The following is a 57,311-nucleotide window of genomic DNA, read 5'->3' as shown; positions in this document are numbered from 1 at the left end:
CCTTTACCGCGATGTTCTCATTCTGGAGGGCAAGATAAGTCTCGGGCGTCAGAATATAGAGCGTATTTTGCAGCTGTTTCATAGAATGTCCTCCTCCAGAACGGTGTTCCACATTGTCTGGCAGTATGCGGCGGAGGAATGCTTGAGTTTTGGAGCGCACTCATCCTGCATGGAGCATTTTCTGCATTTTGCGCTGTATTTGGCTTGAGGCAGCAACTGCCGTGCCACAAGAAGTGCGACCGCTTTTGCGGTATCCGCCGTTGCCTTTCGGAGTTCTGAAGTCAGGGCGACTTCATCCCGCCGGTGCGCGTCAATGAAGAAGATCGCACCGGCGGATATTGTGCCGCCAAACTGCTCTTCAAGGCACATGGCCTGCGCACACAGTTGTATGTGATACTCCACCTCATCCCGGACAATGCCATGCTTATACTCCACCGGATATAGCCGATACCGTCCGTCCCCATACGGAAGATGGATGCCATCGGGAGACTGCGCGGCCTCCACGCAATCACAAAGACCGCTGACTCCCAAAGCCCTTGAGAAAACGGGGAGCTCAAACAGGCTGATATTCTCTCCCCGCCGCTCCACCCGCGCTGTGTGAACTCTTTGATGCTGCGCCCGGCCTGCGGCTGTAAACTCGTTTTCCGACCAGACCCGTTCCAGCGCCAAAAGCGCGCAGCGGCGCGGGCAGTAGCCGTACTGCGTTAGCCAGGAGAGTGGCAGTGGGTCTGGATCAACAGAAGAATTCGGCATCTTCCGGCACCTGATTCCAAATGATCTCACCGTAAGGAGAACAGAGAAATCCCACGTCCACACCGGCTGGCCTTGCGTCCAACTGGATGGAGGCGTTATAGTCCTTCCAGGAACGGGCATATTCCACATCTGATTTCTTTTCAACAGTGGCCAGATCAAACAGACGGTGGGAGGGGGCGCAGCCAAGCTTTGCCTGATGCTTTCTCTGCTCCAAGTCGCTGTCCGTACCGGTATGGCGGAAGATCACCAGCGGTGTAATGACCGACATCTCTCCCTTGCTGGCAGAACGATCATGCTCGTACATATTTAGGATGGACGCAAACAGAATATGCAGGTCCTGATCGTCAAAACCGGTTTCTGCCGCCAGATTTGCGCTGATAAAGCCGCGGGCCTCATAAAGGCCGTAAGAGATAAACTGCTTGCGGCCCATGGTGCGCAGAGAATCTTCGGACTGATCTGTCTCCCACGCCGTATAGTCTTCCAGTGTTTTTGCATTTGGCACATCAGCCGCCTTCGCCATTCTGGTGATGGAGATGTCCTGCGCCGTGATGGGGTCCAGCGACCGGGCAAACGTAAGCTGTACCGGGCCGCGCACCTGCCCGGCGTTGGGGCCGGTGGACATGACTGCGCCAAAGGTGCGTACGTCGTAAAAAAGCTCGCAGGCTTTCCGGCGGCCGGCATAAACCTCGTTCTTGCCCTTAGCGGAGATTTCCACGCCGGAGAGCTCCTTTGCCCGGGCAATGCCGGTGTTGATGTTGCTGGCGCTGCGAATCAGCATCTCCATACCGGGATCGCCCGCATGAGCTGCCTGAACATAATTGCGAATACGGCGCTTTATGGCTACGTCCGTAATGTAGCCGTGGCTGTCCTGCGGGTCCATGCGCGGACTGTTGCCAAGGTCAGGGTCTCCATTGGGATTGCCGTCGCGGCACTGGATATAGAAAAGAAACTCATACCGATTTTCGATTGCCATTGTTTTTTACCTCCCTTATTCTTTTGAAGCCGACGTAGAGTAGAGCGCCGCGCGCTGCTGATAGTAGCCAAGAGCGAATTCCGCCTGCTGCTCTATGGACAGCGTCGTGGGAATTTTTGAATCGCCGATACGGACGTAGATTTCGGAAAGGCAGCGTTCATAATAAATGGAAAGGCCCTTATCCAATTTACTTAAATGATGCTGCGCCAGTTTCGCCAGCCTTCCGATTACAAACGCGGGGCCGCTGCTGGCGGCGGTATAATACCGCTGCGCGAGTCCGACGCCGACCTCCGGCATGGCGGTCTGTTGAATGGCCACATAAGTTGCCATCAGTTGACCGCAGCAGTATGCCGCACTTTCCGTTCGGTCTGTCTTTGCCGCTTCCATCAGTTTCTCATCTCCTCTTTCCCGTTGTTTTCTGATCAGCCATACTTTTAAAAGCTGGAACGCCAGTGTTTCATGCTCAAAATGCCCTGCGCTGTTTCCCCCGTCCTGTTCCGCTGCCAGAATTGTGGAACGGATATAATGCAGTACCCGCACAGCCGTCTCATCCGGCAACGGTCCCGCCTTAATAATGGCATTCAGGACTTTTCCCAAAAGGTTTGGCAGTTCTTTATCCATTCGATCCCATATTTTTTTCGGATCACCGCCGGGTTTCAGCATACGGGTGCAAAGCGCTTTCAGTTTGGGCGGGTTTGCAAGGCCCTTGCCGTTCCAACGCACCAAAGACAGATCGTCAAACCAAAGCCGGAAACTTTGATACAGTTCTTCATAGCTGCCTTCGTACCAGCCGCGGACCATCATGCGTCCGCCGGCCCCCGACAAAGGTAAAATGTAATAGCGGGCGCTGAGCTGCTCAGGGCGCATACCGGCCCAAATGTTTTCAATCAGCTTTTGTGAGGACCGCAGAGCCGGTTTTTCATCATTTTCAGCGATTTCTTCCGACTCGAAGCTGCCATTGTCCCAGCCTGCGTCAAACAGGACCGGAAGCAGATCCTCCTCCTCGGTGATGGGGCCGGAGTACCAGTGGACCAGTTTTGCTCCGCCCAGAACTTCTGCTTTACGAAGCAAGTCGGACAGCGCCGCGTTTACCGCCGTCATGGCCTCCTCAGACACGGGCGCATTGGCGCTTTTTTTCAGACCGTAGGACTGAAACGCGTCCTTATCGAAGCAGAGGAACGCATCTCCCGATGTATGCCCGCCCACCGCCAGCAAGCCGGAAACCTTGGGGACCGTATCCATGGACGGAGCAGCCTGCCCGGTGATCAGACAGCGGGGACGGTCCCCGGTCTGGGTGGGAGAAAACTGCGCGCGAAATGTCTCCCACCAGGAAAGATACTTCTCGCTCTGCTCAATCGGAAGCCCATCCACCATAAAACTGACGGGGTCGGAGCCTTTCAGCTTTTGCTCCTCCATCGCCCGCTCCATGGCTGCGACGATTTCACCGTCCCGCAATGCCTGGGCGATGACGGCAAAACACGGCTCGTCGGCTGTTCCGTCATCCAGCATAGAGAGATAGAAATCACTTTTTGTCGGGATGTTTTTGTCTTTCTCCGGATCCTTGATGATCCGAAGAGGAATTTGCGCTTTTTCTACCAGAGGGTTGCAGTACCGCGTGCCGAGGGCGGCGGTGCCCACATCCGGCGCATATACATCCGGCGCGCCTTTTTCCCGCAGCTCGATGCCGAGAAATTCTCCTTTGGACGACAGACACAGATATGCTTTGACCCGTTTGCGCTTAAAGCCGGGTCTGGCCGCCAGATTCTTCTTCAGGGCATACTGGTATAATTCTGTCAGCACGTCGCCTTCACCTCTTTTCCGGTTTCAAAACCAACGGAGAATCAAACTCAGGAACCTGAATAACGCCGTTTTTCATTTGAGCGTGATATAAGGATACGGACGGGTTTGCCTGTTTCCCGACTTTCCACTCGTTCAGATCAAAAACGTCGTATACCATCAGACCAAGGTCCATATCCAGAGCAATGGAAAGCTCACCCGTGGAGCCCCACTCAAAGTAGGCCGGAAACTCTCTTGTCCCCATACAGGGCTGCATAAACATCTGCCCGCGCTTCACCCGCCGCTCAAACTGGTTGTACAGCTGCGAAATCGGCTTTTCAAAATCCGGGCGCGGTACGATTTCCGCGGTGACGCGGTAGCGCACATCTTTCAGCACCACAGCCTGCCGCTGGGTGCGGTTCTCTTCAATTTCAATGCAGGCGCTGGTGGGATTCTCCGCCGAGATGCGGGAAAGCTTGCTTTTTACCTCATTGCGCTTAAAAGTTGTGTATTGGATGGGGTTCAGGACCTCGATTTGATTCACCTGCCAGTAAAACTCCGCGGGTTTGGAATAGATTGAAGCCAAAACACCGCGAATGCCGCTAGGCGTTGGTACTGGGTAGGTCATTCTTTCAACTTTGCTTTCCGGTCTCGAAAACAAAGCAAAGCGGCCCCAGATTGTTATGGTCACCTGCTGATTGTCCAAATTTACTCCCTCCTTTTTTATAAAATGTAAAGATTGTCTTCCGAGTCGCCAAAATACAGTCCCAAGTCCTTTTTATAAAATCTGCTGTTCCCCAGCAGATAATATCCGGTCTCGCCCCGCTCGCTCATTTCGGGCGAGCGGAACAGCAGAGGCTCACAGTTCAGGCGCACGGACCGCTCATCAACGCAGGATACCGTCACCAACCGCGCAAGGTGAATGAGTCTTCCGGTCAGTCCGGCGGCATCATACTCGGCCTTGATTCTGTCGTACAGCTCTGCCTGCCCCTCATAAGGGACAATCACCTGTACGCCCTTGTTATCAATGAGCTTATAGGACGCTTCTACCTTGTCAAACTGCTCGTTTTGCAAAGCGTCTCGAAGTTTCTGAAGGTCGCCGTCGCCGTAGCTGTAAAGCAATTCATAATACTCCCGAATGTGATCCAAATCGTTGCAGTCAATCGGGTGGCGGGAGAGCAGCACCTGCACGCATTTCGCCCCGTGCGCATAATATCCCCCGGGCGGATACAGTCTTTTTTCATCCGGCAAAAACACTACCACGCGCCCGTCGGGCTTATCCCCGTTGCGGTTGCAGCGGCCTGCCGCCTGAATAATAGACTCCAGCGGCGCAAGCGCCCGATAGACCGTTGGAAAATCCAAATCCACGCCCGCCTCGATACACTGGGTTGCAACCAGACGGCAGGATTTTCCTTCGGCCAGACGTTTTTTGACCTCATTCACCAACGCCAGTCGGTGAGCGGGGCAAAGATCTGTCGTCAGGTAAAATGCGTCCTCATTTCCGCATAACTGCGCCAGCTTTTGATAGAGCTGTCTTGCGTGGGCGCGAAGGTTAACAATTACGCAGCTCTGCCGCTTTTGCGACAGCTCCTCCGCAAGATCACAAAGCGGCGTGGGTGTTTGAATACGCCACTCAAATTCCACGCGCCTTGCCGCGCGGAACAGCATTTCCGGATGCGGCACGATCTCCCGGGGATTCCATTGAAGACCCGGTCGGTACTGAAAGGACGGCTGGGTCGCAGTTGAAAATACAACGGTACACCCATACTGTTCGCACAGCAGCTTCACCGTCCGAAGGGTGGCGTCCAGCAGGTGGGGCGGAAGGGACTGCGCCTCGTCCAAAACGATTACACTGTTTGCAATGGCGTGCAGATGTCGGCACACAGTGGGTTGGGCGGAAAAAAGCGGTTCAAGAAACCCGACATTGGTGGTTACGATGCAGGGAGACTCCCAGCGTTGCGCCAGAAGCCGGGCATCCTCTCTCAGTTCCGCGTTGCTGTGGCACTCCAGCAAATCAGGCTCGATCTGTCGGTAGTCCTTCAGATTCTGGTCAATGATTGCAAGGTATGGCAGGATCAGAATGATTCGCCGCTTTCTATGCTCTTGACAGTGCTCTACGGCAAATACAAACAGGCTGAGCGTTTTCCCAAGACCTGTGGGTGCTGTCAGAGTAAAAAGCCCTGGCGGCAGCTTGGCCGCCTGTCGGCAATTTTTAAAAAGTTCGTCCCTCATTTCGTTCAAAGAAGACGCAGCGCTGGACGCCTTCTTTTTCTGCGTCTGCACGGACAACAGCCGTTCTGTTGAAATAACCGGATTCAATGCCGGACCGGTGTGCGCCGTCAGGTAATCCGGCTCAAAGTGTTCTGCGGAGCTGGAATAATCTGCGTCCACCAGAGCGGAAAACAAGAAACGGGTAAAGAGCATCTTTGCAAGGCTGGAATCCTCTTGCCTCTGAAAATCCGGCAACGTGGAGTGGGGCATCGGTATGGTATTTTCCCGCTGAAACCGTTCCATAGCGTTTTGAAATTCCAACAGGCCAAAGAGGGAAAACTCATATCCTTCCCGGTCCAGACGGCTTCCCGTGCCACATAGGACGCGTTTAAGCAAGGCCCTGTCTGCCCAGTCATAGTCCAAATGCCCATGGTGAGACGCAATCACGGTGGCTAGAATTTCAGCCAGCGCGGTTCGCTTGCCGCAGCATCGGAAGGCCGCAGCCGCGCCGGGATAGGCATGATTGACGTGCGTTCTCTGATGTAACAGTACTTCTTGAAATAGCTCGCTGTATTTCCCAATATCATGAAATGTACCGAGTGCCTGCCCGAAGTCCTCATAAGCAAGGACGGAGAGAAAATCTGCGCATAGTTCTGCGGTACGCTTTAAATGATGCTGTACCGTCTCTTTTTCGAGCAACTCGTTCTCACTTCGTGCATAATAGACATCATTCAAATAAATTCCCGGCTTTCTTTTATATTCTTACTATATATTACCATCTTATTTGCAATCTGGGTGTTGGCAATTTATACAAAATAAGGTTAGCAACATTCGCAAATTAACCAAGCAACTTATTATGTATAACATAGCGGTAGTAAAAGAAAAACGTGGCCGCAGGATTCCGGCTTTTTAATTGGTACGATAATATAAAAAAGCCACTCGCCTCAATTGAGGCGAGTGGCTTTGGCTTACCCGTTACTTACGATTTATCACACAGCCGAAAAGACCGTTAATAAAAATAAACCGTATGTGTTCGGATAAGTCTCTATTTGGTGACCCGGCGGGGATTCGAACCCCGGACCCACTGCTTAAAAGGCAGTTGCTCTGCCGACTGAGCTACCGGATCATGCGAAAAAAATGGCTGGGACGGCTGGACTCGAACCAGCGGATGAGGGAGTCAAAGTCCCTTGCCTTACCACTTGGCTACGCCCCAAGATGGAAGCGAAAACGAAGAGAATCGGGGCAAGCCCGATCCCCTTCGCTCATTCTGGGGTGGGTGACGGGACTCGAACCCGCGACAGCCGGAACCACAATCCGGTGCTCTACCAATTGAACTACACCCACCACATATTGATAAATCCGCGCGGTCTTACTGATGATGAAACCATAGGGAACTGGTACGCCAGAAGGGATTCGAACCCCTGGCCTACTGCTTAGAAGGCAGTTGCTCTATCCACCTGAGCTACTGGCGCGTGTTTTGGAGCAGGTGACGAGAATCGAACTCGCATCCCCAGCTTGGAAGGCTGGTGCCCTGACCATTGTGCTACACCTGCGCGAGCCCTCCATGGAAACGTCAGCTTAGGTATGATAGCATGAAATACACTCACTGTCAAGAAGGAAGACGACGTTTTTGAGTTTTTTTGCCTCTTTAGGAAAAAAGCTTTTAACCGTGGGGCAAGGGGCTTGCAACTTTTTAAAAAGTGTGTCATAATAAACACTCAAATAAAGTGGAAACTAAAGTGTGCGATTTTAGAAATCTTTGGAGCCATTCTTAGCGCTAAAGCCGAATAAAATCTGGAGACGTATCAAAGAGGTCATAACGGCCCTCACTCGAAACGGGCGAGGGCAAATCCGTGATCGAAATCCGGAAAAGCCCGTGTTTACAGTGTTTCCGAGCCGCAAAACTCAGGAATCCACAGCTCTATTCTAACACGTTTCTAACGCCTGTTCCACCCTGAAAAGCGGGGTAAAATTGAATATGGAGAGGTACCCAAGTGGTCGAAGGGTCCGCACTCGAAATGCGGTAGCCGGTTTGCGCCGGGCAAGAGTTCGAATCTCTTCCTCTCCGCCAACGTCAGTCATGGAAGAACACACTTCCATGACTGATTTTTTATTTTTGGCGTTCTTTGAATCGAAGTATAGGGTTAAGGCTAAGGCACATTGCATTGTTTTTCCTTGCGGTCTGCCCTATCCAGCAGATTGTCGATTATCGCTCCGGTATCGCGCTTGCTTGCAAAATCCAGATGAGCATAAATGTCAGCTGTGGTGGAAAAATTACTGTGACCCAGCCAGAGTTGAATGCGTTTCATGTCCACGCCCTCCGCTACGAGCAGGCTAGCGCAGGTGTGGCGTAAATCATGGAAACGGATATGGGGCAACCCGTGCTTTTCGAGGAGATAAGCAAAGTGCGCGCTCAGGAACGCCGGGCTCAACAGATTCCCCAGAGTGTCTACGCAGACATACTCCAGATACTTTGTGCAGTAGCCCTTCCGGCACACTCTGCGGTACTCCTCTTGGCGGGCCTTTGCCTCAAGCAGAATGCGTTCCGGTGTCGGAAGCAACGGAAGTGTCCGCCGGCTGGATTTGGTCTTCATCTCATCCATTAGCAGCAAACCTTCCTGTCCCGCAGCGCTTCCTTCAATGACCTTGTGCTCGATGGCGATTGTCTTTTTCTCGAAGTCGATGGAAGTCCAACGAATGCCCAGGACTTCGCTGCGCCGCAGCCCATAATAGGCTGCCAAGAGAATTGGTACATACAGAACATCGTCCGTCACCGTCAGGAGCATCCGATTCAGCTGATCTCTGGAGTAATAGCTGGGCTTGTACCTATTTTTTCGGGAAGGTTTCTCCACCGCCCGGTCTGCTGCGTTGATCTGGATGTACTCCTTTCGGATGGCATAGTCCAAAGCCATCTTAATCATAGCGTAGTATTTAACCACCGAGTTTTCACAGCAGCCGTCCTTCCGGATGGAGTTATAGAAATCGTCCAGCTGATGATAATTGAGTTCTACAAGCAACGTCTTCTGCGGACCAAAACAATCAGATACTCTCCCCTCGATCATTTTGGTGTAATTGTGATAAGTAGTTGGCTGGATATGGGGCTTCCGGGTGGATAGCCATTCATAGAGAAAATCAAGCAGAGTCATATCCACCGTTCTGGTGCAGGCGGGCTGGCCACGCTTTGACGGCGGCAGCTGTGCGCTGTACCGCCGTGTAAGCTCGTTCAGTACCTCCTGCGCTTTCTTTTTATTGCCTTTCACTGTGTACCCAGTGCTGACCCACTTGGGCCTTCGCTTGCCTGCGTGGTCATAAAGGTTGAGAACGGCATAATATTTGCCGTTTTTCGGCTGTATGCTGCCGGTTATCATGGTAACGCCTCCTTGGTAAGGTGATGCTCTCTGCTGCCGACATCTACAGCATATCAGAAGTTTTCCTTTTGCACCAATGTGTCGGCGTCATCGTTTTGCAGCAGAAAGTCAATCACATAGACTTTAGGAATCTTGTATGATTTTCCGACCTTCCGGCCTTTGATCTGCCCGGAAGTGATAAGGGTATAGGCGTGATGGCGGCTGATACCCAGCATCTTTTGAAGGGTATATACGTCAATTACATCCGGGTACTGCCGGAACAGGTGCTTATAGGCATCTCGTTTGCAATTAATAAGAACCCCCCTTTCGATCAAAACGATTTGTTAAGCCTTCTGGTTAAACAATTGCTCAGCTTCCGGGCCATTTCCTGTGCCGCTTTCGTTACGCCACGTATACTCGTTTCCTCGGGCTGCGCTGTGCGCGATCCAATTGGTGGGCACGCTCAATCCATGCGGATGTCATGGCGTACTGTCCCCCAACCCCGTATAACTCCCGGATCCGGCTATGAACTTGTCAAGGTGCAGTTCAACCACTTTATTGTGGTCTTACATAGTAAACATGAGCAAACAATGCTGATTTCTCCAAAAACTCAAAATGTTTTTACTTTTTATTTTGGCATAATAAGAACCCTTTGTTTTATACCCGCTCTCATAAAACGAAGTATCCGGATGTAGCACCTGATTTTGAACAAAAAACATTTTAGGGCGGCGAGAAAATCCCACCACCCTAAGTGCAAAGCCCTAACCCATATTTGCTATATGGTGGATGAAATACTATATTTGCCTTAAATCATTGCATAAAACTGGAATAAAATCCCCCTGGACTTTTCACATCTACCGTGTTATAATTAAGCCTGGACTTTTGTAGAAATATATGCTAATATTAAGCCCGAAATCTTTTGATTTATATATGTTACTATCAGCATATGGAGGTGCATAAATTGCCGACTTTTATTGATTTATTTGCCGGTGCGGGGGGCTTTAGCGAAGGCTTTTTGCAGGCAGAATATAAGGATTCTTATTATGATTTTTTGTTAGCCGGAGATATTAATCCGACTTGTGAAGTAACCCATCGCATTCGATATAATGAGCAGCTTGGTTTGCCCACTGAATTTTTGACGAAAGACATCACTGACCCTGACTACATTGAGATGTTATGCACTATAATAGAGCAGAAATATGGTCAAACCAAAGTGGATGTGCTCGTTGGAGGTCCTCCTTGTCAATCGTTTAGTTTGGCAGGAGAACGTAGAAAAAATGACAAAAAAGATGACTTGTTTGCATATTACTTGCGAGTTATTTCAGTTATAAAGCCTAAATACTTTGTTATGGAAAACGTTTCCGGTATATTAACTAAAGATCATGGCAAAATCAAAGAACGTATTTTAAGTGAAATAAGAAATATTGTAGACTATGATCATCTAAAAGATTTTTACAAATTTTTTTCTGATGGACATGGCCTTGCTAGTGTACTTACTGCTAACGGTTTTGAGTTTCAGCTTGCTCTTGATAAGTTGAATATTGCGATTGCACAGCACGATGCAGCAGATGCTCGTAGAGAAGACTATTTATCCATTCTGAAAAAAATACAAAGTCAGAAATACACAGATTCCGAAAGGGATTTTTTACTGAAATCTATTTTAACAGAAAAGAATACTATTGATAGTCCTGAACTATGTATCTACGTCAACAAAACGGCAGAGCGATTTGTTAATGCATTTCGCAATAATAAAGTAATCAGCGAAGATGATCGCAACGTTGTGCGTCAAGCATTAAACTTGATTAAAGCACAACAAGAATTAGACATCATTTCAAGAAAACTTAAGGTGTGCATCAACGAGAGTCATCTAAATCGAAGCGTTTATAAGGAGCGATTTGATAAAATTACAGATTATCTTGATGCTACAGAAATTATTGAAATTTGCAATGATGCACTTGATTCATTGTGCACTCGTGTTGCAGATAAAGCAACACATGAAGTACTAATTAAAACGAAACTAGCAATTGAGATCTTGTGTGAAGATACCATGGATACAATTCATCGCATTGTCAGTATCGTCAAGCCTAATTTATCACCATCCATATTTGCGAAATTGGAGAAAACAATTCACCAAACGCAACTTTATCGTGTTGACTCTCCAATTCTGTTGAATGCTTCTGACTATGGTGTTCCGCAGAATCGTCAGCGAGTGGTATTCATTGGTTGTCGCAACGATCAAGAAATGATTAACCAGATTCCTGCTACTGTTTCTGATGACGAAAAGGTGTGTGCGGCAGAGGCTATTGGTGATTTGAATTTTATTGGAATTGGCGCGAAAGCACTCAAATACAATGCAAAGTATTACAATAAGTTCCGTGCTAGTGATCCCGGAAATATACGGCGAAGTATTTTTGGGGGAAAACACCCTAAAGGAACTGGCCATTATGCGGAAACAAAAACATATGCCGAATGGAGCCGCCAAGGAAGGTTAAATCCTACACGCTTTCCAGCAGTTGCACCAATTTACACACCTGCCAACTCTGCTGAAGAAATGATTAATTTGCCACTTCAGACTTCTGAACTTGCTAATCATGAAACATCAAATCACAATACGGATGTTCAGAAAAGATATGCACTTATTCGTAAATATGGCAGTTACACTGTTGCAAGAGAAAAAGAACCTAACAACAGTCTGTTAACAGGTACAAATAAGCGAAACTACTCCTGTCTCGCTGCGGATAAGCCAAGCACTACGATTGTAACTATTGGAGATGATTTCGCACACTATGGTGCAGATCGATCATTAACTGTACGTGAGATGGCACGGTTGCAGTCCTTTGACGATAGCTTTGTATTCCAAGGTAAACGAACCACTGGCGGAGATCGTCGAAAACTGGAAACGCCACAGTATACACAAGTAGGGAACGCAGTCCCGCCTCTGATGGCACACGCCATAGCGCTGGAAATTCTAAAGAAGATTAAATAGAAGCAATGCAGCCGCTGAAAAAACGGCTGCATTGCTTTTTATAAGTCATATTCAATCGGATTTCCAACCAGCATTGATAAATCTTGAGGAAACATTTTAAAGAGTATTCCATGGTCGCGCCAAGCCCCATCTGGTTTAAAATGTGCCGCTAAATCAACAGTAATTTTGTCTGCAGCAAACAACGGCGCAAGAAGAGTAGCATTTGGACCCTTTGTATGAAGAACCTTGTCGTACCGAAAGTACTCTACACCATTTCTTGTTTCTGATATTGCCTTTACCCAAAAGGTTTCATGGTGTTTTTCAAGTAGCGCATCCCGTAAAGTCTGTAGATTCCAACCAGAAACAAACGATCTAGCAACAGTGCCCTGAGAAAGTATTTTTAGTTGGTCGTTGTTTTCATCTACATCAAGAAGTAGCCCATAGGCATTTGGTCTGGAAGCTTTAAAGGTCTCATAAAGTTGAAGACGTTCCACCGTCGCACCACGAGGTGTCTGCCATTTACCAAAAGCCTCTACTATTTCTCGATAAGTTTTTCCAAAGTCAGGTACCTTAGTAAATAATGTCTGTCTTGTTGTTGCTCGCCGGGCGCCATTCCGTGTTAATCGAGCCGACTTGAGTTCTATACCACGATAATCCGGTGCTCGATTATTATTCCTTGCTATGCCGAGTGCATGTTCCAAAGTATCACCCACACCCGGATCACCGGGGGTGATTGAACGCAGAAATCCGCAGTTGTGAATTTCCTGAATCTTAGCCAACAGTTCGTCTGCAATAGCATTTTCGTGGCGAGCAGCTTCTTGCAAAATATTATATGCAAGTCCACCACGGAAAAGGGAATTGGCAATTCGCACATTGGATAGATTGAAAACGTAAATTTCGCCCCGTATGACAATCAAGGCTAGTAAATTGCGTGGTGTACAATACCGCTTCAAATTCTGAAACCAAATACGAGGGTCGCCCTGTTTCGTAACCGGACGGTATAGAGATGCAAGGGTATTGGTTAAAGAGTCATTATTGACAAAATGAGCAGGTATCATAACCTTACTATCAGGCCCTTGATGTTGAACTTGATAATTGTGTACATTGGATTTTAAAAGCAAATCGCGCACAGGTGCTGTCGCATCCATGATGGATTTATGATAACCAGTTGGAGTAGGGACTAAGAATGCAACCCCAACTCCAGCCTGCGCAAATAATGGCAAAAATTGTTCTATTGGAGTTTCCGTCATCGCCAGCATTGTACCACCCCCTAGATTAGATAATTATAGCACAGGAAACGACATCACACAACAAACTACTGGAAAGGTATGGTGAGGTGAAATAAATACGAAAAAAGATGTTGATTGTTGGAGCAGGTTGTATTGGCGCATCGGTAGGAGAAATACTTGTACGCTCGGGGATATATAATCTCACTATTGTAGACTCCGACATATTTAAGGTCGGAAATTTATCCCGTCATGTCCTAAATTTAAACAATATTGGTGAACTTAAAGAACTATCACTATGCAGTTACCTTAATTCTTTAAATCCACATGCAAATGTTGAGGTAATAAACGATACAATAATAATTGATTGTACAGGAGAAAATAGCGTTCTAAATATTTTCCAAAACATTAATTTGAAAGGAAAACATGTTTTGGCTTCAATATCTGTTGGTTTGGGAGCAAAGCATTTATATATTGCACTCACAAATAATCATATTATGAATTTTAATAATTTTTACGAATTGATTTCGCCTTACTTGCACAATGAAAAGGCTTTATACGATGATTATCATTTACCAAGGGATGGGACTGGTTGCTGGCATCCTACTTTTTCTGGGCGAAGTGATGATATTTGGATTGCAGCGGCAACCTCTGTGAAAGCAATTGAAAATTATATTCTATCAAAATCCGAAAAAATGCTTTCACTTGTATATGAACAGAGAGAAAGTAACGGATTTTTTGAGGGGTATGTAATGGTGGATAAAAAAGAAGATGGATAATTTGTTTTTTTCAAGATAAAAATCAGATATACAATATAATTATTTCTAAAGCAGCATATGAAAAAATGCTTTTATATTGCGAAAGAGCTAACCCTTATGAAACCGGGGGCATATTAATAGGCAATTACTGTTTAAATCAAACAGCGGCAAATATTTTACAAATAACCGAACCTCCAAAGAACTCTAAACATGCCAGATGTAATTTTCACAGAAGCTCATGTGGACTGAAAAAACTTTTAGATGCCGCTTGGGATCAAGACCAATTTTATTTAGGAGAATGGCACTATCATCCTAATGCTTCTACAAATCCCAGTTACACAGATATTAGTCAAATGATTACTTTGGCACATAATTCTAAATTAAAGTGCCCTGAACCTATATTAATTATTGTTGGTGGACACAGTAATAATTGGGAGCTTTACGTTAGCGTTTTTTCAAATAAACGCTACACGATTTTAAAACAGCTGAAATAAATTTTTTTAAGTTTTAATGAATGGCACACAGCTTTAACCATATAAAAGGTGTATCTATTTTAACCTAATGACACATCACAGCCTTGAGAGGACACTCTCAAGGCTGTGATGTGTCATTTTCAATAGTATTTTTAGCAGTCTTATCCAAAAGATCCAATAAGGTAGAATAAGTTGCGCAAATTGGTCTGCAGCCTGAAATATAATGAGGTCAATCAGCAAAAAAAGTCGTTGTCCATGGTTGCCTCCAAATGCTTCATATTCATATACTTCTTGTTACCCCACTGAGTATCGGCCACATGCCGAAGTCCGGCACAGACCAACATGAGCGCTAAGTTGCTGTCTGGGAAAGTCCCCACCACCCGGGTGCGACAGCGGATCTCGCGTTTGAGCCATTCGATGGCGCTTTTGGGGCGGATACGCATCCAATGCTCAAAAGGAAAAGTCATGTAAAGTATTCATCTCCTTGTAATACCGTTCAGATATGCGGCTTTTTCCTAAGGGAATATACGCCAGAAATCTTTACGTAAGATTTCCCCTATACGTTTTCTATATAGAAAATTATCCTTTACTTGTAATTTCCAAAGTATCTCTTCTGTCTGGCTTTTATTTTCGCTTATTCTTAGATTCTGTTGTTTTAATATCTTCAAAAAGTAGTTTCAATCAAATTTTGCATGTAGCCAATTAAAAACAGTCGATCTTCTTCCTTTATTACCGAGTCATATTGAGAAAAATCCGAATTATGCAAAGCAGCAATGGCAAAGCTGTCTGCAAACAGTTCCGCTTTTATAGTATCAGATTCATAGACTGCTTTAGGAAATATTCGTTCTAAAACATTCAAAAAGGAATCCGGTGGTGTCATAAGTTGTTTGGTTGCTCTTGTATGGAGAGCGTGTCCTAACTCATGGAGAAAAATAAATTCCTGGGGGAAATTAATTTCATGCCGTAAATATGGAATAAAAATTTTATCCGTGAGTTCAATGCTTTCTGGGGAATCCTCAGTTAAAATGGCAACATAATATGCTCCCAATTCAGTATGAGAATGATCAATGAGCAGTATTTCTAATGGAGTTTCTTCCAATACCTTTTGCTGAAAATGAAACTTATCATTGACAAGGGCTATCAGGGATTGGATCATTTCTATTGAGATTCTCGACTTTTGTGGAGGCAACATGCTTGCATGGATTGTATGGATGATATCTTGAAGGCATTTTTTATTATCCTTATAAGTTTCATGAAATCTCCAATAAGTCATCAAATAAGGGATGGAGGCATCTTTGCCTTCAAGAATAGAAAACGGCTGAGGTTGCCTCGTACAGCCAAAGTATAGATTACCATAGATTTCTCTCAACACCTTGTTTTTGTTGCGAACACTATCTATAGCCGATAAAAGCTTTTCTATACTACCGGCCAATTCAAATAAATCGTTGCTGTTATATAATTTATCAATAGCCTTTTGCAGCATGGCAATTCACCTCCTTTAGTTTATATTGCGCTCTAAGATAATTGGACAGATAAAGTTAATTGGACAGAACATACTCCTCCTAAGAGTATGTTTTTACGTTCGATTCCTCTTTGAAAACGCCAATCAAAAACTTAGCTGCTAACGCCTTGCTAAAGGTGTTAGCAGCATTTTTATGCATAAAATGCTTTTTCCATTTGCAATGCCATCTCCCTTCTCTGTTCGTCTTGAATCCGAGCGTAAACATTGAGTACCATGTCCGGCTTTACATGCCCGTTATCACTCTGGACAGATTTGAGATCACCTCCACTGATTAATAATTTGTACGTTGTACTGGAATGACGCAAACTATGAAACACCACTTTGGGGAAATTATGCTCAATAAGTAACTTGTCAAAATGCTTGTTAACCCATTCCGTCTGGAGCGGAAGTCCTTTGCCTTCTGTAAATATCAGATTATAGAGTTTAGAAAGTATTTTGTCTTCCTGCTCTTTTTTCCAACACAACAACATCCGCAATAGGGCTTCCGGCAAAAAAACTTTTCTAATAGACGCCGGTGTTTTAGGTATTTTAAAAACAAGCCTTGTGTTGCATTTTGAACTTTGAGTCGGAAAAACATGAATCACTTTTTGAGATGCTACCGAATTAATAGACTTTACTGAAACCCTGATCAATTCTTTTCTTACATTGACAAAACCTCCTTCAAAATCAATATCGTCCCAACACAAAGCCAAAATTTCACCTTTGCGAAGTGAGCCCACAAAAGCAAGCTGTATTGCAATTGACAGCATCGTATTTTGGTTCGTTGCAATACTAACTATTTGCTTGATTTGATCCATGCTGAGAATATTTCGTGTGGCACTAATATGTTTTGGGATAGTAACGCTTTTTAATGGACTTTCGTTATACACACCCCAAATGACCGCCTGATTAAAAATACTGCGAAGCAATTTATAAATGTCATAAACTGTGCTGCCTGTTAAAATGTCAGTCTTGGAGGGTTTGTGCTTGCTATCTATGGGTTTAAGACCATAAAGCTTGTGAAAATACCTACTTAGTAAACGGCCATTTATCGTTGATAGCTTCAAGTTCCCTATTTGAGGTAAAATGTACCGGTTTATAAGAGAAATTCGGATGGTGTATGAGCTATATGACCATCTGATTTCTCCGTAGGTATAAATATATTCTTTAATTAAGTCGGATAATGAACTAAGCTTAGGCGGTATACCTAAAAATGGTACTGCGTTTTCAATCTCCCATTTCCGATTCTCGGCCTCCTCTTTTGAATGATAGGTCTCCCATTTTTGCTTTGAGCCTCCCTCTAATTTTTCCGAATAGACAACCGCATAACTTTTGTTTCTTTGAACGATGGATGCCATAATATTCTCCCTTTTAATGAAATTAGCTGCCTATCATCAAAATGACAGACAGCTTGAGTATTATAGCATTATATAGTTGTTCTACATCGTTATCCCTTATTTACTATTCTCGGAAGGAAGAAATAAGAAAACCGACGCACAGCTTCCATCAGGTTAAAAACTAAAGTTACCAAGACGGCTGTTTTTACTAAAAACAGCCTCAATACGACTACCTGCCCTTTTTGACAGGCGACCATATTGTAGGCGGGTTGTGGTCTGTGATAACCTGTGCTATGATGAGAAAATAAGAGCAAATTGTAGGTTGTGATGCAGCTAAAAGAGGGATCCCTATGAATGTGATAAAATTTCAAATTGATATTATTCCCGCCGTATTATACGGCGAGAGTTCTGACCGTGTCTGGCTATTCGTCCACGGCAAATGCGGCTGCAAGGAAGAGGGCGAAGTCTTTGCGGAAATTGTGTGCCCCAAGGGGTGGCAGGTGCTGGCTATCGACCTGCCCGAGCATGGGGAACGCCAGAGTGGCAAGCCCGACTTTGACCCTTGGCATGTTGTGCCGGAGCTGCGTTCCATGCTGACATATGCCCGGCAGCGTTGGGCTCATATCGCTCTGCGAGCTACCAGCATCGGTGCTTGGTTTTCCATGCAGGCTTTCGCCAGGGAGCCGTTGGAAAAAGCGCTGTTTGTCTCCCCGATATTGGATATGGAACAGCTCATTCGCAATATGATGCTCTGGGCAAAAGCAGATGAAAAGCGGCTGGAGCAGGAGGGTGAAATCCACACCGATTTGGGAGAAACCCTGTCCTGGCGCTACCTTCAATATGCAAAGGAGCATCCCATTACCTCCTGGAATACAAACACCGCCATCCTCTATGCGGACAAGGACAACCTGACTGGATGCACCACAGTGGATGAGTTTGTCCACCGCTTTAGCTGTGTGCTGACCGTCATGGAAAATGGCGAGCATTGGTTTCATACGCCGGAGCAGTTGACTCTTTTGCAAAGCTGGGAGGAGGAGCATGCATGACAGAGCAGGAACGGGCAGATGCGCTAAAGGTGGTGACTTCGATCATTGCACGCTGTGAGCAGACACAACCTAAGTTTGCCCCAGGAACCTCGCAACACACGTTGCTCAAAAACCGCATTCAGGCCCTGAAAATTGGGTCAGCTTTGCTTGGTGGTGGATATGTGGAAAAGGATTCCGACGAAACTCTCACCGCAGCATTGGAGCCTCTGGCCTCCATCATCCGCAAATGCGAAAAAGCACGGTCGAAGTACGAACCGGGCAGCGGGCAATATAACCGCTACGGCAGTACCATCCAGGCCATGGAGTTGTCCCGGATACAAATAGAAAATGAGCTGCACAGGAGAACGCTATGATACAGGAGATTACGCGGGATACGGACCTTCTCGCCAGAAAAGCGGAACCGGCAACAGATGTTGATTTGGCAGTTGCACAGGATTTGCTGGACACCTTAGTCGCCCACAAGGACGGCTGCGTGGGCATGGCTGCCAACATGATTGGCATTAACAAACGCATCATCGCCTTTGACAACGATGGCAGCTATATGGTGATGTTCAATCCGGAAATTGTTAAGCAGGCAGAGCCTTACGAGGCGGAGGAGGGCTGTCTTTCTCTGACCGGCACACGGAAAATCAAGCGGTGGAAGTCTATCAAGGTGCAGTATCAAAACGAAAGCTTTCAGACTCGCTTCAAGACATTCACCGGTTGGACGGCGCAGGTTATTCAACACGAAATCGACCACTGTGAGGGAATTATTATTTGAGAAGACACCACTGTCAAAGTTTAATGATACGCTCCTTCATATGGTGAGGTTTTGTATCGCTATTACTGGTAAATAGTACGGAGGACTTTATACGATTATGGACGATACATCCGAAAACACTTTATGAAAAATTGCGGTCGGAAAAGATATTCCACTGTGTTCCAGAGCAATCCGATTGGGTTACGGAGTTTGGATTTGGCCCTGCTTATAATTGGATGGTAGAGCAAGTGTGCAAGCATATTGGACCGCCGTCACCGGGTATTCGATATCCGATATGGGCATGGCATACGTTGGAGTGGAAACACGCAAAGCCGGATTTGAGGCGCAGTGAATTTCAATGAATTAAGGCCACCTGTCAATTTTGACAGGTGGCCTTATTGTGGTTGGTTTGTGATGTATGATCCAATAAAGAAAGGGAATCCGTGACATGGGAAATCTATAAAGCTATATTCAAATTGTATTATTCTTCGGACTTTGCCCTTGCAGATATTTCTGCGTCAAGCAGGCTAGCCTCTTCCGGAGTGCAAAATTTGTCGAGGTAATAATCGTAAGGCATCATGACAAGTGATCGTTCACCATAGTTCAGCTGAATTGGCCCATCCCATGCTGTGCAAAAATCTCCGACTATCTCGAATTGCTTCTCAGAATCTGTAAGCGGAATAATTGGTATTTCCATATTTGCTCATCTCCTTATAAGCCACATACTAATATAATAAACTATGTCCTCAATCTCAATGTGGAATAATAGCAAGACATAGCATATGTAGTGAATCTTGCATTACCGTATACTTTTTCGTCATTTAAACGTCACCTTATCCAGCGGATACCATGTTACAGCCTCTATAATCTTCTCTGTATAATCACATGGAAGATGCATAAAATCAATGATACTCTCACTAGGAAACAAATGGCCGCAATATGAAGGTATCACCTCTTCCGGCACAATGCCAATGTAATCTTTTCCGGCGAGCATAGCGGCGAGTTCCTGTCCGTCACACAAGAATGCTGGTATTCCGTGATCATTCAGCGCCAGATAAAATTTGACTGTTTCAACGGACCGGGAATAGCTGGAGCCAACCAGTGTAAACCACCATCCACGATTATCGCATCTGGCATACAGAGAGATATGTGTGGAGTTACCGCCCCGGCAGACTTCCCAAGGATGGCCGCTTCGCATCCTTTCATCATGGTACCATGCGGCAAAGTCTTCAGGGGAATCTTCGGGTATATCCAGTAGACCGTCGTCTCTGCCATCCGCATGAGAACGGTACAGTTCCATTGATGATAAAGTGTCGGTACCTGCATAGTGGTTGGCTGCATATCCCAGACGGCAGCTGTCCAGAAACAATCTGTGTGTCATCTCGGGGAGGCGCTTAGCCGGGGAATCAGGTGGCTGTGTTTGTATAAGATTGAAGAACCTGTTCACCTCATCAGGCGTAATATCTTTTAGATATGCGGCTTTTTCATCCGGGAATATACACCAAAAATCCTCGCGTAGGATTTTCCCTGTACGTTTTCTAAATGGAAAATGATCCTCTACAAAAGCATTGTACTCTCCCTTTTCGAGGGCGGTCAAGCAATTATCCACAGCCGAGAGCAGCCATTCTGCCAGTTCATAGTGATCTTTTATATCATTATTTTGCAGTTCCGGCTTTACTTCAAATGTAAGCTTATTGTCAAGGAAAACGTAACTTGTATTTTCATAGATTGTTGTGGTAAGTTTATACCACTTTATAGAATCAGGGTATTCGGATAGCCATAACTCCTCAAATTCATCACGGCTGCTTACTTCTCCTTCGGTCAGATACTCTTCAAAGTCACCAAAATCCTCAATAGTACCACGATCAGTTGGAATCCATAGCTCACGCCGCTCATCGTTACCATAGTTCGTAATATCCTGTATTTTTTGAAACATCGTAGTTATAAGATGTTTGGTTTTATCATCCAGTACCGCTGGGTGCTGCTGTATTTGATACAACATCAAATCGATTTGCGGCGCAGGTATATGAATTATTTTCATGTGTCCTCCGGCATTTTATAAGGTCAAGTGGCCTGCTGATAATTTGAACTATAGTGATTTATTATGCTCTCATCCTAAGTTATACTTTTCGAACCGGATGGCGGATAACCGTTTTCAGCTTAGAGACTTCTGTTTTGCGGGGATCGCTCAGATAAATCTCATGATGATACCGCTGATCTGTAATGTCGATGGCATATCCGTTTTCTTTAGCGTATTGCTCCATCGTGAGAATGGTGGCCGGTTCTTCATCATACGAGCCCAGATGCATGCACTGCACGCATAGCCCTTCGTCATAGGTGAAGAATTCTACGGCCCCAAAGTCTGTTTTCTTTTTCTTTGTTGCCTCTCCCAGAGCCCAATCAAAGTCGGGCGTCTTCACAAAATCCGGAAGGCGAATCAGGGAAATCCACTGAAAGCTGTCCTTGTGGGAATAGTCAACCCCGCGGATACCCTCCTGCCACCAAAGCCCCTCCAGCGGAGGAACGACATATTCAAAGAACCCTTTGATTTGATGGGTACCCTTATAGCTCATTTTGATGGTATAGGCCATACCATAGAGAAGCTCCACGGCCCTTTTGTATTTGCCGCCTTCCTCGTTAGGATCTCCTTTTCCTCGGACAGCAAGAAACGACATCTTAGGAACCTCGACGATGCCGGGATGTTTTGGTGGCATATAGAATTCCTTGTACTCTTTTTTATAATCAAACGCCATAGATTCTCCTCCTCAATAACATATTAACAGTGCCAGTTGATCTTTGCTGGATGTTTCTCATTTTCCACCGCAATGGCGTGCAGAGCGGCTTCCATTTCGGCGCATTCCTCAGCGGCAATCCGGTCGTAAACCTCAGGGGCTTCACAGATACCAACGCGATCATACGCAATAGCTGCGGCACCGTAAAAGGCGATTCCTAGCGAGTGTGTAGCCATATGAATCGTAGACGCTGCCTGTCCCACTGCCCTAGCTGCTGCCTGCGCCGCCGGGTTTTCCTCCGCTTCCCGCGCAGCGGCATGGGCAGCCAGAATCTTTTGCTTGGCGGCAGGCAGCTTGATCATTCCCGCAAGCCAGTCCCGGAGGGCGATTAAGGCCTCTTTTGGACGAACATCACCCGGGTAAGCCCGTTCGTAGATCGGCAGGATATGATTTTGGGCATAGTCCACACACCAGTTCACAATGGTTTCCTTGCTCTGGGTTTCAATCAGTCTCATCAACGATACGATATAGGGAGAGTGAGCCGCTCCCAGCATTTTTCGAAGCTTTGCCATACCTACCTCCGATCATTTTCTTCTCTATTCTTTCCCGCAATCACTGCATGTCTGATGGTGCTGGTCGATTACTCCACCGCACACCTTACAGCAAAACCTTTCTCGCTGTGATTGTAGAAATTCCTCCATATCCGCACGGGCATCCAGCCCGTTTTGGATTAAGTCAACACTATAGTTCTCTCGGTAGCGTTTATCCAAGTTCTTCAATCGAGAACAGGGAAATTCCCCACATTCAAAGCACCAGTTAAGCCCTTGCTCAAATGCACATCGCTTCTTGACGCAGCTTTGGCAGCTTTTTCGCAGTTGCTCTTCTATAGGTGACCGGCAGCCGGGGCAAGGCTTTTTGTCGCTTAAATATGCACTGCAGGCGAAGCAGTTTACGCCGCAGGGCGCGATTAAATTTCCAGCCAGCTTGTCAGGCATCTTCATACGCAAGTCACCCTTTCATATATTGCTCTGTTTTGAACCCAAAAGCTCTATTTGCGTTCCATCACTTGAAGCAGGCTTTGGATATCTTGCTCTATAAGACTGTGCATGGTGTCCTTAAACCGCAGATAATCAAGGGACAGCATCTTGTCCCTTATTTTGCTATGCAATGCCTTCTTGTATCGAACAATATCCTCCAGGGCCGTCAGCTTTTGACGTACGGCGGTAGGCTTTTCGTCATCCACTGCACGCAAAATGGATTCAATTTCTCTATCAATTTTATTCTCTGTGTCCCACTTGGCCTGTTTGCACAGCAGCCGAAACCCACGTACCCGAAGCACATATTTTTCGCTTCCAAGCATGGCCAGAAATTCATCAAAATAAGGATAGAGGCCTTCTGCCGTGTCGGAAAAGGACTCCAACTCCTGCAAATTCTTGTAGGCAACAGAAGAGTCCTTATCGTACAGCAACGCAATTTTTGAGTCCAATTCCATGGCATGCCCTCCTAACACTATGGTTATATAATTTCAATAACCCAAGATGTCATAGCGACTTGATGTAGAAAGCTTTCTAGCATCATTGTACTGAATCTTTATTCAATTGTAAATAAAAAGCATGGTGAGAATCCTTTCTAATGATTATTCATCATACAAATGTGCTGACCTGCGGCTTTGTTCTCATAAAAACCGCCGGTCAGCTTGTTGTTTCAGTATTACTTGACTTTGATGCTCATTTTGCGCGTGATATAAGCATGAAAATCAATTTCCTATTACTTACCAACACTTTTTTGACGGTTCCAATGCTCTAATAATTGAAAGATGACTTTCTCCATCTGCCGTGGAGTATAGCCATCGGGAAAAAATCTGCGAAGCTGGTCTTCCCGAAGCTTTAGCCGATTCACCTGATTGCCTTTTTGCTCACTCAGGATGCTGAGAATAGCATCCATGTCCAGCTTTCCTTCCTGACTGAGTTTTTTCAGGGTTTGAGCCTGCGAGAGGGATGGAGTGGCTTCTTCTGTAATAATGGTTTCAAGTAGCAGGCACTGCTCATCGTGCTTGAGAAAAGAAATCTCGACGGCGGGGCCAAATGCAATGCGGCCTTCATCCACCATACGAAGCAGGTTTTCTTCCAGATAGGTTAGGCGGATGTAGCGTTGGATTTGGTTTCTACTTTCTCCAGCTTCTTTTGCAACAATATCTCTGGACTTCATCTTGTGCCCAACTTGGGCACAAGATGATTCAGTAGCCTTTCCCTGATGCTTCATCGCATCTAACTTCATACGATAGGCAAACGCCTTTTCACTAGGCAACAGATTCTCCCGCTGTTGATTGGCGTCTACCATCAGAATGGTAGCGGCATCATCGTCCAAATCCCGCACAATTGCTGGTATGGTCTTGCGGCCAATGAATTTGCAGGCCGCCACCCGGCGGTGGCCGGACAGCAGTTCATAACCGTCGCCATAAGGACTGGGCCGGACGATGCAGGGCGTCAGCACACCGTTCTCCTTAATGCTCTGAGCCAACTGGCGTAAAGCATTATCTTCCACCACCCGGAACGGATGATTTTCAAAGGACTGCAGCTGCTCAAGCCGGACTGAAATGCTTTTTTCTCCTGTGTTAGTTTTCATCATCGGAATCCTCGCTTTCATAAGGTCGCACCGTTACATACCTTTGCTTCACGTGGCCGGGGTATTCCGGAATGGTCATCCGGATTACGCCCTCCTCCAGCAGGGGATGCAGTACGGTGTCCCGGAAAAATTTCCGGTCGGATAAATCGAGGAATTCCTGAATCTGCTTGCGGCTCCTTGGGGTTCGGCAGTAGAGTGCCACGGCAGCCCGTCTCTGCTCGTGGAAGTTCTGTTGTCTCTGAAATCCGTATTTCTGAATATACTCGATGAGCCATAGCTTGGGCACCCGTACCCAGCGGTCAAACTTGATGCTGTTGATCTCGCCGGAGCGCAGCATCCGGTACACCCGCTTCTTGTCTAGGTTCATGATGACTGCCACATCATCGACTGAAAGAATATCGTCATAGGTGGCGAACATCTGCAAATACAGCTCATCTATGGCAAGCTTCTTCATGAGGTGCAACCTCCGTTTCCTTGCTTTGTCGGCAGCAAAGAGTCGGAAATTGCTGGGGGGTAAATTGAGTTTATGAGACAGATTTGACGGGGATTTGCTATCAATTCTCTATCGTTTCGACTATGATACGGGGTAAAAGCGCCTCCTTTCTTATATTACCGGTATAGCGCGTCGCTTCAGCCTTTATTGCCTGCAAACCCGCATGATACAAGGATTTTTGGCCATATTCAAAGGCCTTGAACGACCGCGGGTGACCTGTCCTTTTCTTTCCCTTTAGTCGCTCGAAATCGAGTTGCCCGCAAGGGCACGTGGGTCCGAATCCCATCGTCTCCGCCAATAAAAAGTCATGTATGAATTTTTGAATACTCCGTGATAAAATGAAGCAAAAGATTATTTATAGTATGCCAATATTGGACGAGTTCAAGAACACTTCTTGACACTTTAAAAACAGAATTATTTATCAGGAGTGATGACATGCCTGCTAAGAATCGTTTTTCCTCTGTGCAAAGATAAAATAAAATTGTACAGAGGAGTATATAACAAATGAATAGATTAGATAAACCAATCATTACAAGTGAAACGATTAAGGCGATGGAAGATATGTCTTTCTTTACCTATTCACTTATTTTTGATGACTTACTGATTGTTGCTCAAAAAGAAACTAACTGTTTTGTGTTAAAAACAAGTGATGGGTTGATAATCATCGACGCTATATGGCCTGCAAAAGAAGCTTTTGATGCTATCATAGGTGCAATTCAAGAGATTGGGTGGAATCCTGATTCTATAAAAAAGCTGGTCTTAACCCATGGTCATGTTGACCACACAGGATGTGGTAAATGGTTTGTTGAGCAATACAATGCCCACACATATCTTTCTAAGGCAGATGATATCTTCCTGGCAGGAACATCCGACAAAGCCAGACAGACCAGAAACGTGGAAAGACTACATGATTGACTATTATTTGCAAAATGGGGATTCCATAACATTAGGCGATAAAACCATACATGTTTATGGTACACCCGGTCATACGCCCGGATGCCTAAGTTATATATTCCCCGTAACGGAGAACGGAGAAAGTCACATGGCAGCCTTGTGGGGAGGCACTACACCACCTTGGACAAAAGATGCAATAGAACAGTACTTAAAATCATTAGATTACTTTATGAACATGGCGGCCAGCAAAAATGTGGATGTTGCTTTAAGCAATCATACAGTAATTGATAACGGTCTTGAGCGTATAACATATTCTAGGAAAAGGTTATCTTATATGCCTAATATCTATATTATTGGATTAGATGGATTTCAAAAATATTGTCAGGTTTTTCGGATAATGAGTACTGAAATACTAGAACGATTGTGAGCATTATTTGGTATCTTAATTCCTGATGCAATTGAACAGGGTACGAAGTATTGAACAGTTTTATTGGATTGTCCAGTATTTCGTACCTTTTTCTATGTCTAAAACATGTGTTTATCAACATTTACACATTTGATATGAAATCAGGCGTGACTACTGTATTTGGGTAGTGTCAAGGATTGGACCTGTTGACAAAGAGCAAAAAATTCTCTTGAAGTCTCGTAGGAAATCGAGAGGATTGAGTGTCTTTGAATGAAGAGAATGGCTTTCGCCATTCTCTTTAGGTTTAAGGCCAAAGCAGATAAGAGGCACTCCTCTGTTGCAGCAAGAAGGCCTCGTTTGTGGACGGCTGACAGGCAATGTTCTCTTTTCAAAACGGAAAAACAGCCTTCGGCCCATATTTTTCTTTTCTTCATCATGAACCAATAATCCGGAGAACCCACGCGCATATGGCCACGATGAAACGCGGGGTAGCAACTACTGCCCAAAATTCTTCGCCGAACCCCCGTCTTATCAAAGCATTCATGCTTTCTTGAACAATGGATGCAGATGTCATCTTGTATTTGGTAGCACCGCAAATATTTCCCGGTAGATTTGTTGCAATTTAGTCTGTGGTAAGTGAGCGGTTGCCCCATCGGGCATAGGAAAGTATCTTTCTGTGCATCGTATCGAAACCCATGTTTTGCAGGAAAGTTTGGAAAGGCTATCGCCGAAATATAACCAGTAATATTCAGCAATTCCAGACCTCGATGAACCGCACCTGTATCATAGCCACGGTCAAGAGCAATTTTTTCCATGGGTAAGTTCAAGAGTTTTTTCTGCTTTTCAAGGTGTCTTAATATAATAAGACTTTCCTTTTGATTGGCCGGATAAACGTCTACACCTGTAATGATACCATTTTTGCAATCCACAGTTGTTTCAAGTAAATAACCAATGCCGCGTTTATTGCCATGGTTAATTCCGCCGCATTCCAGATCGGTGCTGCTGGTTATCCTTTGTCTTTTCTCTGTATGGATAGGAGGCTTTTTGAAGCCAGGTTGTTTGGCTAATTCTTGATCTAACGCGTCCAGATAGCTCTGCATGCTGAGTTCTACTGTATCTTCCACTTCTGTCCAACTTGAGTGTGAGACGTTTGCAGGGATATAGCTGCCATCCGCCACCATTTCTTTTCCATCAACCAAACCGACAGTAATACACTGGCGGACAATTTCGGTAAATACCTTTCCAAGCAAATTGCTTTCATTCCATTTGCGTATGCGGGCTTTGCTGAAAGTAGAATGATCCGGAACCTTATCACCTAAATCAAATTCGAAGAACCAACGGTATGCAATATTCATCTGAATTTCTTCCACAAGCCTGCGCTCCGATTTAATTCCGTAAAGATATCCGATCGGCAACATTTTAAACATGCTGACCGGGTCGACAGAAGGTCGGCCTATTGCTGAATAGTAGGGAGCCAGCAAATCATAGATAAACGAAAAGGACACACAGGCATCAATCTTCTTAAGCAAATGGTTATCTGGTATCAGTCCACACATATCCATTACAATCATCTGAAGTTGTTCGTCTGTGCGCCCCATCATTTCTCATTACACTCCTACGGTCTCATTATACCATGAAACTCGTTTCATGGGGGACTTTGTCAACAGGTCCCTTATTCTACCTTATCGCAGGCTTGTCATTACCTCTCACGTGTCCTGTCTGCTTGCAAGGTCTAACTGCGCGTAAATATCGGCGTTGGTGGATAGATAGCTGCGCCCAGTCAAAGACGAATGCGCGTTATGAGACTTTCTCCGCTGCGAATAAGCTGGCACAAGTAAGTCACAAATCAGGAAGCCGGATATAAGAAAGCCCGGCGGAGGTTCTGCCGATTTTGTCAGGTGGTCATATTATTGGTGCAATTGTGCTCCATGATAACCTGTGCTATGATATAAACAAATACAAGCTGTATTGCAAAAAAGAGGTGTTTCTATGCCCGCGATAAAACTTCGGGTTCATGATATTCCCGCTGTCCTGTATGGCGAAAATTCTGACCGGGTGTGGCTATTTGTCCATGGCAAGCATGGATATAAAGAAGAAGCGGAGGCATTCTCAGAAAGTGCCTGCTCGGGAGGTGCGCAGGTGCTGGCCATTGACCTTCCCGAACACGGGGAACGAAAAGCGGTTTGCGGCTTTGATCCATGGCATGTGGTGCCGGAGCTGCGAGAGGTCATGGCGGTTCTAAGGCAGCGCTGGGCGTATGTTTCCCTTCGTGCCAACAGCATTGGTGCGTGGTTTTCCATGCTGGCCTTTTCGGATACGCGGCTGGAGCAGGCGCTATTAGTCTCGCCCGTGCTGGATATGGAAAGACTGATTCAAAACATGATGCGCTGGGCGGCTGTGGATGAAACGCGGCTGGAGCGGGAGGGCGAAATTGCCACTGATTTTGGTGAAACACTTTCTTGGGACTATCTCCAGTATGTGAAAGGGCACTCCATTAAAAAGTGGGCGGCTTCGACGGCAATTCTCTATGCCGGGCAGGACAACCTGACTGACCGGAGGACAATAGATGCGTTTGTCAGTCGGTTTGGCTGTGATCTGACGGTGATGGAACACGGCGAACATTGGTTTCATACGCCGGAACAACTGGCATTTTTGCAGGCGTGGGAAAGAAAACAGACAGAGTGCAAAAAAGAGGGACGCACCGCAAAAATTGCGAAGGCTACTTCTGCGGATATCGACAGTTGGATGACGCTGGTACGGCGGATGCGGAAGCGTTTCCCCGGATTGGAGACAGAGACGGCACTGTCAGAGCACCGCGAAACGGTGCTGCGGTTTATGGAGGAAAATGGCGCCGTCTGTGCAAAAGACGGTGACAGGGTTGTGGGCGCATTGCTGTTTTTTCGGTCAGAAAATATGCTGTGTTATTTGGCGGTGGATGATCGCTGTCAGCGGCAACACATTGCCCGGGAACTGGTCGGCTATATACTGCCCCTCGCTGATCCGGAAAAGGATCTCACAGTGACCACGTACCGGGCCGGTGATCCCAATGGCGCCGCCGCCAGAGCTTTCTATCAGCATCTGGGCTTTGAGGCGGGGGCATTGACAGAAGAATTTGGAGGTCCCGTGCAGGTTTTTGTGCGCAGGCGGCAAAGAGGATAACGCGACATTAGAAAACCCAAGCGCTGAAACTCCATTATGGGACAATACCGAAACAAGCGGTTTCAGACCTGTCAAAAACCTTTACCGGTTTTTGGGTGCAGATGAATCAGCACCAAACTGATCACTGTGAGGAAGTTTTAATATAGTTATGGAGTGTGCGGTTATGCATGATATGAAGACAAGCATCCAGGCCCGGCTGTTTGCCCTGCAAGATTTGAAATACAAAGACTTTCAATGCAAGCTGATCCCCACGGTAGCACCGGACCGGGTAATTGGCGTGCGCACACCCGAGCTGCGAAAGCTGTCAAAAGAGCTTTCTAAAGAACCGGAAACCGCGGAGTTTTTGAAGCGGCTCCCCCATCAATACTACGATGAAAATAACCTCCATGGCTTTGTGATAGAGCAAATTAAGGACTACAACACCGCAGTGGCAGCGATAGACGCATTTTTGCCCTACGTTGACAATTGGGCCACCTGCGACCTGATAAGCCCCAAGGTGTTTCAAAAGCACCGCTCGGAGCTTTTGAACGAAATTCAGCGGTGGATGGCGTCCGACCGCACTTACACCATCCGCTTTGGCGTTGAGATGCTGATGACGCACTTTCTGGACGAGAATTTTGCACCGGAACACCTTGCCTTGGTGGCGGAAATTCACTCGGAGGAATACTACGTCAATATGATGATTGCCTGGTACTTTGCCACGGCGCTGGCCAAGCAGTGGGATGCGGTAATTCTTTATATCCGGCAGAATCGGCTTGACAAATGGGTTCATAACAAGGCAATCCAAAAAGCCGTTGAGAGCTACCGCATTACAGACTGGCAGAAAACCGAGCTTCGCACGCTTCGGGTGAAGTGAGCCTTTAAGAAAGCCCAAACATGATTAGTCGGAAGAGCCCTTGCGCGGCGAGGGAAACGCGTTGCAGAGTTAAGGAATGAATGTGGATGCCGATAGTCCGGCGGATGTAGGAGTATATCCAAGATCATCTGCAGCAGGAAGCCTTTTTGTTTCTATTTGTCGAATGAGTTTTTGCTTTTACCGTGACGTTTTTACCGGCTATTTGTGTCGTGCGTTCACCTGCGGCACACGGAATATCTCCGCGAACTTGACGAGCATTGCATCCGGCACAAGGAAGATGGTTTCTGCCATGTGTTGTCTGGCTGGAAGAAGATGGCTGGATGTACAGCTTTTTGCGTTTGTCTGGCGGGATGTGAAGGTGCTTTGCCCCGTGCATATTGCGGAGAAGCTAAAGAAAAAGCGAAGCAAAACATGACACACTGTTGTCATGTTATCTGATATATAATCAATTCTGGAGGAATGACGATGGATTGGGCACAACGTTTTGGACCGGATAAACAGCCAACCGCTGCTGAAATCGCAGACTATATCAATAGCCCCTTATGGACTGAAATGAATCGCTTTATGCGTGAAAATTACGAGGTTCAGCCAAGTTTTCATTATAGCAGTTGCTCCGCCCAGCCGGGCTGGAACGTGAAGTATCAAAAGGCCGGGCGTTCTCTGTGTACGCTTTATCCCATGGACGGATTTTTTATCGCGCTGGTGGTCATTGGCGCCAGAGAGCAAACCGAAGCCGAGCTTACCATGCCGCTGTGCGAGGAATATACCCAGTTGCTTTTTTCCAGAACCGCATTCAGCGCAGGGGGCAGATGGCTGATGCTCAGTGTCACCGACGAGGGCGTTTTGGAGGACGTGAAGCGGCTGATTCAAATTCGCAGAAAGCTCAAAAAGAAGGAGCAGGCATAAGTATGGAAGGAATCATTGCCGTAACAACGGAGAATATTGACTCTGAGCATATCTGCTGCGCCATCACGGATAAAAAGGGGGAGACGAGTGTTTCCTCCAAAAAGGCGTGGCTGAAAGAGCGCTTCCGGGACGGACTTGTGTTTCGAAAGCTGGATGCGCGTGGCAAGGTGTTTATCGAGTATATCCCTGCCGAAAAAGCGTGGTGTCCCATGGATGCGCCGGGATATCTGCACATCAACTGCTTTTGGGTGTCAGGGCAGTACAAAGGGAAGGGCCATGCCAGCCGCCTGCTTGAAACATGTGTGGAAGACGCCAAGGCTAAGGGCTGCTGCGGATTAACTGTTGTTGCGTCTGAAAAAAAGCGCCCCTTTCTCTCTGATGCGGCTTATCTCAAGCAAAAGGGCTTTTTGGCAGCCGACACTGCCCGGCCGTATTTTGTGCTTTACTATCTGCCGTTTACAGAGACTGCGCCTGTTCCAAGGTTTAAAGACTGCGCAAGACAGGGTGTAATTGAGGAGCAGGGTATGGTTTTGTATTATACCAACCAGTGCCCCCACACGGACAAATATGTGCCGGTCATTGTGAAGCTTGCGGAGGAAAGGGGCGCAAAAATCAGCGTCCACAAGATTGAAACCACGGCGCAGGCACAGTCCGCCCCCACACCGTTCACCACCTACGGCTTTTTCTATAACGGCGAATATGTGACCAATGAGATTTTCGGACCGGCAAAATTTGAAAAGTTTTTGAGCGAGCACGGATTTTAATGATAGACAGAGCAGGGGCCGCAGCGAAAGAAAATCGCTGTGGCCCCTGTTTGTCTTGAGAGAATAAGTTGCTTACTTTTTCACGGGCAGCCAGATATAGCAGACATAGTCTTCGCTGCTTTGGTCGCCGTCGGTATACTGCTCGATGTCAGGTGCGTCGGCGTATTGATAGCCGCTGCCGGGAAGCCACTCAGTCAAAATGCGCTGCTGCATGGCCTGAATTGCGTGGGGCATGGCGCCCTTGCATTCAAAAATCGCCCAGGTGCAGGCGGGAATTTCATATTCCGCCATCCCCTCCGGCACCGGCTGATCGCTGGAAACCGCAATGTAATAGTCAAAGCTTCCTGTAGTCTGCCAGTTCCCCACGCAAATACCCAGAATGCCCATGGGTTGTTTGTTCATGATCCCACATAAAGCGGGGATGGTTCCTTTGGGATAATGCTCGGCCCAAAACTTAGGGATGAGGGAAAATCCCTCCTGCTTTTCGGGGGACCAGGGGCAGCTCATTTTCGGGCCAACAGTGCGGAATGCGTCGTGATGCTCAATTCGATAATTCATTTCAGCTTCACCTCGTATGGTAATTTTGAAGCTGATGGGCTGGTAGGCTTTGAGCCTCGCGCCCTCCTGCCGGGCGGCGGAGGGGGAAACCCCGTGGACACTCTGAAACGCGCGGTTGAAGGCGGTGGGAGAGTCGTACCCGTATTTCAGCGCGATGTCAATGACCTTATCCCCGGTGTTCTGCAAATCGAACGCCGCTTTTGTCATGCGCCGCCTGCGGATGTATTCCGACAAGGGAACCCCGGCCATATACGAAAACATCCGCTGAAAGTGGAACACCGAGCAGAAGGCAAGCTTCGCTGTGTGTTCCGGGTCAATTTCTCCGTCCAGATTTTCCTCGATATACCGCAGTGCGTCGTTGAGTTGGGAAAGCCAATCCATACCATCATCTCCTGTACTGAAATCTTACGTTATTTTGGGCTGTGCGTCCTCTCCGTCTCTGCCGGATTCGGAGAGATATATTTCTGGGTTTGCGTGGAGCCAAAACACGGTGCTCGGCTTAAAAGCCGCCGTTTTGTGGGACTTGTCCAAATAAATTTTGGGATTATACGGGCCGTCGGTGTCCGACTTTTTTAGTATACCACATTATTTTTCCAAACGGGAGGCGATTGTGCGGTGCATGCGGCTTGGATTCATTCATGTTTCGTGCCTTAAAAATTTTTTTGAGCAAATGATTGAATTATAAGCAATAGCATGATAAAATTTGGTTAGCTATTTCTAACCTGAACGGGCGAACAAGGGGAGGATACCGTATGAAAAAGCAAACAAACATTGACTACGCAAATTGGATTCCGGTAAAGCTGCCGGTGATCCTGGGGACAATTACCGCGGTTTCGGCGCTGCTGTTTGCGCTGAGCTTTTTGCTGCCCGGCGGCGTTCCCATGCTAATTCTGCGGGTTCTGCTGGCGGTGGCAGCGGTGCTCATGGGGGCGTTTTTTGTTTACATGGCCCATGCCCGAAAGCTGCTCTCATATGAGGGCGGCGGTGTTCAGGGGAAAATATTAGACAATGTGCTGCGGTATCTGGACTGGGACGGAAATGGAACGCTGCTGGATATCGGCTGCGGCAGCGGCGCGCTGACCATTAAGGCCGCAAAGAAATATCCGGGGGCCTATTGCGTCGGGATGGATTACTGGGGCGCAATATGGGATTATGCCCAAAGCCAGTGTGAAACCAATGCGCGGTTGGAAGGCGTTGCCGGGCGCACGGCCTTCCAAAAGGGAGATGCGGCAAAGCTGGATTTTCCCGACGGACACTTTGACGCGGCAGTGAGCAATTTTGTATTTCACGAGGTGGCGTCTCAGCCGGATAAGCTGAAGCTGATTCAGGAGGCTCTGCGTGTTTTAAAACCCGGTGCACCTTTTTCCTTTGAAGATGTTTTTAATTCTCCAAGAAGCTATCCGGATCTGGATGGGCTGGTTAAAGCGCTCTCCAAGGATGTAAGCGAAATTCGCTTTATAGACACGCGGCAGAACGACTTTGTGCCCAAGTTCTTGCGCACGCCGCTGGTGGCGGGCGAAATGGGCCTGATCTGCGGCAGGAAATAGGGCCTGGGCATTGTGAGCTTTCGCAAAAGCTCAGGCTGTGGAGTGCCTTGCTATTTCATTTGCTTCAGTGCCTGTGGGCGTTTACCGAAAAAATGAGCCGTCCTAGGACGGCTCATTTTCTTTTGCCAGACTGGCAGGCATGGGTTTAACATCATATCGTATTCCTGCGTTTTCTGTTTCTGACGACGGCGGAAAAATCTTCAATTCCACCTCAGGCTGGCTGATGTAAAGCTCCTCGCAGGTTTGCTGCACCGCAATCAAAAGATTGATCGCCTCCTCTGAGGCCCGAAACATTTTGAGATATAGTTCTTTATAGTCTGCCATAAAAAGCTCCTTTTATAGATATGAATTAAATATGTTTTATATCTATTTTTACATCGTACCATAAAATGAGCCTAAAATAGATATATATTGAATTTATTTCGAGGTGAATATATGGCTACAAAAAGCCTTTCCATTCGGATTGATGATGAATTGTTAAACAAGCTGCACGTTGTGGCGGACTACGAGGGACGATCCGCTAACAGCCAGATTCTGATTCTTATCCGAAATTGCGTTGAAGAATATGAAAAAGCACATGGAGCAATTGATAAAAGCGGAAAATAAAAGATGGATATTATAAAAATATTACAGGGGCATGGCGTTTCAACAAGACGATTTATCGGCCTGACTCCGTTCCCGTTTTTCAAGAAACGCGCTGGCACCCTCTTTAAAATCGGCGTGGAAGGCTATGCGGCGGGTATCGCTGAGGCAAATAAAAAAAGCCTGCAAGCTTGAAAGCTTGCAGGCTGTCCGGCAGAATTCACGGTTGCTCGGGTTCATCCGGCTCTACATCCGTGCACCCGTTGGCAAACTCGGGAGAACAGGCGACAAATTCCAGGTCCTGAATAGGTTCATGGCCGTTCTGAGTGCTTTTCGGGTCTGCGCTTTTTTTAATCTCATCCATAAAATTGTCCTCCTCTTCGATGCGCTTCACTACTGTGGTATTAAGTTTACTCAGTATAGCATGATTTGGCTGGGAATACAATATGAAAATAGCAGGTGCTTTCCTTGCATCCTGACAAAAAATATGCTACGCTATAAAAACCAACAAACAGACTATATTGATGGAACGGACTTGCTTATGCTGCCCTTTATACCCTGCGCTGCCCGGGTGCGCAGGAGATAAAATTTGGATGTCTTTCCGCTCTTGATATTCGAGGGCGGGGGAAACCTTTCAGTGAAAATTTGGCCGGACAGTTCGGAATACGGTGCTTCCCCGTCTTTTCAGTCGGGGGAGCTGGGAAGGAAGCACTGAGATGCGCTTGGAATTTGAGAAGCTTTTGAATGCGATTCGAGTGGGAGAAGCAGCGTCTATGCCGTTTGAGATTGAGGGCGACACATACCTGCGCACATTTAGCCCGAAGGAGCGGCTGATTTTGCTGGGCGGCGGGCACATTGCCCAGCCGCTGTGCCGCTATTGCGCCGATATCGGTTTTGCGGTGACGGTTGTGGATGACCGACCGTCATTTGCCAATCAAACGCGGTTTCCGGAAGCAGCAGAGGTGCTTTGCGACGCATTTCCGGATGCAATCGGAAAGCTTGCAATTACGAAGCGGGACTATATCGCCACCATCACCAGAGGGCACCGCCACGATGCGGACTGCTTGCGGATCATCCTGCACGGCGAGTTTCCATGCTATCTGGGGATGATCGGCTCGAAACGGCGGGGCATAGAGCTGCTTCGTCTTTTGGAGGAGGAGGGTTTTCCCCGTGCTGCGCTGGATCGGATTCATACGCCCATCGGTGTGGATATCAATGCACTTACAGTGGAGGAAATCGCAATTTCGATTACAGCCGAGGTCATTCAATCCAGACGGAAGGACACGCCCCGCCGCTCAAAAGCGGAACTGCTTGTCACAGAGGACATCAACCTTCCGCTGCTGGAGCTTCTTGCAAATGCGCAAACGCCGAAGGCCTTGCTGCTTGTCTACGAAACTGAAGGGTCCACGCCGGTGAAATCGGGAGCTATGATGGCGGTGGACCAGAGCTTTCAGGCGGTGGGGACGATTGGCGGCGGATGCAGCGAAAACGCCGTGTTAATGGATGCGTACCGCTTGGTTGGGACAGGCCGCAGTCAGTGCGTTACGGTGGACATGAGCAATCACGCGGAGGAAGAGGGCATGGTCTGCGGCGGGCAGATGAAGGTGCTGATTCAAGATATATGAACTCGCTGTCGGCCCAGCTTAGGGACGATAAATTGAAAACGCAGGAAGTTAGGATATCAGGAAATATGTTAAATCAATTTTCAAGAACGCAGCTTTTGCTGGGCGCGGACGGAATGGAAAAGCTGTCCGCGGCACGGGTGGCGGTATTTGGCATCGGCGGCGTGGGCGGCTATACGGTGGAGGCTTTGGCGCGCAGTGGCGTGGGCACACTGGATCTCATCGACGACGACCGGGTCTGCCTTACCAATGTCAACCGGCAGATATTTGCCACGCGCAAAACCGTTGGGCAGTATAAGGTGGATGTGGCACAGCAGCGCATTCTGGAAATCAATCCGGACGCGATTGTGCACACCTACAAGACCTTTTTTGCCCCGCAGACGGCGACGCAGTTTGACTTTACGCAATATGATTACGTGGTGGATGCGATTGACACCGTCACGGGAAAGCTGGAGCTGGTTGAGCAGGCGCAGAGCGCCGGCGTCCCCATCATCAGCAGCATGGGGGCCGGAAATAAAATGGACCCCACGGCGTTTGAAGTGACGGATATTTACAAAACATCTGTCTGCCCGCTGGCCCGCGTGATGCGACGGGAGCTGAAAAAGAGGGGAATCAGAAAATTAAAGGTGGTCTATTCCCGGGAACTGGCCATGACGCCTATTGACGACATGACCATTAGCTGCCGAACCCACTGCATCTGTCCGCCCGGAACGGCGCGCAAATGCACCCAGCGCCGACAGGTGCCAGGCAGCAACGCGTTTGTTCCGCCGGTGGCGGGGCTGATTCTTGCCGCAGAAGTGGTGAAAGACCTCTCCGGGGTGGGGAAGTAAACAGAAATTCATTTGACGTGCCTTGCAAATAAATTAAAAGCCCCCTGACGGATTGTTGAAGCAGCATAATCGCTTCATAAAGCCGTCAGGGGGCCGCGTTTTTTAGAACAGGTTCTTACTGAAATACCGATCTCCCCGGTCCGGGAAGATCACGACAATGTTTCCCCGCGTTACGTCCGACGCAAGCTTCAGCGCCGCCGCCAACGCGGCGCCGGAGGAGCTGCCCGCCACAACGCCCTCTTATTTTGCCAATAGGCGGGCAGTGTCAAACGCCTCGGTATCTCCGACTTTGATCACCCGGTCCACCAGAGAACTGTCCATGGTTTTTGGAATAAAGTCGTTTCCAATGCCTTCGATGTCATAGTCGCGGTGTTCTCCGCCGCCAATGGTAGAGCCGATGGGGTCCGCCAGAATGCCCTGAATATTCGGATTTTGTTCCTTCAAATAGCGCATAACCCCGCTGAAGGTGCCTCCGCTGCCCGCGCCTGCCACGAAGTAGTCGATGTTTCCGTCCAGTTGGCGGTAAATTTCCGGTCCTGTTTTCTCGTAATGGGCCAGCGGGTTTGCCGGGTTTTCAAACTGCCTGAGCGAGATGGCGCCGGGAATGGTTTTCAGCATTACTTCCGCTGTTTGCGCCGCCTGCTGCATGCCGCCCTCTCTGGGCGTGGAAATGATTTCCGCGCCCAATGCCTTCATAACAGCCTGCTTTTCTATGGAAAACTTGCCCGGCACCACAAAAATAACCCGGTAGCCCTTATTCAGCGCCGCGACGGCAATGCCGATGCCTGTGTTACCTGCGGTTGCTTCAACAATCGTGCCGCCGGGGAGCAGGCGACCGCTTTTTTCCGCTTCCGCCACCATGTATTGTCCGACGCGGTCCTTCACACTTCCCGCCGGATTGAAAAGCTCCAGCTTGGCAAAGAGGCCCACTCCCTTCGGAACATCCAGATGATTCAGCCGGAGCATCGGCGTTTCGCCAATGAAATCCTGAATGCTGTCTGCATAGTTCATGCTTGCGCCTTTCCCGCGGCCTGAATTGCCTGCTCCAAATCCTCTTGGATATCCTGCACGCTTTCAATTCCAACCGACAGACGGATCAGACCATCCGTGATGCCCACCTTTTTCCGAATTTCCTCCGGAATGGCGGCATGGGTCATGGTGGCGGGGTGGCAGACGAGAGATTCCACACCACCCAGACTTTCCGCCAGCGTGACCAGATGCAGACTGCGGAAAAACACACGGACGTCATAGTCTGCGTGCAGCTCAAAGGAGATCATGCCGCCTGCTCCGGATGCCTGCTTTTGCTGGATGGTATAGCCGGGGTCGCGCTCCAGCCCCGGGTAGTAAACCTGCTTTACCGCGGGATGGACCTCCAGCCAGCGGGCGATGGCCTGCGCGTTGGCGGTGTGCCGGTCCATGCGCACGCCCAGTGTTTTGATGCCGCGCAGCATGAGGAAGGAGTCGAAGGGCCCCAAGACCCCGCCGGTAGAGTTTTGTAAAAAGTAAAGCCGGTCGGCCAGTGCCGGATCTTTGACAACCACAAAACCGGAAATTACGTCGCTGTGCCCGCCGAGATACTTCGTGCCGCTGTGAATCACAATGTCCGCGCCAAGGAAAAGCGGCCTTTGCAAATAGGGCGTCATAAAGGTGTTATCCACAATCACCAGCTTCCCGTGCTCATGAGAAAGCGTGGAGACTGCGGCGATGTCGGTCACGGTCAAAAGCGGGTTTGCGGGGCTTTCAATGAAGACAGCTTTTACGTCGTTGGTCAGCTTTTCGGGTAGAGTCGACAGGTCCGTGGTGTCGATGATTTCATAGCTAATGCCGAAGTTTTTAAAAACCTTGTCCAGAACCCGGAAGGTTCCACCGTAGACATTGCTGGACAAAAGAAGTTTATCCCCCTGCTGAAAAAGGCTTAAAACCGCGGTGACCGCCGCCATGCCGGAGGCGAAGGCCAGACCGTGGGAGCCTTCCTCCAAATCGGCCAAAAGCTTTTCCAGCGCGGCGCGGGTGGGGTTGCCTGTGCGGGAGTATTCCCAGACCGGGGTTTCTCCCAGCCCTGTTTGACGATAGGTAGAGGTTTGATAGATGGGGACATTGACGGCTCCGGTTGCGGCGTCTCCGTCAATTCCGCCGTGGATTAAAAGGGAATCAAGCTGCATAGACATTGTTCACAATCCTTTCTTTCATAAGCAGGTAAAAAGCGGACGCATCATCGTGATGCATCCGCTTTGAAATCATTTGGGTTTACAAATGAATTTCGATTAAGGAGCGCAGAAGTGCACCGCTGTATTCCGTTGACGGAGACAACAGCGGCAAGCTTTTTTAATACGGTTCAGTATCATCATAACTACACCTCGCAAAATCTGATTTTGATAAGGTGTTATAAAAATACCACCAATTAACCTATTTTGTCAATAGGTTAATTGGTAGAATAAAGGGAGCGGAGCAAATTGATGGCTCTATGGGCAAAAGGAAGGCAGGAGCCTTTTCAAAAGCGTAAAGCCGTAAGTTGCAGACCATGTGCAAATTGCAATCCGTCGACAAAAAAGTTATTGACAAAACAGGTGGTCACTGTTATACTTCATTCAACCTATTTACTAAGTAGGTTAATTGAAAAAAGGAGGGCACACACGATGCATCAGGTGTTTCAAGACCTGCTTCGCAGTAATTTTCGATGTGGACGAATGCTATGCTCCCGGGCTGGTGATATGGCTGGGTGTTTTAGTGCGCCCTTTGTTCGCTGTTGATAGGCGAATTTTTCTGCCATGCGCTGTCCGGGAGCTAAAATGAGGCCCCGGGCATTTTTGTTGTCAAAATTAGAAAGCAATTTCATTTATAAGGAGAATTTTGTTATGAATCAGAAAAATAAGTTAAATGCCGTCCGTTTTCTTGCCCTGTCCTCGGCGCTTGCGCTGGCACTGACCGGATGCGCAAATCAAGGCGGTGGGCAAAGCGCCTCTGCCGCGCAAAGCGCACAGGGTTCCCAAAGCAAAGAAGCAGATGTGGTGACATACCGCGTTGCAACCGAAGGCGCGTATGCCCCCTTTAACTATGTGGGAGCCGACGGAAGTCCCGACGGCTACGATATTGCGGTGGCAAAGGCCGTGGATGAGCTGATTCCCGAAATCCAGTTTGAGTATCAGGCGGTGGAGTGGTCCTCCATTTTTGCGGGGCTGGAGGCCGAAAAATATGACCTGATCGTAAGCCAGGCGGCGAAGACCCCTGAGCGGGAGGAAAAGTATCTCTTTGGCGACACGGCCTATACCTGGGGCATCGGCGCGATCGCATATAAAACCGGACGCACCGATATCAAGAGCATGGACGATCTGGCCGGGAAAACCGTCACGGTGGGCGTGGGCAGCTCCAACGCCAACATCCTTGAAACTTGGAATGCGGCGCACGGAAATGTCGTGAATGTCACTTACGGCGATGGCGATATCTCCAAGGCGTTGCTGGATGTGCAGGAGGGCCGCGTGGATGCGACGCTGGTCAGCCCGGTGACGGCCGGTCTGATTGTGAAGGAGCAGGGTCTTGACGTGGAGTTTGCGCTTCGCAATGACGACACGGTGAAGCCGGTTTACTGGCTGTTCAACCAGAATGAGGATGGCGAATATCTGAAGCCGCTGGTGGATAAAGCGCTGCAAACTCTGCTGGATAACGGAACACTTGCGGAGCTGAGCAACACCTATCTTGGCGAGGATTATTCCACGCAGGAAGCGGTGCAGGCTCGTATTAACTGAGTTTTGAGAGCGCGTGGGCTTGTTTAGCTGCGCACGGATTACCTTGGAATTTCAGTGATTTCTGCATAATGAAGCGGGCGGCCGTAGTCTCAGCGCGGCATTTGGGCGTATGGAAGCAGATGTCTTTCACCGCAATCAGAAAGGATTATCTCTATGGGAAAAGTGTTTGACCTTGAATTCATGATTTCAACCGTACCTGAAATCATTTCATATCTGCCTGTTACGCTGAAGATTGCGGCCTGCTCGGGAATCATTGCGCTTATACTGGGATTTGGCGTGGCGTTTGTCCGGTATTTTAATATCCGTATTCTCTCGCCCCTGTGCAAGATTTACTTATCCTTTGCTCGCGGCACGCCGGCCATGGTGCAGCTTTTGGTGGCCTATTACGGGATTCCGGTTTTTTTGCGCAGCCTCAACGATCAGCTTGGAACCAGCCTTTCGGTCAATGGGATTCCCGCCTCTGTTTTCGCCGTGGTGGCACTGTCCCTGAACAGCTGCGCGTTCATGTCGGAAACCATTCGCAGCGCGATGATCTCCGTTGACGCAGGGCAAATTAAAGCCTGTTACAGCGTCAATATGACGAATCGGCAGGCGCTGTTCCGCGTGGTTCTCCCTCGGGCGTTTACGGTTGCGCTGCCGCCGCTTGGAAATTCTTTTATTTCCCTGCTGAAGGAAACCAGCCTGATTTTTAACATCTCCGTAATTGAAATGATGGCCGCCGCCAAAATCGTGGGGTCGCGTTCCTTCCGGTTTTTCGAGGTGTATATTGTGGTCGCTCTAATTTACTGGGGCTGCTGCATCGTGCTGGAGTATCTGTTTGATCGCTGGGAAAAGAGAGTGCGCAGATATGAGAGGAGGGCCGCAAGGTGATTCACATTAGAAATCTCAAAAAGAAGTTTGGCGAAAATGTAATTTTACGCGGTATTGATTTGGATATCCGGCAGGGCGAGATTGTCACGATGATCGGCCCTTCTGGCGCGGGAAAGACCACGCTTCTGCGGGCGATCAACTGGCTGGATGCGCCCGATGAGGGACAAATCGAACTTAACGGCGCTGCAATAGACGCAAAAACCGCCACCAAAAAGCAGATTTCCGGTTTGCGGGATAAATCGGCCATGGTGTTCCAGCACTATAATCTGTTCCGCAACAAAACCGCCTTGGAAAACGTGACGCAGAGCCTGCTGTGCGTGAAGAAAATGAACAAACAGGACGCAATCCTCCGGGGCAGACAGCTTCTGGACAGGGTGGGCCTTTTGAACAAAGCGGATGCCTACCCCGACTTTTTATCCGGCGGACAGCAGCAGCGGGTTGGAATCGCCCGGGCGCTTGCCGTGGACCCGGACGTGATTTTATTCGACGAGCCGACAAGCGCGCTGGACCCTGAGTGGGTGGGTGAGGTGCTGACGGTGATGAACGAAATTGCAAAGGACGGCATGACCATGATCGTCGTATCCCATGAGATGCGGTTTGTGCGCAGCGTTTCCACCAGAGTGATTTTGCTGGATGAGGGCGTTATTTTAGAAGACGGAACGCCGGAACAACTGTTTTGCTGCCCCCAGCACGAGCGGACCAGACTGTTTCTCCGTCAGGCACATCTGGGAATAGCCGCAGGAGAGTGATATGATGAATGTAAACGAAATAAAACCGGCGGATTTGGAGTTTAAGGAAAACCTGAAAGAGTGCTTTAAGTGGTTCCATCGTCACCCGGAGCTGGCGCTGGAAGAGCATGAAACAACGCGGAAAATTAAAGAACTGCTGTCCAAAATTGAAGGAGTCGAGTTGCTGGAACTGGGCCTTCCGACGGGGGCGCTGGCAAGAATTGTTGGAAACGCTCCGGGACCTGTTATTGCCATCCGCGCAGATATTGACGCGCTTCCAATTACAGAGGCCAGTGAGCTTGTGTACAGCTCTGAAAACGCGGGGCGTATGCATGCTTGCGGGCATGATTTTCACACCACCGCTCTATTGGGCGTGGCGGCGCTTTTGGCAGCGCAGCGGGAATCCCTTCCCGGAACGGTGATGCTGCTGTTCCAGCCGGCGGAGGAGGCGGAACATGGCGGAGAAAAGGTGGTGCAGACCGGGATATTTAAGACCTATGGAATTCAGCGGATTCTTGCCCTGCACGTTCGCAGCGGAATGCCGGTGGGCGCCATCGGAATCTCCGGCGGGCCTTTTTCCGCCGCTGTGGACCGGTTTGTTATAAAGATTATCGGCAAGGGATGCCACGGCAGCGCGCCACAGGACGGGCTTGACCCTATTCCTGCCGCCGCGCGGTTGATTGGCTCACTTCAGGAAATTGTCAGCCGTGGAATCAGTTCCCGCGAATCCGCTGTGGTCAGCGTCACCCGGGTTACTTCCGGCACAAGCTGGAACATTATTCCCGGCAGTGCGGAATTGGAGGGAACCGTGCGCAGCTTTAACCCGTCAGTTCGGCAGCAGGTTGTCGAAAGCATGGAAAATAAGCTGAATGCCCTGCAAGCCGAAGGATATCAAACGGAGTTTCAATGGCTGCCCGGATGTCCCGCCACCAATAATGATGGAAATTTGGCGAAGTTGATTGCGCAGACGGCCCTGAACAATGGAGTTACAGTCGTTCCACAGCACCCCGAGATGGGGGGAGAGGATTTTTCCTGCTATCAGGAGTTGATTCCCGGCGCGCTCTTCCATGTGGGAATCGGGGATACCTTCCCCCTGCACAATGCAGGCTTTTCCGCCGATCTGTCCGCGCTGGCGCCCGCTGCCCGGCTGATGGCCCGGATTGCCGTGGAAACAATTGCTGATGACAAGGAGGGATAGGGATGCCTAAATTATTTTACCCCGACTTTTTTAATGATGTTTTTGGCCCCATCATGCAGCCCGGCTCCAGCGGTAGCTTTGCCGGAACCAGCCGGGTGGGCCGCATCGCCAGATATGCTTTGAAGAGTGAGCCAAAGCGGGTGCGAATCCTGTTCAACCCTGGTGACAATCACATGAAGTCTCTGGGCAACATGATGGATGACCGGGGCTATCTGGGCGGACTTCAGGACTTTTCCACCGACGATATCCGGCTGTTTGACGCGCATGAGCTGGCCCGTCAGGCGAGAATCTCTTACGAATTCGGCGAGCTTCTGTCAGACAACAGTTGGCCCGGAAGCACGACCTTTGAGCTTACGGGTACCGAGGGGGACACTGCTGTGCTTACGGCCCGCTCAATCGGCGGGGGCATGGTCAGTACCTACTTGATTCATGGCTTTCCCATTGCGTGGCAGGCCGATACGTTTGCTCTGCTTGCATGGGATGAAGAGCATGCGTTTCTGCATGAGGCGGAACAAAAGGTGCGGGAGCGGCTTCACGATCTTCTGGAAACCGCCTACTATGAGGACGGTGAGGGGCGGCACGCGCTCTTCGTAGAATTCTCATCCTTGCCTGATGAAAATGCATTTGACGAGATTTTTGCAGACAGGGCAGAATGGAGGCTCTTGCCCGCGCTGCTTCCCGTCGTTACCACGAGAAATCGAAAGCCGCAGCTATTTAAGAATGTTCAGGAATGGCGGCAGGTCTCTGAGGAACGGGGCATCAGCTTTGTTCAAGCGGCAATTGAGTATGAAAAAGGGTTTTCCGGCTGGACAGACCAAAAGGTCTGGGACTATTTTGAGAAGATTAACGACATACTTTTCAACCAGATTCACTCGCTGGAGACAGTTGGATACGACCGGGCAAAGGACACCCCAAATCTTCCGATTTACGGCCGCACATGGAATCGGTATCTTCAATCCGGGAGAGTTTTGGAAGACCCCATTACCCGGCATATCATTACCCATGCCATGTCCACCAATGCAAAGCTTCCGGGCACGAAGATTGTCCCGGGACCTATGGGAACCGGCGGCGGCTATCTGTATAGTGCGATTGACGCTGTTCGTGAAGCGCATGGGTTCAGCCGTGAAAAGGTGATTGAGGGCTTGATTGTCGCCGCCGGACTGGGGGCAATCGCGTTCACCAACGCGCAGGCCAGCGGCAATTCCGGCTGCGTTGGAGAATCCGGGATTTGCTGCGCCATGGGCAGCGGAGCCATTACATGGATGGCGGGCGGAGACGGCCAGCAGGTGGAAAATGCGGCATCCATGGCCTTGCAGGCAAGCCTTGGAATTCCCTGCGACCCGATTCCCGGAGGCAAGGAATTTCCCTGTATTACGCGCACAATTCGCGCGGCGGTAACGGCTCCCCTGTATGCGGACCTTGCGCTTTCGGGAATTGATCCTCTGATTCCCTATCATGAGGTGCTTTTGGCCATTGAGGAAAATCGGAAAAACAGCTCCGAGGGCATGCTGCATTGCGGGATCAATGCGGCGCCCTGCGCGAAGCAGTGTCAGTCCTGCTTCCAAAGCGAACAAATGGCGGATAAATTGAAATATGAGGCAGACGCTTTCTGCTGAGTTCATGTGAATTTGGAGCGGAGCGCCTCTCAAAGAACAAAATAAAACGCCGGAAACCCAGCAGTCATGCGGGTTTCCGGCGTTCTTTTATTTACTCCCACTCGATGGTGGCGGGGGGCTTGGAGGTAATATCGTAGACAATGCGGTTGATGTGGGGGACTTCGTTGACGATGCGGGTGGAGACGCGATCCAATACATCGTAGGGGATGCGGGTCCAGTCGGCGGTCATGAAGTCCGTGGTGGTCACGCTGCGCAGAGCCAGCGTGTAGTCATAGGTCCGCCTGTCGCCCATCACGCCCACGGAGCGCATATTGGTGAGCACCGCGAAATACTGGTTCATGGAATCTTCCAGCTTGGCCTTTGCCACCTCGTCCCGGAAAATGAAATCCGCAAGGCGCAGAGTGTCCAGCTTTTCCTTCGTGATTTCGCCAATCACCCGGATGGCAAGCCCGGGACCGGGAAAGGGCTGGCGCATCACAAGATATTCCGGCAGACCCAGCTCGCGGCCAAGGCCGCGGACCTCGTCCTTGAACAGCATCCGCAGCGGCTCAATAATCTCCTTGAAGTCCACGTAGTCGGGCAGGCCACCGACATTGTGGTGGCTTTTGATGGTGGCGGAGGCGCCAAGGCCGGACTCGATCACATCTGGATAAATGGTGCCCTGCGCCAGATAGTCCACCTTGCCGATCTTCTTGGCCTCGGCCTCGAAAACGCGGATGAACTCCTCACCGATGATCTTCCGCTTGCGCTCCGGCTCGATTTCCCCTGCAAGCTTTCCTAAAAACAAGGCTTCGACATCGGCACGGATAAAGTTGATATCCCACTTTTTAAACGCGGCCTCCACCTCGTCGCCCTCGTTCAGGCGCATGAGGCCGTGGTCCACAAACACGCAGGTGAGCTGCTTGCCCACGGCTTCGGCAATCAGCGCCGCAGCCACAGAGGAGTCCACCCCGCCGGAAAGAGCCAGCAGCACCTTGCCGTCGCCAACTTTCTCCCGGATCTGGGCCACGGCGGTATCCCGATAGTCGCCCATGGTCCAGTCGCCCGCCGCGCCGCAGACCTCATAGAGGAAGTTGCGGATCATATCGGTGCCGTGCTGTGTGTGGTTCACCTCGGGGTGGAACTGGACACCGTAAAAGCCCCGGCTTTCGTCGCAGATGGCAACGGTGGGGCAAGCGGCGGAGTGAGCCACAAGGGAAAATCCATCGGGAACCTTTTCCATATAGTCCCCGTGGCTCATCCAGGTGACGCCCTCTTTGTCAAGACCCTTAAAGAGCTTACAGTCTGTCTCAAAAAACGTGTCGGTCTTGCCGTACTCCCGGGCGGTATCCTCGGTGCCCGCGGTGACACGTCCGCCCAGATGATGGGCCATGAGCTGGCAACCGTAACAAATGCCCAAAATAGGAATACCCAGTTCAAAAATGGCCGGGTCCACCTGTGGGGAAGCGGGGTCGTACACGCTGCTGGGTCCGCCGGTAAAGATAATGCCAATGGGCTTTTCGGATGCAAGCTGAGAAAGGGGGGTGGTATAGGACTTTACCTCGCAGTATACATTGCACTCCCGGACGCGGCGGGCGATGAGCTGGTTATACTGCCCCCCAAAGTCCAAAACAATGACCTTCTGCATATCAGTCGTCCTCCCGGAATACGATGTTGCCGGGCTCGGCGGATTCAATGATGGCAAGGGACTTCAGGTTCATCCCGGCGGCGCGAAGCCGGTCACCGCCGCCTTGAAAGCCCTTCTCCACGGCGCAGCCGATGCCCACCAGCGTGGCTCCCGCGCTGGTGACAATGTCGCACAGGCCCCGCATGGCCTCTCCGTTGGCCATGAAATCGTCCACAATCAGGACCTTGTCCTCGGAGCTGAGCCATTCCTTGTTCACCAGCAGGGTGACTTTTTTCTTATAGGTATAGGAAAAAATATCGCTCTGGTAAAGTCCGCCCTCGATGTTGTCACTCTTTGCCTTTTTTGCAAAAATCATGGGCTTGCTGAAGCGCTCGGCACAGATGGCCGCCAGCGCGATGCCGCTGGCCTCCGCGGTGAGAATCACGCTGACCTGATCCATGTCAAAGTGACGGCCAAATTCATCGGCGATGTGAACCATAATGGTGGGATCGACCCGGTGGTTCAAAAAGCCGTCCACCTTGATGATATTGCCGGGGAGAACTTTGCCCTCCCTGACGATGCGGTCTTTCAATTCCTGCATGTGTTGATATCCCCCTCTTTCAGTTTGTCCCCCATGGGGAGACGGGCGGTTTTCGACCGATTCTATTATCACTCTATTATTATAGATAGTCTGCAATTTTGCAACTGTTTTTAAAGAACAAAATATGGATGCTGTGGCGACAATGCTTGTGGATTTTGTCTTTACACGGCAAATTGTGGTTTGCGGGAAAGACAAATCCCCGGCTGCGTGCTAACCTTTTCCTATGAAAAAAGCGCGGGGGCATCAAACGATGCCCGCCGCGCTTTGCAGTGCAATTATTTGCCCTCGGCGGCGTTGGCGGCAGGGCTGAGCCAGTCGCCCTGAAAATCCTCGATGCTGCCTGCGTCGGTCAGGGCCGCGAGGGCCGGGTCGACGGGCATCTGGGAAAGAAGCTTCAGGTTGTGTCGTGCGGCGGCTTCGGCAGTTTTCCCCTCGCCAAAGAGATAGATTTTCTTTCCGCAGTCCGGGCAGGCCACGTAGCTCATGTTCTCCACCAGGCCCAGAATGGGGACTTCCATCATCTCCGCCATCTTCACGGCCTTTTCCACCACCATGCTCACCAGCTCCTGCGGAGAGGCCACCACAAGGATGCCGTCCAGCGGAATAGACTGGAACACGGAGAGGGACACGTCGCCGGTTCCCGGGGGCATATCCACAAACAGATAGTCCACGTCCCAGATTACGTCCGTCCAGAACTGCTGAACCACCCCGGAAATCACGGGGCCGCGCCAGATGACCGGGTCTGTCTCGTTATCCAGCAGAAGGTTCACCGACATGATCTCAATGCCGGTTTTGGTCACGGCGGGGAGGAGAGAGTGCCCGTCACTCCGGGCCTTTTCATGGATACCGAAGGCCTTGGGGATCGAGGGACCGGTGATATCGGCGTCCAGCACGCCGACCTTGAAGCCCCGCCGACGCATAGTCACCGCCAACTGGCTGGTCACCATGGATTTTCCGACGCCGCCCTTGCCGGAGACAACGCCAAAAACCTTCCCGATGCGGCTTTCGGGATTGGCCTCCTTCAGCAGGGACTGGGGTCCCTGACGCTCCGCGCAGCTCTCGCCGCAGGCGGAACACTCGTGGGTGCATTCACTCATGTCAAAACTCCTTTTGCCATATTAAAGGTGTCGGCGGGAAAATGGGGTCCGCCTTTATCAATGCAACCGTTATCTTATACCTCGGACGGGTCGTTCGTCAACCTTTGAACGGAAACCTCTGGATCGTCCGCAAAAAAGGCGGCTTCCCGGCTGTGGCAAGTGAAAAGAAGAAGCTGACGTTTTTTCCCCTCCTCCTTTAAAAGCCGCAGAGCGGATGCGCAGCGGGAGTCGTCGAAATTTGCCAGCGCGTCGTCCAACACCAAAGGCGGCGGGTCCATATCCGGCAGAACCAGCTCGCAGATGGCCAGCCGCGCTGCAAGATACAGTTGGTCGCCTGCCCCGGTGGAGAGCAGTCCCGCGTCCCGCCACACCGTGTCTCCCGTCGGCTCGGCGGAGAGGCGGAATGATCGGTCCAGCACCACGCCGGAATAGGCCCCATCGGTAAGCGCGGAGAAAAGCTCCGCCGTCCGGCGGCCCAGCAGGGGAGAGAAGCGGTTTTGCAGCGCGGCGTTGGCATCGTCCAGCGTCTCCATCGCCAGCGCAATGGACTGATATTCGCCCTCCAGCAAATCAATCTGCAAGCGAAGCTGTTCCGTCTGCGCCTCCAGCGCTTCCCGCCCGCCAAGGGAGGTCATCTGGCCGGTGAGGCGGTCGGCGGCGGACTGGGCGGCGGAGAGCGCGGCTTTCACGGAGAGAAGCTCGGCATTCAGGTTTTCCCGGCTTTGGGAGGGGGGCGCAGAGGGCTCTTCCGCAGAAGGGTCCCTGTAGGGCGTCTGGCGGCGCATGGTTTCGTACCGCAGTCGCGCGGCTTCCGCTGCGCTTTCGGCCGCGGACAGCTCTCTGCGCCGGACGGCACATTCCCGCAGCGCTGCGTCGGCGGCCGGAATGTCAAAGGCGGCGGGGGCAAAGCGGCGGACCTCCAGCAAGATGCCCTGCTCGTTGGAGGTGAGGGAGGCGTACAGTGCGTCATAGGTGGCGGTGGCCTTCACCACCGCGTTTTGGGCCTCGTCCCGGCGGCGGCAGGCGGCGGCGTAGTCGTCGGCCAGAGCGGCAAGGCCTTCGGCAGAGGATGCGCCGTAGGTGGCGAGATATGCAGACTGCTTCTTCCGGTCGCCCCGTTCTCGGCTGAAGACGGCATGAACGCCCGACAAAAAGCCGACGCCTCCCATTGCGGCAAGTGCCCACAAAGGGTACGGCTCCCCGTTCAAAGCGCTAAGAAGAAAGGTTCCGCCCGCGCCAACGGCCAGCAGGAGAATGGAAAACCACCACGTCTTGGGGCGGATCGGGGGTGCGTTTTGCGCCGCTCTGTGGGCTTCCTCCGCTGTTCGCCCCGCGAAGGGGCTTTCGCTGACGGCGGTTTCGGCTTTCACGCCCGCCTTCATAGCCGTGTCCTTTTCCGCCATGGCGGCATTCACGCTTTTGCGCACCGTTTCAAGATTGACGATGGCCCCCCGGAGGCGACCGATGCTTTCGTTTTCCGGAAGGCGAGTGTCCTCCGCCCGGCGGCGGAGATTGGCGGCGGTTTGTTCCGCGTCCTCGGCGGCGGACTCCACTTCAGATAAAAGGCGACGCTCCTTAGCGGCGTCCCAGAGGTCGTGAAGCTTTAAAAGCCGGGAAAGCTCTGTCTCCTGCTCCGTCAGATGGAAGAGATCCCGACGATGGTCAACCAGTTGGGCTTCCGCCCCCGCCAGAGCCTCCAACTGACGGACGGCATCCGAAAGCTCCAGCTCCAGTGCAGGAAGCCGTCCGGTTTTATTGTGGCGGCGGCGATTTAGCTGCTTATTCAGGGCGGCGGCGGCCTCGGAATAAGAGGTGTCCTCCTCGCCGGTTGTGATGAGGGCGGCAATGCGCTTTTCAAGTCCCGCGTCCTGCGTCACGGGCAGCCCGGCCTGACGGATAAAGGCGCTGCGCTCGTATACCTCCCGGCTGACGCCCAGAAGGGTCTCCCCACAGTTTTGCCCGGTTAGGCCGGGATATTCGTCCATGGTTCCCGCACGGACCGCCTTAAAGTCCCCGAGAGGAGCGGTCTGGCGCTTTGTCTCGCGGAGCAGCGTCAACTCGTTGTCGCCGACGCGGCAGTCCAGCCGGCCGGACATGGCCACGCCGCTCCAAGGGGCGTAACGGTTTTTGTCGGCAATAAAGCCTGCGCGGTCCCGCTCCCGGCTGTTGATACCATATAATATAGAGAGCAGAAACGCGCACCAGGTAGATTTGCCGGTTTCATTGGGAGCCTGTATAATGTTCAGCCCGTCGGAAAGATGAAGAGTCCGCTGGCTCAGTTTTCCGAAAGTGGCGCTCATACGATGAATGCGCAGGTAGATCACCTCTGTTTCGTAAAATTCAAACAACCACATCATACCATATACAATTAAAAAAACACAGAGACATTTTGAGAATTGCGTTTAAAAAGGCGCGGTATGAGGCAAGATAATGGCTGGTATAAAAAAGTAAAAAACATGTAAAAACCGTATTGACAAACGGAATGGGGTATGGTAATCTAACAAAGCTGTCCGGGAGGGCGGCGGCAAACCTGAAAAGAATGGTTGAGGGCTTGAAAAAAGTACTTGACAAACCATGGGAAACTATGGTATTCTAACTGGGTTGCCGAACAAGAGCAACGGTTTAAAATGTCGAAAACGGTTGAAAAAGTTCTTGACAAACCACGGTAAGATGTGGTAAACTAATCAGGCTGTCTTACGAAGACGACCGGTTAGAAAGTCAAAAACGGTTGAAAAAAGTTCTTGACAAAACTTGATTGATCTTGTACAATAGCAATGTTCCGCTGAAGCGGCGTGTACCTTGTAAATTAAACAACGTAACAAAAAAGAAAGCACCAGCGGTAGACGCTTCGTGAGAAATCACAAAGCGTCACCGAAGAAGTTGCAGGGCCGGGTTAAGTCAATTACCGGGACCTGTAACTATAAAACATGAAGCTATGACGAATAGCTCTATGAAAGATTAGACTGAATCTTCGGATTCGTTTTAATACCATTTATAGAGAGTTTGATCCTGGCTCAGGACGAACGCTGGCGGCGTGCTTAACACATGCAAGTCGAACGGAACACCCTTGACAGAGGTTTCGGCCAATGAAGAGGAATGTTTAGTGGCGGACTGGTGAGTAACGCGTGAGGAACCTGCCTTTCAGAGGGGGACAACAGTTGGAAACGACTGCTAATACCGCATAAAACATTTGGGTGGCATCACTTGAATGTCAAAGATTTATCGCTGAAAGATGGCCTCGCGTCTGATTAGATAGTTGGTGGGGTAACGGCCTACCAAGTCGACGATCAGTAGCCGGACTGAGAGGTTGACCGGCCACATTGGGACTGAGATACGGCCCAGACTCCTACGGGAGGCAGCAGTGGGGAATATTGGGCAATGGACGCAAGTCTGACCCAGCAACGCCGCGTGAAGGAAGAAGGCTTTCGGGTTGTAAACTTCTTTTAAGGGGGAAGAGTAGAAGACGGTACCCCTTGAATAAGCCACGGCTAACTACGTGCCAGCAGCCGCGGTAATACGTAGGTGGCAAGCGTTGTCCGGATTTACTGGGTGTAAAGGGCGTGTAGCCGGGAAGGCAAGTCAGATGTGAAATCTGGAGGCTCAACCTCCAAACTGCATTTGAAACTGCTTTTCTTGAGTGTCGGAGAGGTAATCGGAATTCCTTGTGTAGCGGTGAAATGCGTAGATATAAGGAAGAACACCAGTGGCGAAGGCGGATTACTGGACGATAACTGACGGTGAGGCGCGAAAGCGTGGGGAGCAAACAGGATTAGATACCCTGGTAGTCCACGCTGTAAACGATCAATACTAGGTGTGCGGGGACTGACCCCCTGCGTGCCGCAGTTAACACAATAAGTATTGCACCTGGGGAGTACGATCGCAAGGTTGAAACTCAAAGGAATTGACGGGGGCCCGCACAAGCGGTGGATTATGTGGTTTAATTCGAAGCAACGCGAAGAACCTTACCAGGACTTGACATCCTACTAACGAGGTAGAGATACGTCAGGTGCCCTTCGGGGAAAGTAGAGACAGGTGGTGCATGGTTGTCGTCAGCTCGTGTCGTGAGATGTTGGGTTAAGTCCCGCAACGAGCGCAACCCTTGTCCTTAGTTGCCAGCACGTAATGGTGGGAACTCTAAGGAGACCGCCGGTGACAAACCGGAGGAAGGTGGGGATGACGTCAAGTCATCATGGCCCTTACGGCCAGGGCTACACACGTACTACAATGGTAGGGACAGAGGGCTGCAAGCCGGCGACGGTAAGCCAATCCCAGAAACCCTATCTCAGTCCGGATTGGAGTCTGCAACTCGACTCCATGAAGTCGGAATCGCTAGTAATCGCGGATCAGAATGCCGCGGTGAATACGTTCCCGGGCCTTGTACACACCGCCCGTCACACCATGGGAGTTTGTTGCACCAGAAGCAGGTAGCTTAACCTTCGGGAGGGCGCTTGCCACGGTGTGGCCGATGACTGGGGTGAAGTCGTAACAAGGTAGCCGTATCGGAAGGTGCGGCTGGATCACCTCCTTTCTAAGGAGAACTCGACGTCTGAATAAGATGTCGTAACTTCCTAAGGTCAGCCGCTGGGCAAGAATGAGTAGTTACGTTGTTTAATTTAGAGGGTATCCGTCCGACAGGCGGGCAAAGCCCGGGAGATCGACGGGGGATTAGCTCAGCTGGGAGAGCGCCTGATTTGCATTCAGGAGGTCAACGGTTCGATCCCGTTATTCTCCACCAGAAATTTCAAATAAAAACGTCCAAAATCGCGGAGAAATTTCCAATTTCGACGCGAAGAGGAGGAACAACGCAACGGAGTGAGCTTTCGGCGAAGCCGGAAGCGAATGAAGTGAAGCTTGTTCCGACGACGGGCCCGTAGCTCAGCTGGCTAGAGCGTGCGACTGATAATCGCAAGGTCGGTGGTTCGAGCCCACTCGGGCCCACCAATACAGCATTTGCTGTTGGATCTCAAAGCCTAAGGATTTGGACTTTGAGATCTGACTTCAAAAGAGGTTGGAAAAAGTGTTATCGTAAATCCTGCCCTCGTGCAACCCCCGTTTCAATTCGCAGCGAACGTTGTTCGGCGCGAATAGGAGGAGCAAGAGAGTGGTCGGAATCTTTGAATGCGGCGCAAGCCGGGGACAAAAATAAAGACAAGCGGATGTTGCGAGAACGCAGCTGCACCTTGAAAACTGAACAATGTATGAAGAATGAAGTAAGGCAACAGAGAGGTTTTTCATAAACCAGCAATGGTTGTGGAAAATAGCAAGATAATTTAATTGTGGAACAACATCTATTTAGATGAAGGGTAACAATTACAATTTCGAGAGCAAAATTCTTTGTGATTGCCTGCATGATTACTCATTTAGAGAACCAAATCTCTATTGACAAACGTTAACGCAAATGTGTGCTTTTATTTTGTATTCTGGTGAAAGCTGGAAGCGAAAGAAGTGCAGTTTGCGCCGACGATAGGTCAAGCTAATAAGAGCGCAAGGGGAATGCCTTGGCACTGAGAGCCGAAGAAGGACGCGACAAGCTGCGATAAGCTGCGGGGAGGAGCAAATATCCATTGATCCGCAGATTTCCGAATGGGGAAACCCGGCTGGACAATATCCAGTCATCCTGCATTGAATAAAATAGGTGTAGGAAGGGAACCGCCTGAACTGAAACATCTAAGTAGGGCGAGGAAGAGAAATCAACAGAGATTCCGTAAGTAGTGGCGAGCGAACGCGGAAGAGGCCAAACCGGAGGATTTATTCTCCGGGGTTGTGGACCGGCATAAGATCTGCTAGTCTAGTCGAACGGTATGGGAAGGCCGACGACACAGGGTGAGAGTCCCGTAGACGAAAGGCGATGCAGATTGGCTGGAATCCAGAGTACCGCTGGACACGTGAAACCCGGTGGGAAACAGGGGGGACCACCCTCCAAGCCTAAATACTACTCAGTGACCGATAGAGGAGCAGTACCGTGAGGGAAAGGTGAAAAGGACCCCGGGAGGGGAGTGAAATAGAACCTGAAACCTTGTGCTTACAAGCAGTCAAAGCGCGTTAATGCGTGATGGCGTACTTTTTGTAGAACGGTCCGGCGAGTTATAGTAACGAGCAAGCTTAAGGTATTCAGTACCGGAGGCGTAGCGAAAGCGAGTCTGAATAGGGCGTAAAAAGTTCGTTGCCATAGACCCGAAACCGGGTGACCTACCCATGAGCAGGTTGAAGTGGGGGTAAAACCCCATGGAGGACCGAACCGACCCCCGTTGCAATGGTGGCGGATGACTTGTGGGTAGCGGTGAAATTCCAATCGAACCCGGAGATAGCTGGTTCTCCCCGAAATAGCTTTAGGGCTAGCGTTAACTTAGATTACCGGAGGTAAAGCACTGAATGGTAGCGGGGCCGATAAGGTTACCAACGCCTATCAAACTCAGAATGCCGGATAATTGATGGTTAGCAGTCAGACAGTGTGAGATAAGTTTCATTGTCAAAAGGGAAACAGCCCAGACCTACAGCTAAGGTCCCAAATGTATGCTAAGTGGAAAACGATGTGGAATCGCGAAAACAACCAGGATGTTGGCTCAGAAGCAGCCACACATTAAAAGAGTGCGTAATAGCTCACTGGTCGAGTGGTTCTGCGCGGAAAATGTAACGGGGCTAAGCATACAACCGAAGCTTAGGATTGTCAGTAATGACAGTGGTAGGGGAGCGTTCCATATGGGGTGAAGTCGCAGCGGAAGCAGCGGTGGACTGTATGGAAGTGAGAATGCCGGAATGAGTAGCGAGAATCATGTGGGAATCATGATGGCCGAAAATCTAAGGTTTCTTGGGGAAGGTTCGTCCGCCCAAGGTAAGCCGGGAGCTAAGGCGAGGCCGAAAGGCGTAGTCGATGCACATACGGTAGAAATTCCGTAGCCACCGAACTTTAAACCAGAGGGACACTTCAGGATAGCGGAACCCGGGCGTTGGTAGCCCCGGGCGTAAGGGAGCGAAATTATAGTAGCGAAGTCCGCGATGCCTGGAGGCGAGAAAAGCTCTGGTGTATACTAAGGTGCCCGTACCGCAAACCGACACAGGTGGATGAGGAGAGAATCCTAAGGCCAACGGGAGAAGGGTTGTTAAGGAACTCGGCAAGTTGACCCCGTAACTTCGGAAGAAGGGGAGCCTTCAGCAATGAAGGCCGCAGTGAATAGGCCCAAGCAACTGTTTACCAAAAACACAGGTCTATGCTAAATCGAAAGATGACGTATATGGGCTGACGCCTGCCCGGTGCCGGAAGGTTAAGAGGAGATGTCAGGGGCAACCTGAAGCATTGAATTGAAGCCCCGGTAAACGGCGGCCGTAACTATAACGGTCCTAAGGTAGCGAAATTCCTTGTCAGGTAAGTTCTGACCCGCACGAAAGGCGTAATGATTTGGGCACTGTCTCAACAGCCCGCCCGGCGAAATTGTAGTACCGGTGAAGATGCCGGTTACCCGCAACTAGACGGAAAGACCCCATGGAGCTTTACTGCAGCTTAATACTGGAAATCGGTAATTCATGTACAGGATAGGTGGGAGACTTGGAAGCGCAGGCGTCAGCTTGTGTGGAGTCGACGGTGGGATACCACTCTTGAATTGCTGGTTTTCTAACCTGCGGCCCTGAATCGGGTCGGGGGACACTGTTAGGCGGGCAGTTTGACTGGGGCGGTCGCCTCCTAAAGAGTAACGGAGGCGCTCAAAGGTTCGTTCAGCACGGACGGAAATCGTGCAGTGAGTGTAAACGCATAAACGAGCCTGACTGCGAGACCGACGGGTCGAGCAGGAACGAAAGTTGGAGTTAGTGATCCGGTGGTATGCAAGTGGAAGTGCCATCGCTCAACGGATAAAAGCTACCCTGGGGATAACAGGCTGATCTCCCCCAAGCGTCCACAGCGACGGGGAGGTTTGGCACCTCGATGTCGGCTCGTCACATCCTGGGGCTGTATTCGGTCCCAAGGGTTCGGCTGTTCGCCGATTAAAGTGGCACGCGAGCTGGGTTCAGAACGTCGTGAGACAGTTCGGTCCCTATCTGTTGCGGGCGTAAGAGATTTGAAGGGAGCTGTCCTTAGTACGAGAGGACCGGGATGGACATACCTCTGGTGCACCAGTTGTCCTGCCAAGGGCATAGCTGGGTAGCTATGTATGGACGAGATAAACGCTGAAGGCATCTAAGCGTGAAACTCTCCCTGAGATGAGATCTCTCATTCGAAAGAAGTAAGGGCCCAGGAAGACTACCTGGTTGATAGGCCGAAGGTGAAAGCGCAGTAATGTGTGGAGCTGATCGGTACTAATCGCCCGAGGGCTTGACCTACAATTGTGCAGGCAATAAGCCTTGAAAGGAAATCATACATTGTTCGGTTTTGAGGGTGCGGCAACGCATCTTTCATTCCCCGTCCAAATCGCAACGAAACACCGTTTCGGTGCGAAGAGGAGACACAACGGAGCGGTGTGAGCTTTGGCCGAAGGCTGAAGCGAATAAAGCAAAATTTGTGTCGACGACGCGGCCCGTTGGTCAAGTGGTTAAGACAGCGGCCTCTCACGCCGTTAACATCGGTTCGAATCCGGTACGGGTCACCACACGCACCTTTAGCTCAGTTGGTAGAGCAACTGACTCTTAATCAGTGGGTCCCCGGTTCGAATCCGTGAAGGTGCACCAGATTCTCCCTGCGGTGCGCCGCGCGGTGTATCGCAGGAGAGAGTTTTCTCTTGACAAAGACCCGCAGGCCATTTATAATGTAGCTTGTTCTCCGGTCAACCGGATAACATATAGG

At 49.7% G+C, this 57,311-nt stretch carries 48 protein-coding genes, 10 tRNA genes, 2 rRNA genes and 4 pseudogenes (1 of these 64 running past the window's edge); 29 read left to right on the top strand and 35 right to left on the bottom strand.

From position 1 onward, the window contains the following. The 11 genes and pseudogenes from cas1c to RTK01_RS00260 all read right to left on the bottom strand — a co-directional run. On the bottom strand, positions 1–160 hold the 5' end (the start) of the coding sequence (gene cas1c / locus RTK01_RS00310; RefSeq protein ID WP_312279051.1) for a type I-C CRISPR-associated endonuclease Cas1c. It extends 935 nt beyond the left edge of the window; the window shows 160 of its 1,095 coding nt (coding positions 1–160); its start codon is at positions 158–160; its stop codon lies beyond the left edge, outside the window. Beyond that, a complete protein-coding gene (gene cas4, locus RTK01_RS00305) occupies positions 79–753 on the bottom strand; it encodes a CRISPR-associated protein Cas4 (protein WP_312279050.1) in 675 nt (224 codons plus the stop codon). Before cas4 ends, cas1c begins: the two co-directional genes overlap by 82 nt. After that, complete coding sequence (gene cas7c / locus RTK01_RS00300; RefSeq protein WP_312279049.1) at positions 734–1,726, bottom strand: type I-C CRISPR-associated protein Cas7/Csd2; 993 nt, start codon at positions 1,724–1,726, stop codon at positions 734–736. The genes cas4 and cas7c overlap by 20 nt, the downstream gene beginning before the upstream one ends. A 15-nt stretch (positions 1,727–1,741) precedes the next feature. Further along, positions 1,742–3,526: a type I-C CRISPR-associated protein Cas8c/Csd1 gene (cas8c, locus tag RTK01_RS00295; RefSeq protein WP_312279048.1), complete on the bottom strand. Its 1,785-nt coding sequence runs from the start codon at positions 3,524–3,526 to the stop codon at positions 1,742–1,744. A 7-nt stretch (positions 3,527–3,533) separates the two neighbouring features. Beyond that, complete coding sequence (cas5c, locus tag RTK01_RS00290; protein WP_312279047.1) at positions 3,534–4,208, bottom strand: type I-C CRISPR-associated protein Cas5c; 675 nt, start codon at positions 4,206–4,208, stop codon at positions 3,534–3,536. Positions 4,209–4,795: 587 nt separating this feature from the next. Beyond that, positions 4,796–6,412: pseudogene (locus tag RTK01_RS00285) on the bottom strand (CRISPR-associated endonuclease Cas3''); the annotation flags it as partial. A gap of 351 nt (positions 6,413–6,763) precedes the next feature. After that, positions 6,764–6,839 (bottom strand) — tRNA-Lys (locus tag RTK01_RS00280). 12 nt (positions 6,840–6,851) lie between these two features. Continuing rightward, a tRNA-Gln gene (locus RTK01_RS00275) sits at positions 6,852–6,926 on the bottom strand. A 55-nt stretch (positions 6,927–6,981) separates the two neighbouring features. Then, a tRNA-His gene (locus tag RTK01_RS00270) sits at positions 6,982–7,057 on the bottom strand. Between the two features lie 51 nt (positions 7,058–7,108). After that, positions 7,109–7,185, bottom strand: a tRNA-Arg gene (locus tag RTK01_RS00265). 6 nt (positions 7,186–7,191) lie between these two features. Continuing rightward, a tRNA-Gly gene (locus RTK01_RS00260) sits at positions 7,192–7,266 on the bottom strand. Between the two features lie 427 nt (positions 7,267–7,693). Between RTK01_RS00260 and RTK01_RS00255 the strand changes: the two genes are divergently transcribed. Beyond that, positions 7,694–7,784: transfer RNA gene (locus RTK01_RS00255), tRNA-Ser, on the top strand. A 79-nt stretch (positions 7,785–7,863) separates the two neighbouring features. On the opposite strand, the gene RTK01_RS00250 is transcribed toward RTK01_RS00255, so the two are convergent. After that, complete coding sequence (locus RTK01_RS00250; RefSeq protein ID WP_312279045.1) at positions 7,864–9,081, bottom strand: tyrosine-type recombinase/integrase; 1,218 nt, start codon at positions 9,079–9,081, stop codon at positions 7,864–7,866. 53 nt (positions 9,082–9,134) lie between these two features. Next, positions 9,135–9,395, bottom strand: a complete 261-nt coding sequence (locus RTK01_RS00245; protein WP_312279044.1) for a helix-turn-helix domain-containing protein — start codon at positions 9,393–9,395, stop codon at positions 9,135–9,137. Positions 9,396–10,021: 626 nt separating this feature from the next. On the opposite strand from RTK01_RS00245, the gene RTK01_RS00240 reads away from it, so the two are divergent. Continuing rightward, positions 10,022–12,046, top strand: a complete 2,025-nt coding sequence (locus tag RTK01_RS00240) for a DNA cytosine methyltransferase (RefSeq protein WP_312279043.1) — start codon at positions 10,022–10,024, stop codon at positions 12,044–12,046. A 38-nt stretch (positions 12,047–12,084) separates the two neighbouring features. On the opposite strand, the gene RTK01_RS00235 is transcribed toward RTK01_RS00240, so the two are convergent. Beyond that, positions 12,085–13,284 (bottom strand): MvaI/BcnI family restriction endonuclease, encoded by a 1,200-nt coding sequence (locus tag RTK01_RS00235; RefSeq protein ID WP_312279042.1) that lies wholly within the window; start codon positions 13,282–13,284, stop codon positions 12,085–12,087. A 98-nt stretch (positions 13,285–13,382) separates the two neighbouring features. Here RTK01_RS00235 and RTK01_RS00230 point away from each other — a divergent pair, with 98 nt between their 5' ends. Both RTK01_RS00230 and RTK01_RS00225 read left to right on the top strand, forming a co-directional pair. Continuing rightward, positions 13,383–14,030 (top strand): ThiF family adenylyltransferase, encoded by a 648-nt coding sequence (locus tag RTK01_RS00230; protein ID WP_312279041.1) that lies wholly within the window; start codon positions 13,383–13,385, stop codon positions 14,028–14,030. 65 nt (positions 14,031–14,095) lie between these two features. Next, positions 14,096–14,503: a Mov34/MPN/PAD-1 family protein gene (locus RTK01_RS00225; protein WP_397352059.1), complete on the top strand. Its 408-nt coding sequence runs from the start codon at positions 14,096–14,098 to the stop codon at positions 14,501–14,503. Positions 14,504–14,715: 212 nt separating this feature from the next. On the opposite strand, the pseudogene RTK01_RS00220 reads toward RTK01_RS00225, so the two are convergent. The 3 genes and pseudogenes from RTK01_RS00220 to RTK01_RS00210 form a co-directional block, all read right to left on the bottom strand. After that, positions 14,716–14,958: pseudogene (locus tag RTK01_RS00220) on the bottom strand (transposase); the annotation flags it as partial. Positions 14,959–15,146: 188 nt separating this feature from the next. Then, the gene (locus RTK01_RS00215) at positions 15,147–15,965 is read right to left on the bottom strand and encodes a hypothetical protein (protein ID WP_312279040.1); all 819 of its coding nucleotides are present in this window, start codon (positions 15,963–15,965) and stop codon (positions 15,147–15,149) included. Between the two features lie 170 nt (positions 15,966–16,135). Next, a complete protein-coding gene (locus tag RTK01_RS00210) occupies positions 16,136–17,341 on the bottom strand; it encodes a tyrosine-type recombinase/integrase (protein WP_312279039.1) in 1,206 nt (401 codons plus the stop codon). Positions 17,342–17,670: 329 nt separating this feature from the next. On the opposite strand from RTK01_RS00210, the gene RTK01_RS00205 reads away from it, so the two are divergent. The 4 genes from RTK01_RS00205 (at position 17,671) to RTK01_RS16775 (ending at position 19,467) form a co-directional block, all read left to right on the top strand. Continuing rightward, positions 17,671–18,366 carry an alpha/beta hydrolase gene (locus tag RTK01_RS00205; protein ID WP_312279038.1) on the top strand — a complete coding sequence of 232 codons (696 nt, stop codon included), beginning with the start codon at positions 17,671–17,673 and terminating at the stop codon, positions 18,364–18,366. Next, positions 18,363–18,719, top strand: a complete 357-nt coding sequence (locus tag RTK01_RS00200) for a hypothetical protein (protein ID WP_312279037.1) — start codon at positions 18,363–18,365, stop codon at positions 18,717–18,719. Before RTK01_RS00205 ends, RTK01_RS00200 begins: the two co-directional genes overlap by 4 nt. Beyond that, positions 18,716–19,126 carry a peptide deformylase gene (locus tag RTK01_RS00195; protein ID WP_312279036.1) on the top strand — a complete coding sequence of 137 codons (411 nt, stop codon included), beginning with the start codon at positions 18,716–18,718 and terminating at the stop codon, positions 19,124–19,126. Before RTK01_RS00200 ends, RTK01_RS00195 begins: the two co-directional genes overlap by 4 nt. A gap of 65 nt (positions 19,127–19,191) precedes the next feature. Then, positions 19,192–19,467, top strand: coding sequence for a DUF3841 domain-containing protein (locus RTK01_RS16775; RefSeq protein WP_397352061.1), 276 nt, complete (start codon positions 19,192–19,194; stop codon positions 19,465–19,467). A gap of 119 nt (positions 19,468–19,586) precedes the next feature. On the opposite strand, the gene RTK01_RS00190 is transcribed toward RTK01_RS16775, so the two are convergent. From RTK01_RS00190 to RTK01_RS00160, 8 genes are all read right to left on the bottom strand, one after another. Next, positions 19,587–19,802: a hypothetical protein gene (locus RTK01_RS00190; RefSeq protein WP_312279035.1), complete on the bottom strand. Its 216-nt coding sequence runs from the start codon at positions 19,800–19,802 to the stop codon at positions 19,587–19,589. Positions 19,803–19,922: 120 nt separating this feature from the next. Continuing rightward, positions 19,923–21,146, bottom strand: coding sequence for a hypothetical protein (locus RTK01_RS00185; RefSeq protein ID WP_312279034.1), 1,224 nt, complete (start codon positions 21,144–21,146; stop codon positions 19,923–19,925). A gap of 79 nt (positions 21,147–21,225) precedes the next feature. Beyond that, positions 21,226–21,858 carry a GyrI-like domain-containing protein gene (locus RTK01_RS00180; protein ID WP_312279033.1) on the bottom strand — a complete coding sequence of 211 codons (633 nt, stop codon included), beginning with the start codon at positions 21,856–21,858 and terminating at the stop codon, positions 21,226–21,228. Between the two features lie 23 nt (positions 21,859–21,881). Then, the gene (locus RTK01_RS00175) at positions 21,882–22,409 is read right to left on the bottom strand and encodes a putative immunity protein (RefSeq protein ID WP_312279032.1); all 528 of its coding nucleotides are present in this window, start codon (positions 22,407–22,409) and stop codon (positions 21,882–21,884) included. A 24-nt stretch (positions 22,410–22,433) separates the two neighbouring features. Then, complete coding sequence (locus RTK01_RS16770) at positions 22,434–22,832, bottom strand: DUF3795 domain-containing protein (RefSeq protein ID WP_397352060.1); 399 nt, start codon at positions 22,830–22,832, stop codon at positions 22,434–22,436. 53 nt (positions 22,833–22,885) lie between these two features. Then, positions 22,886–23,329 carry a hypothetical protein gene (locus RTK01_RS00170; RefSeq protein ID WP_312279031.1) on the bottom strand — a complete coding sequence of 148 codons (444 nt, stop codon included), beginning with the start codon at positions 23,327–23,329 and terminating at the stop codon, positions 22,886–22,888. 275 nt (positions 23,330–23,604) lie between these two features. Continuing rightward, the gene (locus RTK01_RS00165; protein ID WP_312279030.1) at positions 23,605–24,465 is read right to left on the bottom strand and encodes a ParB/RepB/Spo0J family partition protein; all 861 of its coding nucleotides are present in this window, start codon (positions 24,463–24,465) and stop codon (positions 23,605–23,607) included. Continuing rightward, positions 24,452–24,916 (bottom strand): helix-turn-helix domain-containing protein, encoded by a 465-nt coding sequence (locus RTK01_RS00160; protein ID WP_312279029.1) that lies wholly within the window; start codon positions 24,914–24,916, stop codon positions 24,452–24,454. Before RTK01_RS00160 ends, RTK01_RS00165 begins: the two co-directional genes overlap by 14 nt. Positions 24,917–25,459: 543 nt before the next feature. Between RTK01_RS00160 and RTK01_RS00155 the strand changes: the two are divergent. Continuing rightward, positions 25,460–26,276: pseudogene (locus tag RTK01_RS00155) on the top strand (MBL fold metallo-hydrolase). 140 nt (positions 26,277–26,416) lie between these two features. Here RTK01_RS00155 and RTK01_RS00150 read toward each other — a convergent pair. Then, positions 26,417–27,856 carry an IS1182 family transposase gene (locus tag RTK01_RS00150; protein ID WP_312279028.1) on the bottom strand — a complete coding sequence of 480 codons (1,440 nt, stop codon included), beginning with the start codon at positions 27,854–27,856 and terminating at the stop codon, positions 26,417–26,419. A 388-nt stretch (positions 27,857–28,244) separates the two neighbouring features. On the opposite strand from RTK01_RS00150, the gene RTK01_RS00145 reads away from it, so the two are divergent. The 4 genes from RTK01_RS00145 to RTK01_RS00130 all read left to right on the top strand — a co-directional run bounded on the left by RTK01_RS00145 (position 28,245) and on the right by RTK01_RS00130 (position 31,940). Continuing rightward, complete coding sequence (locus RTK01_RS00145) at positions 28,245–29,414, top strand: GNAT family N-acetyltransferase (RefSeq protein WP_312279027.1); 1,170 nt, start codon at positions 28,245–28,247, stop codon at positions 29,412–29,414. A gap of 163 nt (positions 29,415–29,577) precedes the next feature. Next, a complete protein-coding gene (locus RTK01_RS00140) occupies positions 29,578–30,270 on the top strand; it encodes a DNA alkylation repair protein (protein ID WP_312279026.1) in 693 nt (230 codons plus the stop codon). Positions 30,271–30,735: 465 nt separating this feature from the next. Then, positions 30,736–31,176 (top strand): DUF3788 domain-containing protein, encoded by a 441-nt coding sequence (locus RTK01_RS00135; RefSeq protein ID WP_312279025.1) that lies wholly within the window; start codon positions 30,736–30,738, stop codon positions 31,174–31,176. Between the two features lie 2 nt (positions 31,177–31,178). Beyond that, positions 31,179–31,940, top strand: coding sequence for a GNAT family N-acetyltransferase (locus tag RTK01_RS00130; RefSeq protein WP_312279024.1), 762 nt, complete (start codon positions 31,179–31,181; stop codon positions 31,938–31,940). Between the two features lie 72 nt (positions 31,941–32,012). On the opposite strand, the gene RTK01_RS00125 is transcribed toward RTK01_RS00130, so the two are convergent. Continuing rightward, entirely contained in the window at positions 32,013–32,879 is an 867-nt protein-coding gene (locus RTK01_RS00125) for an AraC family transcriptional regulator (protein ID WP_312279023.1), read from the bottom strand. 371 nt (positions 32,880–33,250) lie between these two features. Here RTK01_RS00125 and RTK01_RS00120 point away from each other — a divergent pair, with 371 nt between their 5' ends. Then, on the top strand, positions 33,251–34,045 hold the full coding sequence (locus RTK01_RS00120) for a class I SAM-dependent methyltransferase (RefSeq protein ID WP_312279022.1): 795 nt from the start codon (positions 33,251–33,253) through the stop codon (positions 34,043–34,045). A 102-nt stretch (positions 34,046–34,147) separates the two neighbouring features. On the opposite strand, the gene RTK01_RS00115 is transcribed toward RTK01_RS00120, so the two are convergent. After that, a complete protein-coding gene (locus RTK01_RS00115; protein WP_312279021.1) occupies positions 34,148–34,369 on the bottom strand; it encodes a hypothetical protein in 222 nt (73 codons plus the stop codon). 111 nt (positions 34,370–34,480) lie between these two features. Here RTK01_RS00115 and RTK01_RS00110 point away from each other — a divergent pair, with 111 nt between their 5' ends. Beyond that, on the top strand, positions 34,481–34,651 hold the full coding sequence (locus tag RTK01_RS00110; protein ID WP_312279020.1) for a hypothetical protein: 171 nt from the start codon (positions 34,481–34,483) through the stop codon (positions 34,649–34,651). 3 nt (positions 34,652–34,654) lie between these two features. Beyond that, positions 34,655–34,822, top strand: a complete 168-nt coding sequence (locus tag RTK01_RS00105; RefSeq protein ID WP_312279019.1) for a hypothetical protein — start codon at positions 34,655–34,657, stop codon at positions 34,820–34,822. Positions 34,823–34,847: 25 nt separating this feature from the next. On the opposite strand, the gene RTK01_RS00100 is transcribed toward RTK01_RS00105, so the two are convergent. Then, on the bottom strand, positions 34,848–34,991 hold the full coding sequence (locus RTK01_RS00100) for a hypothetical protein (RefSeq protein ID WP_294856990.1): 144 nt from the start codon (positions 34,989–34,991) through the stop codon (positions 34,848–34,850). A gap of 352 nt (positions 34,992–35,343) precedes the next feature. Here RTK01_RS00100 and RTK01_RS00095 point away from each other — a divergent pair, with 352 nt between their 5' ends. Together RTK01_RS00095 and RTK01_RS00090 are read left to right on the top strand one after the other, a co-directional pair. After that, the gene (locus tag RTK01_RS00095) at positions 35,344–36,252 is read left to right on the top strand and encodes an XdhC/CoxI family protein (RefSeq protein WP_312279018.1); all 909 of its coding nucleotides are present in this window, start codon (positions 35,344–35,346) and stop codon (positions 36,250–36,252) included. Positions 36,253–36,317: 65 nt separating this feature from the next. After that, positions 36,318–37,079 (top strand): tRNA threonylcarbamoyladenosine dehydratase, encoded by a 762-nt coding sequence (locus RTK01_RS00090; protein ID WP_312279017.1) that lies wholly within the window; start codon positions 36,318–36,320, stop codon positions 37,077–37,079. A gap of 102 nt (positions 37,080–37,181) precedes the next feature. Here the strand turns inward: RTK01_RS00090 and RTK01_RS00085 are convergent. Next, positions 37,182–38,090, bottom strand: a pseudogene (locus RTK01_RS00085) (PLP-dependent cysteine synthase family protein). Beyond that, a complete protein-coding gene (locus tag RTK01_RS00080; protein ID WP_312279067.1) occupies positions 38,087–39,241 on the bottom strand; it encodes a PLP-dependent aspartate aminotransferase family protein in 1,155 nt (384 codons plus the stop codon). The pseudogene RTK01_RS00085 and the gene RTK01_RS00080 overlap by 4 nt, the downstream one beginning before the upstream one ends. A gap of 693 nt (positions 39,242–39,934) precedes the next feature. On the opposite strand from RTK01_RS00080, the gene RTK01_RS00075 reads away from it, so the two are divergent. From RTK01_RS00075 to RTK01_RS00055, 5 genes are all read left to right on the top strand, one after another. After that, a complete protein-coding gene (locus tag RTK01_RS00075; RefSeq protein ID WP_312279016.1) occupies positions 39,935–40,822 on the top strand; it encodes a transporter substrate-binding domain-containing protein in 888 nt (295 codons plus the stop codon). Between the two features lie 153 nt (positions 40,823–40,975). Beyond that, the gene (locus RTK01_RS00070) at positions 40,976–41,692 is read left to right on the top strand and encodes an amino acid ABC transporter permease (protein ID WP_312279015.1); all 717 of its coding nucleotides are present in this window, start codon (positions 40,976–40,978) and stop codon (positions 41,690–41,692) included. Then, positions 41,689–42,441, top strand: a complete 753-nt coding sequence (locus RTK01_RS00065) for an amino acid ABC transporter ATP-binding protein (RefSeq protein WP_312279014.1) — start codon at positions 41,689–41,691, stop codon at positions 42,439–42,441. The genes RTK01_RS00070 and RTK01_RS00065 overlap by 4 nt, the downstream gene beginning before the upstream one ends. Position 42,442: 1 nt before the next feature. Beyond that, positions 42,443–43,618 carry an amidohydrolase gene (locus RTK01_RS00060; RefSeq protein WP_312279013.1) on the top strand — a complete coding sequence of 392 codons (1,176 nt, stop codon included), beginning with the start codon at positions 42,443–42,445 and terminating at the stop codon, positions 43,616–43,618. 2 nt (positions 43,619–43,620) lie between these two features. Next, entirely contained in the window at positions 43,621–45,234 is a 1,614-nt protein-coding gene (locus RTK01_RS00055) for an L-serine ammonia-lyase, iron-sulfur-dependent, subunit alpha (protein ID WP_312279012.1), read from the top strand. A 91-nt stretch (positions 45,235–45,325) separates the two neighbouring features. Here the strand turns inward: RTK01_RS00055 and guaA are convergent, their stop codons facing one another. From guaA to RTK01_RS00035, 4 genes are all read right to left on the bottom strand, one after another. Then, the gene (gene guaA / locus RTK01_RS00050; RefSeq protein WP_312279011.1) at positions 45,326–46,861 is read right to left on the bottom strand and encodes a glutamine-hydrolyzing GMP synthase; all 1,536 of its coding nucleotides are present in this window, start codon (positions 46,859–46,861) and stop codon (positions 45,326–45,328) included. A gap of 1 nt (position 46,862) precedes the next feature. Then, positions 46,863–47,441: a xanthine phosphoribosyltransferase gene (locus tag RTK01_RS00045; protein WP_312279010.1), complete on the bottom strand. Its 579-nt coding sequence runs from the start codon at positions 47,439–47,441 to the stop codon at positions 46,863–46,865. Between the two features lie 275 nt (positions 47,442–47,716). Further along, positions 47,717–48,538 carry an Mrp/NBP35 family ATP-binding protein gene (locus tag RTK01_RS00040; protein WP_312279009.1) on the bottom strand — a complete coding sequence of 274 codons (822 nt, stop codon included), beginning with the start codon at positions 48,536–48,538 and terminating at the stop codon, positions 47,717–47,719. A gap of 74 nt (positions 48,539–48,612) precedes the next feature. Further along, positions 48,613–50,895: an AAA family ATPase gene (locus tag RTK01_RS00035; RefSeq protein ID WP_312279008.1), complete on the bottom strand. Its 2,283-nt coding sequence runs from the start codon at positions 50,893–50,895 to the stop codon at positions 48,613–48,615. 634 nt (positions 50,896–51,529) lie between these two features. Between RTK01_RS00035 and RTK01_RS00030 the strand changes: the two genes are divergently transcribed. From RTK01_RS00030 to RTK01_RS00005, 6 genes are all read left to right on the top strand, one after another. Then, positions 51,530–53,066 (top strand): 16S ribosomal RNA (locus RTK01_RS00030). Positions 53,067–53,197: 131 nt separating this feature from the next. After that, positions 53,198–53,273, top strand: a tRNA-Ala gene (locus tag RTK01_RS00025). Between the two features lie 129 nt (positions 53,274–53,402). After that, positions 53,403–53,479 (top strand) — tRNA-Ile (locus RTK01_RS00020). Positions 53,480–54,004: 525 nt separating this feature from the next. Further along, a 23S ribosomal RNA gene (locus RTK01_RS00015) occupies positions 54,005–56,851 on the top strand. Together the 16S and 23S rRNA genes with 4 tRNA genes alongside form the textbook arrangement of a ribosomal RNA operon. 191 nt (positions 56,852–57,042) lie before the next feature. After that, a tRNA-Glu gene (locus tag RTK01_RS00010) sits at positions 57,043–57,117 on the top strand. 3 nt (positions 57,118–57,120) lie between these two features. After that, positions 57,121–57,196, top strand: a tRNA-Lys gene (locus RTK01_RS00005). The last annotated feature ends 115 nt before the right edge of the window (positions 57,197–57,311 follow it).

The organism is Oscillibacter sp., from assembly GCF_031978065.1.
Lineage (GTDB): Bacteria > Bacillota > Clostridia > Oscillospirales > Oscillospiraceae > Oscillibacter.
The sequence above is the reverse complement of the archived record's forward strand: the minus strand, read 5'-3'. Positions and strand labels throughout refer to the sequence as shown.

Excerpts from the sequence above, each read along its gene's own strand:
- RTK01_RS00170 (WP_312279031.1), bottom strand. The coding sequence starts at position 23,329 with ATGGAATTGGACTCAAAAATTGCGTTGCTGTACGATAAGGACTCTTCT.
- RTK01_RS00040 (WP_312279009.1), bottom strand. The coding sequence starts at position 48,538 with ATGAGTGAATGCACCCACGAGTGTTCCGCCTGCGGCGAGAGCTGCGCG.
- RTK01_RS00195 (WP_312279036.1), top strand. The coding sequence starts at position 18,716 with ATGATACAGGAGATTACGCGGGATACGGACCTTCTCGCCAGAAAAGCG.
- RTK01_RS00235 (WP_312279042.1), bottom strand. The coding sequence starts at position 13,284 with ATGCTGGCGATGACGGAAACTCCAATAGAACAATTTTTGCCATTATTT.
- RTK01_RS00095 (WP_312279018.1), top strand. The coding sequence starts at position 35,344 with ATGCGCTTGGAATTTGAGAAGCTTTTGAATGCGATTCGAGTGGGAGAA.
- RTK01_RS00205 (WP_312279038.1), top strand. The coding sequence starts at position 17,671 with ATGAATGTGATAAAATTTCAAATTGATATTATTCCCGCCGTATTATAC.
- RTK01_RS00075 (WP_312279016.1), top strand. The coding sequence starts at position 39,935 with ATGAATCAGAAAAATAAGTTAAATGCCGTCCGTTTTCTTGCCCTGTCC.
- RTK01_RS00035 (WP_312279008.1), bottom strand. The coding sequence starts at position 50,895 with ATGATGTGGTTGTTTGAATTTTACGAAACAGAGGTGATCTACCTGCGC.
- RTK01_RS00045 (WP_312279010.1), bottom strand. The coding sequence starts at position 47,441 with ATGCAGGAATTGAAAGACCGCATCGTCAGGGAGGGCAAAGTTCTCCCC.
- RTK01_RS00120 (WP_312279022.1), top strand. The coding sequence starts at position 33,251 with ATGAAAAAGCAAACAAACATTGACTACGCAAATTGGATTCCGGTAAAG.
- RTK01_RS00090 (WP_312279017.1), top strand. The coding sequence starts at position 36,318 with ATGTTAAATCAATTTTCAAGAACGCAGCTTTTGCTGGGCGCGGACGGA.
- guaA (WP_312279011.1), bottom strand. The coding sequence starts at position 46,861 with ATGCAGAAGGTCATTGTTTTGGACTTTGGGGGGCAGTATAACCAGCTC.
- RTK01_RS00100 (WP_294856990.1), bottom strand. The coding sequence starts at position 34,991 with ATGGATGAGATTAAAAAAAGCGCAGACCCGAAAAGCACTCAGAACGGC.
- RTK01_RS00190 (WP_312279035.1), bottom strand. The coding sequence starts at position 19,802 with ATGGAAATACCAATTATTCCGCTTACAGATTCTGAGAAGCAATTCGAG.
- RTK01_RS00215 (WP_312279040.1), bottom strand. The coding sequence starts at position 15,965 with ATGCTGCAAAAGGCTATTGATAAATTATATAACAGCAACGATTTATTT.
- RTK01_RS00145 (WP_312279027.1), top strand. The coding sequence starts at position 28,245 with ATGCCCGCGATAAAACTTCGGGTTCATGATATTCCCGCTGTCCTGTAT.
- RTK01_RS00165 (WP_312279030.1), bottom strand. The coding sequence starts at position 24,465 with ATGATGAAAACTAACACAGGAGAAAAAAGCATTTCAGTCCGGCTTGAG.
- RTK01_RS00225 (WP_397352059.1), top strand. The coding sequence starts at position 14,096 with ATGCTTTTATATTGCGAAAGAGCTAACCCTTATGAAACCGGGGGCATA.
- RTK01_RS00070 (WP_312279015.1), top strand. The coding sequence starts at position 40,976 with ATGGGAAAAGTGTTTGACCTTGAATTCATGATTTCAACCGTACCTGAA.
- RTK01_RS00105 (WP_312279019.1), top strand. The coding sequence starts at position 34,655 with ATGGATATTATAAAAATATTACAGGGGCATGGCGTTTCAACAAGACGA.
- RTK01_RS00130 (WP_312279024.1), top strand. The coding sequence starts at position 31,179 with ATGGAAGGAATCATTGCCGTAACAACGGAGAATATTGACTCTGAGCAT.
- RTK01_RS00175 (WP_312279032.1), bottom strand. The coding sequence starts at position 22,409 with ATGGCAAAGCTTCGAAAAATGCTGGGAGCGGCTCACTCTCCCTATATC.
- RTK01_RS00200 (WP_312279037.1), top strand. The coding sequence starts at position 18,363 with ATGACAGAGCAGGAACGGGCAGATGCGCTAAAGGTGGTGACTTCGATC.
- cas4 (WP_312279050.1), bottom strand. The coding sequence starts at position 753 with ATGCCGAATTCTTCTGTTGATCCAGACCCACTGCCACTCTCCTGGCTA.
- RTK01_RS00110 (WP_312279020.1), top strand. The coding sequence starts at position 34,481 with ATGGCTACAAAAAGCCTTTCCATTCGGATTGATGATGAATTGTTAAAC.
- RTK01_RS00135 (WP_312279025.1), top strand. The coding sequence starts at position 30,736 with ATGGATTGGGCACAACGTTTTGGACCGGATAAACAGCCAACCGCTGCT.
- RTK01_RS00140 (WP_312279026.1), top strand. The coding sequence starts at position 29,578 with ATGCATGATATGAAGACAAGCATCCAGGCCCGGCTGTTTGCCCTGCAA.
- RTK01_RS00060 (WP_312279013.1), top strand. The coding sequence starts at position 42,443 with ATGATGAATGTAAACGAAATAAAACCGGCGGATTTGGAGTTTAAGGAA.
- RTK01_RS00185 (WP_312279034.1), bottom strand. The coding sequence starts at position 21,146 with ATGAAAATAATTCATATACCTGCGCCGCAAATCGATTTGATGTTGTAT.
- RTK01_RS00115 (WP_312279021.1), bottom strand. The coding sequence starts at position 34,369 with ATGGCAGACTATAAAGAACTATATCTCAAAATGTTTCGGGCCTCAGAG.
- RTK01_RS00150 (WP_312279028.1), bottom strand. The coding sequence starts at position 27,856 with ATGATGGGGCGCACAGACGAACAACTTCAGATGATTGTAATGGATATG.
- RTK01_RS00055 (WP_312279012.1), top strand. The coding sequence starts at position 43,621 with ATGCCTAAATTATTTTACCCCGACTTTTTTAATGATGTTTTTGGCCCC.
- RTK01_RS00125 (WP_312279023.1), bottom strand. The coding sequence starts at position 32,879 with ATGGATTGGCTTTCCCAACTCAACGACGCACTGCGGTATATCGAGGAA.
- RTK01_RS00230 (WP_312279041.1), top strand. The coding sequence starts at position 13,383 with ATGTTGATTGTTGGAGCAGGTTGTATTGGCGCATCGGTAGGAGAAATA.
- RTK01_RS00080 (WP_312279067.1), bottom strand. The coding sequence starts at position 39,241 with ATGCAGCTTGATTCCCTTTTAATCCACGGCGGAATTGACGGAGACGCC.
- RTK01_RS00180 (WP_312279033.1), bottom strand. The coding sequence starts at position 21,858 with ATGGCGTTTGATTATAAAAAAGAGTACAAGGAATTCTATATGCCACCA.
- RTK01_RS16770 (WP_397352060.1), bottom strand. The coding sequence starts at position 22,832 with ATGCCTGACAAGCTGGCTGGAAATTTAATCGCGCCCTGCGGCGTAAAC.
- RTK01_RS00250 (WP_312279045.1), bottom strand. The coding sequence starts at position 9,081 with ATGATAACCGGCAGCATACAGCCGAAAAACGGCAAATATTATGCCGTT.
- RTK01_RS00160 (WP_312279029.1), bottom strand. The coding sequence starts at position 24,916 with ATGAAGAAGCTTGCCATAGATGAGCTGTATTTGCAGATGTTCGCCACC.
- RTK01_RS00210 (WP_312279039.1), bottom strand. The coding sequence starts at position 17,341 with ATGGCATCCATCGTTCAAAGAAACAAAAGTTATGCGGTTGTCTATTCG.
- cas7c (WP_312279049.1), bottom strand. The coding sequence starts at position 1,726 with ATGGCAATCGAAAATCGGTATGAGTTTCTTTTCTATATCCAGTGCCGC.